This window comes from Pseudomonas sp. TH41 (assembly GCF_016650695.1).
Taxonomy (GTDB): domain Bacteria; phylum Pseudomonadota; class Gammaproteobacteria; order Pseudomonadales; family Pseudomonadaceae; genus Aquipseudomonas.
On the sequence record NZ_JAEKFH010000003.1, the window covers coordinates 675,165 to 732,474 of the forward strand.

General features: G+C 58.6%; 51 protein-coding genes, 4 tRNA genes and 2 pseudogenes (2 of these 57 only partly in view). 25 read left to right on the forward strand and 32 right to left on the reverse strand.

The window, feature by feature from the left end:
• Positions 1–675, reverse strand: partial view of a zeta toxin family protein gene (locus JFU37_RS05790; protein WP_201113894.1) — the 5' portion only. It extends 288 nt beyond the left edge of the window; 675 of the gene's 963 nt are visible here — the first part of the coding sequence; the start codon lies at positions 673–675; its stop codon lies beyond the left edge, outside the window.
• A gap of 825 nt (positions 676–1,500) precedes the next feature.
• The gene (locus JFU37_RS05795) at positions 1,501–2,451 is read right to left on the reverse strand and encodes a LysR substrate-binding domain-containing protein (protein WP_201116420.1); all 951 of its coding nucleotides are present in this window, start codon (positions 2,449–2,451) and stop codon (positions 1,501–1,503) included.
• 171 nt (positions 2,452–2,622) lie between these two features.
• Between JFU37_RS05795 and hutH the strand changes: the two genes are divergently transcribed.
• The 6 genes from hutH (at position 2,623) to JFU37_RS05825 (ending at position 9,758) form a co-directional block, all read left to right on the forward strand.
• The gene (gene hutH / locus JFU37_RS05800) at positions 2,623–4,164 is read left to right on the forward strand and encodes a histidine ammonia-lyase (protein WP_201113896.1); all 1,542 of its coding nucleotides are present in this window, start codon (positions 2,623–2,625) and stop codon (positions 4,162–4,164) included.
• 502 nt (positions 4,165–4,666) lie between these two features.
• On the forward strand, positions 4,667–6,346 hold the full coding sequence (gene hutU / locus JFU37_RS05805; protein ID WP_201113898.1) for a urocanate hydratase: 1,680 nt from the start codon (positions 4,667–4,669) through the stop codon (positions 6,344–6,346).
• A gap of 294 nt (positions 6,347–6,640) precedes the next feature.
• Positions 6,641–7,405 (forward strand): transporter substrate-binding domain-containing protein, encoded by a 765-nt coding sequence (locus JFU37_RS05810; protein ID WP_201116423.1) that lies wholly within the window; start codon positions 6,641–6,643, stop codon positions 7,403–7,405.
• 67 nt (positions 7,406–7,472) lie between these two features.
• Complete coding sequence (locus JFU37_RS05815; RefSeq protein ID WP_201113906.1) at positions 7,473–8,189, forward strand: ABC transporter permease; 717 nt, start codon at positions 7,473–7,475, stop codon at positions 8,187–8,189.
• A gap of 21 nt (positions 8,190–8,210) precedes the next feature.
• Positions 8,211–8,948, forward strand: coding sequence for an ABC transporter permease (locus JFU37_RS05820; protein WP_201113908.1), 738 nt, complete (start codon positions 8,211–8,213; stop codon positions 8,946–8,948).
• An 18-nt stretch (positions 8,949–8,966) separates the two neighbouring features.
• The gene (locus JFU37_RS05825) at positions 8,967–9,758 is read left to right on the forward strand and encodes an ABC transporter ATP-binding protein (RefSeq protein ID WP_201113911.1); all 792 of its coding nucleotides are present in this window, start codon (positions 8,967–8,969) and stop codon (positions 9,756–9,758) included.
• Between the two features lie 149 nt (positions 9,759–9,907).
• Here JFU37_RS05825 and JFU37_RS05830 read toward each other — a convergent pair whose 3' ends face one another.
• Positions 9,908–10,822, reverse strand: a complete 915-nt coding sequence (locus JFU37_RS05830) for a LysR substrate-binding domain-containing protein (RefSeq protein WP_201113913.1) — start codon at positions 10,820–10,822, stop codon at positions 9,908–9,910.
• Between the two features lie 106 nt (positions 10,823–10,928).
• On the opposite strand from JFU37_RS05830, the gene JFU37_RS05835 reads away from it, so the two are divergent.
• Together JFU37_RS05835 and JFU37_RS05840 are read left to right on the forward strand one after the other, a co-directional pair.
• Positions 10,929–11,717, forward strand: a complete 789-nt coding sequence (locus JFU37_RS05835) for a HalD/BesD family halogenase (protein WP_201113915.1) — start codon at positions 10,929–10,931, stop codon at positions 11,715–11,717.
• A 96-nt stretch (positions 11,718–11,813) separates the two neighbouring features.
• Complete coding sequence (locus tag JFU37_RS05840) at positions 11,814–12,671, forward strand: transporter substrate-binding domain-containing protein (protein ID WP_201113917.1); 858 nt, start codon at positions 11,814–11,816, stop codon at positions 12,669–12,671.
• A gap of 212 nt (positions 12,672–12,883) precedes the next feature.
• On the opposite strand, the gene JFU37_RS05845 is transcribed toward JFU37_RS05840, so the two are convergent.
• The 4 genes from JFU37_RS05845 to JFU37_RS05860 form a co-directional block, all read right to left on the reverse strand.
• Positions 12,884–12,959 (reverse strand) — tRNA-Gly (locus tag JFU37_RS05845).
• Positions 12,960–12,962: 3 nt separating this feature from the next.
• Positions 12,963–13,038 (reverse strand) — tRNA-Glu (locus JFU37_RS05850).
• A 105-nt stretch (positions 13,039–13,143) separates the two neighbouring features.
• Positions 13,144–13,219 (reverse strand) — tRNA-Gly (locus tag JFU37_RS05855).
• A gap of 2 nt (positions 13,220–13,221) precedes the next feature.
• Positions 13,222–13,297: transfer RNA gene (locus JFU37_RS05860), tRNA-Glu, on the reverse strand.
• A 380-nt stretch (positions 13,298–13,677) separates the two neighbouring features.
• Here JFU37_RS05860 and JFU37_RS05865 point away from each other — a divergent pair.
• On the forward strand, positions 13,678–14,448 hold the full coding sequence (locus tag JFU37_RS05865) for a hypothetical protein (RefSeq protein WP_201113919.1): 771 nt from the start codon (positions 13,678–13,680) through the stop codon (positions 14,446–14,448).
• Positions 14,449–14,608: 160 nt separating this feature from the next.
• On the opposite strand, the gene JFU37_RS31210 is transcribed toward JFU37_RS05865, so the two are convergent.
• From JFU37_RS31210 to JFU37_RS05875, 3 genes and pseudogenes are all read right to left on the reverse strand, one after another.
• Positions 14,609–15,490, reverse strand: a complete 882-nt coding sequence (locus JFU37_RS31210) for a methyl-accepting chemotaxis protein (RefSeq protein ID WP_446739431.1) — start codon at positions 15,488–15,490, stop codon at positions 14,609–14,611.
• A pseudogene (locus JFU37_RS31215) lies at positions 15,470–16,573 on the reverse strand (HAMP domain-containing protein); the annotation flags it as partial. The gene JFU37_RS31210 and the pseudogene JFU37_RS31215, both read right to left, overlap by 21 nt.
• Before the next feature lie 108 nt (positions 16,574–16,681).
• The gene (locus JFU37_RS05875; protein WP_201113923.1) at positions 16,682–18,067 is read right to left on the reverse strand and encodes an aminotransferase-like domain-containing protein; all 1,386 of its coding nucleotides are present in this window, start codon (positions 18,065–18,067) and stop codon (positions 16,682–16,684) included.
• A 456-nt stretch (positions 18,068–18,523) separates the two neighbouring features.
• Between JFU37_RS05875 and JFU37_RS05880 the strand changes: the two genes are divergently transcribed.
• Positions 18,524–19,954 (forward strand): IS1182 family transposase, encoded by a 1,431-nt coding sequence (locus tag JFU37_RS05880; RefSeq protein ID WP_201111875.1) that lies wholly within the window; start codon positions 18,524–18,526, stop codon positions 19,952–19,954.
• A gap of 794 nt (positions 19,955–20,748) precedes the next feature.
• Here the strand turns inward: JFU37_RS05880 and JFU37_RS05885 are convergent.
• Entirely contained in the window at positions 20,749–21,510 is a 762-nt protein-coding gene (locus JFU37_RS05885; protein WP_201113925.1) for an SDR family oxidoreductase, read from the reverse strand.
• 236 nt (positions 21,511–21,746) lie between these two features.
• On the opposite strand from JFU37_RS05885, the gene JFU37_RS05890 reads away from it, so the two are divergent.
• A complete protein-coding gene (locus JFU37_RS05890) occupies positions 21,747–22,751 on the forward strand; it encodes an NADP-dependent oxidoreductase (protein ID WP_201113927.1) in 1,005 nt (334 codons plus the stop codon).
• An 87-nt stretch (positions 22,752–22,838) separates the two neighbouring features.
• On the opposite strand, the gene pyrF is transcribed toward JFU37_RS05890, so the two are convergent.
• Complete coding sequence (gene pyrF, locus JFU37_RS05895; RefSeq protein WP_201116425.1) at positions 22,839–23,537, reverse strand: orotidine-5'-phosphate decarboxylase; 699 nt, start codon at positions 23,535–23,537, stop codon at positions 22,839–22,841.
• A gap of 293 nt (positions 23,538–23,830) precedes the next feature.
• Here pyrF and JFU37_RS05900 point away from each other — a divergent pair, with 293 nt between their 5' ends.
• The 3 genes from JFU37_RS05900 (at position 23,831) to xopAW (ending at position 26,724) form a co-directional block, all read left to right on the forward strand.
• Positions 23,831–24,589, forward strand: coding sequence for a response regulator (locus JFU37_RS05900; RefSeq protein WP_201113928.1), 759 nt, complete (start codon positions 23,831–23,833; stop codon positions 24,587–24,589).
• Positions 24,589–25,638 (forward strand): HAMP domain-containing sensor histidine kinase, encoded by a 1,050-nt coding sequence (locus JFU37_RS05905; protein WP_201113929.1) that lies wholly within the window; start codon positions 24,589–24,591, stop codon positions 25,636–25,638. The genes JFU37_RS05900 and JFU37_RS05905 overlap by 1 nt, the downstream gene beginning before the upstream one ends.
• Before the next feature lie 234 nt (positions 25,639–25,872).
• On the forward strand, positions 25,873–26,724 hold the full coding sequence (gene xopAW, locus JFU37_RS05910; protein WP_201113930.1) for an EF-hand domain-containing protein: 852 nt from the start codon (positions 25,873–25,875) through the stop codon (positions 26,722–26,724).
• A gap of 116 nt (positions 26,725–26,840) precedes the next feature.
• Here xopAW and JFU37_RS05915 read toward each other — a convergent pair whose 3' ends face one another.
• The 10 genes from JFU37_RS05915 to JFU37_RS05960 form a co-directional block, all read right to left on the reverse strand.
• The gene (locus tag JFU37_RS05915; RefSeq protein WP_201113932.1) at positions 26,841–27,896 is read right to left on the reverse strand and encodes an AI-2E family transporter; all 1,056 of its coding nucleotides are present in this window, start codon (positions 27,894–27,896) and stop codon (positions 26,841–26,843) included.
• A gap of 69 nt (positions 27,897–27,965) precedes the next feature.
• Positions 27,966–28,772 (reverse strand): DUF4892 domain-containing protein, encoded by an 807-nt coding sequence (locus tag JFU37_RS05920; RefSeq protein WP_201113935.1) that lies wholly within the window; start codon positions 28,770–28,772, stop codon positions 27,966–27,968.
• A gap of 8 nt (positions 28,773–28,780) precedes the next feature.
• Complete coding sequence (locus JFU37_RS05925) at positions 28,781–29,440, reverse strand: glutathione S-transferase family protein (RefSeq protein WP_201113937.1); 660 nt, start codon at positions 29,438–29,440, stop codon at positions 28,781–28,783.
• Positions 29,441–29,490: 50 nt separating this feature from the next.
• Positions 29,491–30,345 (reverse strand): alpha/beta hydrolase, encoded by an 855-nt coding sequence (locus tag JFU37_RS05930; RefSeq protein ID WP_201113939.1) that lies wholly within the window; start codon positions 30,343–30,345, stop codon positions 29,491–29,493.
• Positions 30,342–31,148, reverse strand: a complete 807-nt coding sequence (locus JFU37_RS05935) for an alpha/beta fold hydrolase (protein ID WP_201113941.1) — start codon at positions 31,146–31,148, stop codon at positions 30,342–30,344. The genes JFU37_RS05930 and JFU37_RS05935 overlap by 4 nt, the downstream gene beginning before the upstream one ends.
• Before the next feature lie 194 nt (positions 31,149–31,342).
• Entirely contained in the window at positions 31,343–31,786 is a 444-nt protein-coding gene (locus JFU37_RS05940; RefSeq protein WP_201113943.1) for a hotdog fold thioesterase, read from the reverse strand.
• 31 nt (positions 31,787–31,817) lie between these two features.
• Positions 31,818–33,485 carry an AMP-binding protein gene (locus JFU37_RS05945; protein WP_201113945.1) on the reverse strand — a complete coding sequence of 556 codons (1,668 nt, stop codon included), beginning with the start codon at positions 33,483–33,485 and terminating at the stop codon, positions 31,818–31,820.
• A 184-nt stretch (positions 33,486–33,669) separates the two neighbouring features.
• Positions 33,670–34,122 (reverse strand): phosphohistidine phosphatase SixA, encoded by a 453-nt coding sequence (gene sixA / locus JFU37_RS05950; protein ID WP_201113947.1) that lies wholly within the window; start codon positions 34,120–34,122, stop codon positions 33,670–33,672.
• Positions 34,119–34,466, reverse strand: coding sequence for a DUF4389 domain-containing protein (locus JFU37_RS05955; RefSeq protein WP_201113949.1), 348 nt, complete (start codon positions 34,464–34,466; stop codon positions 34,119–34,121). The genes sixA and JFU37_RS05955 overlap by 4 nt, the downstream gene beginning before the upstream one ends.
• A 34-nt stretch (positions 34,467–34,500) precedes the next feature.
• Positions 34,501–35,526, reverse strand: coding sequence for an NAD(P)H-dependent glycerol-3-phosphate dehydrogenase (locus tag JFU37_RS05960; RefSeq protein ID WP_201113951.1), 1,026 nt, complete (start codon positions 35,524–35,526; stop codon positions 34,501–34,503).
• Between the two features lie 242 nt (positions 35,527–35,768).
• Between JFU37_RS05960 and JFU37_RS05965 the strand changes: the two genes are divergently transcribed.
• The 4 genes from JFU37_RS05965 to fabB all read left to right on the forward strand — a co-directional run bounded on the left by JFU37_RS05965 (position 35,769) and on the right by fabB (position 40,610).
• Positions 35,769–36,698 (forward strand): ABC transporter substrate-binding protein, encoded by a 930-nt coding sequence (locus JFU37_RS05965; RefSeq protein ID WP_201113953.1) that lies wholly within the window; start codon positions 35,769–35,771, stop codon positions 36,696–36,698.
• Entirely contained in the window at positions 36,695–38,614 is a 1,920-nt protein-coding gene (locus JFU37_RS05970) for an ATP-binding protein (RefSeq protein ID WP_201113955.1), read from the forward strand. Before JFU37_RS05965 ends, JFU37_RS05970 begins: the two co-directional genes overlap by 4 nt.
• 248 nt (positions 38,615–38,862) lie before the next feature.
• Entirely contained in the window at positions 38,863–39,378 is a 516-nt protein-coding gene (fabA, locus tag JFU37_RS05975) for a 3-hydroxyacyl-[acyl-carrier-protein] dehydratase FabA (RefSeq protein WP_201113965.1), read from the forward strand.
• Between the two features lie 11 nt (positions 39,379–39,389).
• The gene (fabB, locus tag JFU37_RS05980; protein ID WP_201113973.1) at positions 39,390–40,610 is read left to right on the forward strand and encodes a beta-ketoacyl-ACP synthase I; all 1,221 of its coding nucleotides are present in this window, start codon (positions 39,390–39,392) and stop codon (positions 40,608–40,610) included.
• A 10-nt stretch (positions 40,611–40,620) separates the two neighbouring features.
• Here the strand turns inward: fabB and JFU37_RS05985 are convergent, their stop codons facing one another.
• Entirely contained in the window at positions 40,621–40,884 is a 264-nt protein-coding gene (locus JFU37_RS05985) for a hypothetical protein (RefSeq protein WP_201113975.1), read from the reverse strand.
• Positions 40,885–40,978: 94 nt separating this feature from the next.
• On the opposite strand from JFU37_RS05985, the gene JFU37_RS05990 reads away from it, so the two are divergent.
• Positions 40,979–41,167, forward strand: coding sequence for a hypothetical protein (locus JFU37_RS05990; protein WP_201113977.1), 189 nt, complete (start codon positions 40,979–40,981; stop codon positions 41,165–41,167).
• Positions 41,168–41,250: 83 nt separating this feature from the next.
• Here the strand turns inward: JFU37_RS05990 and JFU37_RS05995 are convergent, their stop codons facing one another.
• The 8 genes and pseudogenes from JFU37_RS05995 to JFU37_RS06030 form a co-directional block, all read right to left on the reverse strand.
• A complete protein-coding gene (locus tag JFU37_RS05995) occupies positions 41,251–41,793 on the reverse strand; it encodes a DUF2058 domain-containing protein (RefSeq protein ID WP_150634149.1) in 543 nt (180 codons plus the stop codon).
• Between the two features lie 28 nt (positions 41,794–41,821).
• The gene (gene mazG / locus JFU37_RS06000) at positions 41,822–42,655 is read right to left on the reverse strand and encodes a nucleoside triphosphate pyrophosphohydrolase (protein WP_201113985.1); all 834 of its coding nucleotides are present in this window, start codon (positions 42,653–42,655) and stop codon (positions 41,822–41,824) included.
• Between the two features lie 136 nt (positions 42,656–42,791).
• Positions 42,792–45,034: pseudogene (gene relA, locus JFU37_RS06005) on the reverse strand (GTP diphosphokinase).
• A 123-nt stretch (positions 45,035–45,157) separates the two neighbouring features.
• Positions 45,158–46,510 carry a 23S rRNA (uracil(1939)-C(5))-methyltransferase RlmD gene (rlmD, locus tag JFU37_RS06010; protein WP_201113994.1) on the reverse strand — a complete coding sequence of 451 codons (1,353 nt, stop codon included), beginning with the start codon at positions 46,508–46,510 and terminating at the stop codon, positions 45,158–45,160.
• Positions 46,510–47,412, reverse strand: a complete 903-nt coding sequence (gene cysM, locus JFU37_RS06015; RefSeq protein WP_201113996.1) for a cysteine synthase CysM — start codon at positions 47,410–47,412, stop codon at positions 46,510–46,512. The genes rlmD and cysM overlap by 1 nt, the downstream gene beginning before the upstream one ends.
• An 832-nt stretch (positions 47,413–48,244) precedes the next feature.
• Complete coding sequence (locus tag JFU37_RS06020) at positions 48,245–48,766, reverse strand: hypothetical protein (protein WP_201113998.1); 522 nt, start codon at positions 48,764–48,766, stop codon at positions 48,245–48,247.
• Positions 48,767–48,929: 163 nt separating this feature from the next.
• Positions 48,930–50,291 carry a sensor histidine kinase gene (locus JFU37_RS06025; protein ID WP_201114000.1) on the reverse strand — a complete coding sequence of 454 codons (1,362 nt, stop codon included), beginning with the start codon at positions 50,289–50,291 and terminating at the stop codon, positions 48,930–48,932.
• Complete coding sequence (locus JFU37_RS06030) at positions 50,278–51,000, reverse strand: response regulator transcription factor (protein ID WP_201114002.1); 723 nt, start codon at positions 50,998–51,000, stop codon at positions 50,278–50,280. The genes JFU37_RS06025 and JFU37_RS06030 overlap by 14 nt, the downstream gene beginning before the upstream one ends.
• A 213-nt stretch (positions 51,001–51,213) precedes the next feature.
• Between JFU37_RS06030 and JFU37_RS06035 the strand changes: the two genes are divergently transcribed.
• The 4 genes from JFU37_RS06035 (at position 51,214) to JFU37_RS06050 (ending at position 56,039) form a co-directional block, all read left to right on the forward strand.
• Positions 51,214–53,967, forward strand: coding sequence for a response regulator (locus tag JFU37_RS06035; protein ID WP_201114004.1), 2,754 nt, complete (start codon positions 51,214–51,216; stop codon positions 53,965–53,967).
• A gap of 163 nt (positions 53,968–54,130) precedes the next feature.
• Positions 54,131–55,123: a 2-hydroxyacid dehydrogenase gene (locus JFU37_RS06040; RefSeq protein ID WP_201114006.1), complete on the forward strand. Its 993-nt coding sequence runs from the start codon at positions 54,131–54,133 to the stop codon at positions 55,121–55,123.
• A 77-nt stretch (positions 55,124–55,200) separates the two neighbouring features.
• Positions 55,201–55,635, forward strand: coding sequence for a hypothetical protein (locus JFU37_RS06045; RefSeq protein WP_201114008.1), 435 nt, complete (start codon positions 55,201–55,203; stop codon positions 55,633–55,635).
• A complete protein-coding gene (locus JFU37_RS06050) occupies positions 55,635–56,039 on the forward strand; it encodes an META domain-containing protein (protein WP_201114010.1) in 405 nt (134 codons plus the stop codon). Before JFU37_RS06045 ends, JFU37_RS06050 begins: the two co-directional genes overlap by 1 nt.
• 176 nt (positions 56,040–56,215) lie before the next feature.
• Here the strand turns inward: JFU37_RS06050 and JFU37_RS06055 are convergent, their stop codons facing one another.
• On the reverse strand, positions 56,216–56,683 hold the full coding sequence (locus tag JFU37_RS06055) for a TlpA disulfide reductase family protein (RefSeq protein ID WP_201114012.1): 468 nt from the start codon (positions 56,681–56,683) through the stop codon (positions 56,216–56,218).
• Positions 56,684–56,797: 114 nt separating this feature from the next.
• Between JFU37_RS06055 and arsC the strand changes: the two genes are divergently transcribed.
• Positions 56,798–57,151: an arsenate reductase (glutaredoxin) gene (gene arsC, locus JFU37_RS06060; protein ID WP_201114014.1), complete on the forward strand. Its 354-nt coding sequence runs from the start codon at positions 56,798–56,800 to the stop codon at positions 57,149–57,151.
• On the forward strand, positions 57,148–57,310 hold the beginning of the coding sequence (wrbA, locus tag JFU37_RS06065) for an NAD(P)H:quinone oxidoreductase (protein WP_046046494.1). Its footprint extends 434 nt past the window's final position; only the first 163 of its 597 coding nucleotides appear in the window; the start codon lies at positions 57,148–57,150; its stop codon lies off the right edge, out of view. The genes arsC and wrbA overlap by 4 nt, the downstream gene beginning before the upstream one ends.

Here is a 57,310-nt window from a genome sequence, read left to right on the forward strand (position 1 = left end):
TGGCGGCACATCTCCCAACTTTATATTTCTTAATGCTGACTCGTACCTCGAGAGCATCCCGACATTACTGGTAGCCTTATCAACAGCAAGAATTGTTAGCGAAACATGGTAATTATTTTCCTTGCACGCCACTGCTAGGTTTAGCATTCCGTCACTCGTACTATTTATAGACTCCTGTATTACCATATTCAGTCTTTTCTCAAATCCGTGAGCTCTTAAACCCTCAACCAAATAACGTGCTGGCTCCTTGCAGCCTGGTACGGTTCCTGGATAACCTTTTGATGCTTCTTCAGTATAGCCAGGTACAAACTGTTTTAGTTCATCATAATCGATAACCAGACAATCCCCATCAAGCTTGGCCGAAATGTTATTCGTGACGGTTGATTTTCCCGCCCCCATTTGACCGGTTATTATGTATACCACCGGTTCTTCCTTTGGATTTGCATTGCCTGCAAGTTTTTCGATGGCGTTAGCCAACAGCTGTTTCTTTCCTTCATCACTCAGCGGTTCAACTTTCCTGGGATCCGCCGAAACAGGTACTTGTCGAAGCTCGTGAAAGCTATTACTTCGATTCAATACAGACACAACCTTCTCGGGTAAATTACCCTCACGCTGTTCTTGTCCCGAAATAGCCCTAGTTAACGGTGCGCTTATCGCATCGAGGGAAACACCCATAGCTTTCGTCTCTTGCATAACTGCTAATTGAACTTATATTTATCAACAGCATTAAAACCGCGTCAAGCAATCTAAACAGCCAACATAAGTCATTAAGTTTCTGAAATATCACGTATCAAACTTATGTAAAATTTCAACTTTTAAGCCACATATGAATGGAATTCAATTAATAATCATCAAGCTTATTCATTTGACTGCTGATCTAGATCTCTCCACACCGGCCATTCTATGTAGCAAAAGCCTGGACTTGATAACGAGCAGGCCTTGTTCAAAGACCCCTAGATTGCTACCAACGAAGAAAAGCGTCGCAAGCGGCCGCTACGAGCGTTAACGGAACACAAAGAATCTCGCTCAGTCGGACTGGCGGCCTTTTTTTACGGCAGGAAGCCAAATCCTGCGCACACAAAAACGCCGCTCAATGAGCGTAATACCGTTCAGTTAAGGAAATTGTAGGAGCGAGCTTGCTCGCGATGGACTCAAGAGCGCCGCGTTTAGCCAGTAAACACGCGTTATCGTTAACAACCATCGCGAGCAAGCTCGCTCCTACAGTGGACCCCATTCACTTAACTGAACGGTATTACGCTCAATGAGCGGCGTTTTTGTTAAATATGGAGCGGGAAACGAGACTCGCATCTGGCGTCCTACCCATTGAAATCCAAGGGGTTTCTTTTATTCCTGAAGCAGGAATGGACTCAATTCCGGACGTGTTTTCAGTGTGCATCAAGAGCAAAGATGGAGTGATTCCAGGCAACGCTATTGGGTTCTGCTCATAACCAATTGGAGAATGTCATTAATTTGATGGCATCCATTACGCAGGTTCGCGAATCACTTCTTGCTGGCGGGCTGCGCAGCTATCAAGGAGTCAGTAATGTCTTCTTGTGCTCTCCCTCGGCCAATCAGCCAGCGTTGAAATGCCCGACATTGTGCTTTCTGCAGAGTATTAGGGTGCCAACTCAGGTAATACGGCGAGGGAAGAGGCATGGCTCGCTGCCAAGGAATGATCAAGCGCCCTTCGTCGATGTCACGGGCAATCATCGAAAACTGCGCCAGCACTATTCCTTGGTGATCGATGGCGGCTTGAATAGCCATGCTGGACGAAGAAAAGCTACGACGTATGACAATCGTCTGCTCGACGGTAGCGCCTTCCAGCTCAAACCATTCGGCCCATGAGGGGGGGGAGTCGAATTTCGGCCGCGAATCGATACGGATAAGTGGGTATTGGAGCAGGTCACCAGCGTGACCCACATTGCCTGGATGGCCTAAAAGCGTCGGTGAGCATGCCGGCACCACACAATCTCGGAACAGTACAACGCTATGCCCGGCATATTGGCCAGATTCGCCATAGCCGATACGAAAATCGGCGTTTTCCTCCTCTGAAGTATCCGCCAGCGTGCCATCTAGATAGATGTCGAGATCACCATCCTCATGCTGCCATTCGTAGGTGAGAGGCGCCAGCCACTTGGTCATGAGAGAAGGCAGGCCACTGACATACAAATTGTTGGGGTTTTTCGACCGCTCTACTTCAGAAACGGCGGCTCTCAACTCTTCAAATGCTATAGAACACCGCGCATGAAAACGCTGGCCAATGGCGTTCAGCCGCAAGCGCTGTCCCTCCTTGACTGTCAAGCTCATGCCCAGCGCCTCATCAAGCAACTTCATCTGCTGACTCACGGCGCCCACAGAAATGTTCAATCGCTTTGCGGCTTGGGATACACCGCCACAGTGACCGACGGTTTCAAATATTTGGAGGGCTCGCAAGGGCGGTAAGCGACTCATGGCGATGCGAAGGTCTCGAAAGCATTTTAGGTTTAGAAATTCTAATAAAACTGACAGAAATTGCCATATTTTCTTCACACCCAATTCGCTTTAGCCTTCTCCCACGCTCAATCGAGCGACGGCCTGGCCGGTCCAGCCCCCCTCAATCATTTCGTTTCTCGGGAGTTCGCAATGAAAGCTCATCCTCAACAGATCACTCAGGTAGTCCTCGGCGATAGAGAGCCCTCCATCGAAGAGTTTGTCGCGGTAGCCCGTTATTCGGCCAAGGTGTCGTTTTCCGAGACCTACAAGAACCGCGTGAAAAAGTCCCGTGGCCTGGTGGAGCGTTTCCTCGATGAAAATCGCCTGGTCTATGGGGTGACCACCGGGTTCGGCGATAACGTTCGGCATGTGATTTCTGCGCAGAATGCCAAGGAACTCCAGGTCAATATCGTGCGCTCCCACGCCGTCGCCGTGGGCGAGCCGCTCAAGCGTGAGCAGGTTCGTGCGATCCAATTGATGGTTCTGATCAGCCTTGGCAAAGGTTTTTCGGGGGTGCGCCTAGAGTTGCTGGAGCTGATTGCTGCGCTGCTCAACAACGAAGTCGTGCCGTTTGCGCCTGGCGAGGGTTCGGTGGGCTATCTGGCCGTCGAGGGGCACCTGGCCTTGGTCCTGCTGGGCGAAGGCAAAGCCAGGGTCAATGGCGGCGAATGGGTGGATGGCGCCACTGCACTGGAACAGGTCGGCCTGCAACCGACGGACCTGCAGTGCAAAGAAGGCCTGGCCATGCTCAATGGCACCATGTCGGTGACCGCCATCGCCATTCTGGCCCTCTACAACGCCATGCAGACCGCCTCGCTGGCCGACGTCACCGCGGCCCTCTCCCTTGAAGCGCTGAAGGGCACGATTCGGGCCTTCGACCCGCGTTATCACTCGATCAAGGCACACAAGGAGCAGGCGCAAACCGCCAGGGATATAAAGGCGATGCTGCATGACAGCCAACTGATCGCCGAAAACATCGACTACCGGCTTCAGGACGCCTACAGCCTGCGCGCCATTCCCCAGGTGCATGGTGCTTCGAAAAGATTCATCGATCACGCACGGGAAAATATCGAGAACGAAATTCACTCCTCGGGCGATAACCCGATCATCTACCCGCTTGAGGACGGCGACGGCATTGCCATCTCAGGCGCCAACTTCGACGGCAGCTACATCGGCATGTCAGCGGATTCGTTGTGCGTGGCGCTGGCCAACCTGGCGAAGATTTCCGAGCGCCGTATCGACCGCATGGTCAACTCGCACTTCAGTGAAATGCCAGCCTTTCTGGTGCGCAACCCAGGCCTGAACAGCGGGTACATGATCCTTCAATACACCGCAGCTGGCCTGTATGCGGAAATGAAGGCGCTGTCATTCCCTTCCTCTGTCGACAGTTTCTCGACCTGCGCCAACCAGGAGGATCTGGTAAGCCTGGCTTATAACGCCGCCATCAAGGCCTACAAGGTTTCCGAAAAGCTGGAATCGGTGCTGGCCATTGAGTTGCTGGTGGGTTGCCAGGCCCTGGACTTCCATGACGTGCACAAGGCTTCCAGCGTCACCAAGGCGGTTTATGACCTTGTGCGTAGCCGCGTACCGGTCGCCGACCATGACCGTGCCTTCTATTCGGACATGGTGAGTGTCACCGAACAGGTCCGTAGCGGCGAAGTACTGGCCACGGTACAGAAAATCCTGAAGTAAACAGGTGTACGCCAAGGCCATCCTTCGGCTGTTTCGTTGCATCTCGACGACTGAAGGATAGCCTTGTAGCCGAGCCTGGATCTGTATGGGTGCTGTCCAGTGCCGCGCGTCCCTCCCCCCCTCGCCACCACATGCATTCGTTCCAGTTGTTTCCCATCGCGCACCAATATCTCCCAAACTGTAACCGAGCGCCCCACCGTGGCGCAATTTCATGCTCAAGTAACAGTCGTGACACCGCGACAAAAACCCTGCGAAAAAAACGTCTCCCGCCAAACCCTTGTATCAAGCGCGTTTCAGCAAGTCCCAAGCTTTGTTGGACGACGAGCCATCAAGTTGGCCGCTTGATTGCATATGCTTGTATGTACAAGTAAACGTGTGTGCACATGAGTTGTCGGGAAAATTGGCGCACAGAACCTGTTTCCGCTTGTGACGGGCCTTCCCGTACACGCTCCCTCGCCCACTGCCCGGGCTGGTTTGGATTGATCGCAGAGGAGTCTTTTTGGTGACTGACATTAAACCTACTAAGTTTCGTGACGTTGAAATCCGCGCTGCCCGCGGTAACAAGCTGACCGCCAAGAGCTGGCTGACTGAAGCGCCGCTGCGCATGTTGATGAACAACCTCGACCCGGAAGTCGCCGAGAACCCTAAAGAACTGGTGGTTTACGGTGGTATCGGTCGTGCGGCACGTAACTGGGAATGCTACGACAAGATCGTCGAAAGCCTGACCAACCTGAACGACGACGAGACCCTGCTGGTGCAATCCGGCAAGCCGGTCGGCGTGTTCAAGACCCACAGCAACGCACCACGCGTTCTGATCGCCAACTCCAACCTGGTACCGCACTGGGCGAGCTGGGAACACTTCAACGAACTGGACGCCAAAGGCCTGGCCATGTACGGCCAGATGACTGCCGGCAGCTGGATCTACATCGGCAGCCAGGGCATCGTCCAGGGCACCTACGAAACGTTCGTCGAAGCCGGTCGCCAGCACTACAACGATGACCTGACCGGTCGTTGGGTCCTGACCGCAGGTCTGGGTGGCATGGGCGGCGCTCAGCCTCTGGCCGCGACCCTGGCCGGCGCGTGCTCGCTGAACATCGAATGCCAGCAGGTCAGCATCGATTTCCGCCTGAACAGCCGTTATGTCGATGAGCAAGCCACCGACCTCGACGACGCGCTGGCCCGTATCGCCAAATACACCAAGGAAGGCAAAGCGATTTCCATCGCTCTGCTGGGTAACGCGGCTGAAATTCTGCCGGAACTGGTCAAGCGCGGCGTGCGCCCGGACATGGTCACCGACCAGACCAGCGCCCACGACCCGCTGAACGGTTACCTGCCGGCTGGCTGGACTTGGGAAGAGTACCGCGCTCGCGCCAAGACCGAGCCGGCTGCCGTGGTCAAAGCCGCCAAGCAATCGATGGCCGTGCACGTTAAAGCGATGCTCGACTTCCAGAAAATGGGCATTCCGACGTTCGACTACGGTAACAACATCCGTCAGATGGCCCAGGAAGAAGGCGTGGAAAACGCATTCGACTTCCCAGGCTTCGTACCGGCTTACATCCGTCCACTGTTCTGCCGTGGCATCGGCCCGTTCCGTTGGGCTGCACTGTCGGGCAACGCTGAAGACATCTACAAAACCGACGCCAAGGTCAAAGAACTGATCCCGGACGACGCCCATCTGCACAACTGGCTGGACATGGCGCGCGAGCGCATCAGCTTCCAGGGTCTGCCGGCCCGTATCTGCTGGGTTGGCCTGGGTCTGCGCGCCAAGCTGGGTCTGGCGTTCAACGAAATGGTGCGCAGCGGTGAGCTGTCCGCGCCCATCGTGATCGGTCGTGATCACCTGGACTCCGGTTCCGTGGCCAGCCCGAACCGCGAAACCGAGTCGATGCAAGACGGTTCCGATGCTGTGTCCGACTGGCCACTGCTCAACGCTCTGCTCAACACCGCGAGCGGCGCGACCTGGGTTTCCCTGCACCACGGCGGCGGCGTCGGCATGGGCTTCTCCCAGCATTCGGGCATGGTGATTGTCTGCGACGGTACTGACGAAGCGGCCGAGCGTATCGCTCGCGTACTGCACAACGACCCGGCTACCGGTGTCATGCGTCACGCCGATGCGGGTTACCAGATCGCGATCGATTGCGCCAACGAGCAGGGCCTGAACCTGCCGATGATCACCGGTTGATCTGTCGGTCAGGGGCACATGGAGATGGGGAAGCTGTCCAGGCTGAAACCATTATGGGTGCGAATTAACCGGCTTAACTGACGGTTGGCTTTTATGGTTTTGTCTTATCCGTACAAGAACTATTGTGCGGACAAGCATTAGAGATTCGGCCTGAGCCGGATCAGTTCGCAACACTCCATTGATTAGGCAGGAAGTATCAAGATGTCGAAGAAATCAAGCTGGTTGGGTTCTGTAGCGCTCAGTGCAATGGTTCTGGCCTGTGCTCCGGCACTGCAGGCCAAAGAGTGGACCTCGGTGAATATTGCAACAGAGGGCGCCTATGAGCCCTGGAACCTGACGCTCCCGGGTGGAAAAATCGGCGGATTCGAACCGGAGCTGATGGATGTCATCTGTCCGCGCATGAAGCTCAAGTGCAACATCGTCGTACAGAACTGGGACGGGATGATCGCCAGCCTCAATGCTGGTAAATTCGACGTGCTGATGGACGCCATTGTCATCAACGAAGAACGCCAGAAGGTCATGGCCTTCTCGGTACCTTACGCCCAGACACCGGCCAGTTTTGTCGCGCTCAAAGCCGATTTGTTGCCGGGCAAAACCGGTGCCGACGCCGCCATCACGCTGGGTAACGATGCCAAGGAAGTACGCGCCGGCGTTGAAGAGCTGCGCAAGGCACTCAAGGGCAAAACCATTGGTATCGCCTCGGGCACGATTTACACGTCCTTCATTGATCAGAACTTCAAGGATGTGGCGACCATTCGTGAGTACGGCAGCTCGGCCGAAGCCATTCTCGATCTGCTTGCCGGCCGTATCGACGTATCGTTCGATGACGTGACCTTTTTCAACTCGGTCATGGACAAGCCTGAGAACAAACCGCTGGTCTTTACCGGGCCGGTCATCAAAGGCCCGATCTGGGGTGAAGGCGAAGCGCTGGGCTTCCGTCAGAAAGACCCTGAGCTGAAAGCCAAGTTCGACGCAGCCCTCAAGGAAGCCATGGCTGACGGTACGATCAAGACACTGAGCGAGAAGTGGTTCAAGGCAGACCTTACCCCTAAGCAATGATTCTGAATGGCCCGGCACCGTAAAGGTTGCAGGGCCTGCTTAAACCTTTTCATAAGTGGGACCCTCTATGAACCTCTTGCAGCTACTCAGTTTCGGTGACTCAGGCTGGGGAATGGCGCTGCTCAAGGCAGCGGGCATGACCGTGATATTGACCCTGGCAGCCCTGCTGGTGGGGGCGGTATTTGGCAGCCTGGTCGCTGCTGCCAAGCTATCCCGCCAGCGCAGTTTGCGCTGGCTGGGAGATCTTTACTCGATACTGTTCAGGGGGATCCCCGAGTTGCTGGTGATCTACCTGTTCTACTTTGGTGGAGCCAGTGTGGTAACAGCGGTTGGCCACTGGTTCGGCGGTGAAGGCTATATCGACGTGCCGCCTTTTCTGGTCGGGGCGTTGGCAGTCGGGCTGATTTCCGGCTCCTATCAGGCTGAAGTCTACCGTGGCGCTTTTCTCGCGGTGTCCAAAGGCGAACTTGAAGCCGGGCTGGCCATCGGCATGACCCGTGCGATGCGCTTCAAACGGATTCTGGTCCCCCAGGTGCTGCGATTCGCGCTGCCCGGACTGGGCAATGTCTGGCAAATGAGCCTGAAAGACTCTGCGCTGATTTCAGTCATCGGTTTGGTGGAATTGATGCGTGCCAGTCAGGTCGCGGCCGGATCCACTCGTCAATATTTCACGTTCTACATCATCGGGGGCGCTGTGTACCTCATTCTCACTGGCCTGTCCGGTCGGCTTTTCCATATGGCTGAAGCTCGCGTGCGCCGTACGCGCCAGCGCAGCCCAGTCTAGTTCGAGTCGGGAGCGACACTTATGATCGATTTTCCGTTCCTCGCGGACACCATGCTCAAGCTTCTGGCCGCACTGCCCACCACGCTGACGCTGTTTTTCAGCTCATTGGTGATCGGCCTGACCCTGTCTGTCGGCATTGTCAGCCTGCGGGTCAGCCGCTGGTGGTTTTTCAGCTACCCAGCGCGGTTCTACATCATGTTGTTTCGCGGTACGCCGCTGCTGATTCAAATGTTCCTGATTTACTACGGATTGGGCCAGTTCCCTGCCATTCGCGATAGCTTCCTCTGGGTACTGCTCCGGTCGCCCTATGGTTGCGCGGTGGTTTCACTGGCCTTGTGTACCGCCGGTTACACCGCCGAAATCATTCGCGGTGGACTGCTCAGCGTGCCACAGGGGCAGATCGAAGCGGGCAAGGCCGTCGGCATGTCGCCGTGGGAATTGCTGCGCCGGATCATTGCGCCGATCACCCTGCGACAGGCCCTGCCGGCCTACTCCACCGAAGCCATTTTGCTGGTCAAGTCCACGGCCCTGGCCAGCCTGGTGACTGTCTGGGACGTCACTGGCGTCGCGCAACAAATCATCCAGCGCACCTATCGCACGATGGAAGTGTTTATTTGCGCAGCCTTGATCTATCTGGTGCTGAATTTCCTGGTCGTCCGTGCCGTCGCCTGGCTCGAGTATCGCCTCTCGCCGCACTTGCGTGAGCGACCAGTCGACGCCATCAAAAAAGCCAGCCCTTCGCTGCCTACCCATTCCTGATTTGATACGGAGCATGCCATGAGCACTCAGCCCGCTTCAGCCTTGTCGGTAACTAACATCCAGAAGTCCTTCGGCACCGCCCATGTCCTCAAGGGCATTTCCCTGGAAGCCCACAAGGGCGACGTGATCTCGATCCTCGGTGCCAGTGGATCCGGTAAAAGTACCTTCCTGCGTTGCATCAACCTTCTGGAAACGCCCGATCAAGGCATCATTAGCGTCAATGGTGAAGTGATCGAAATGAAGCAGCATGCCGACGGCCGCCAGACACCGAGCAACAGCCGCCAGGTCGAGCGCATGCGCAGCTGCCTGGGTATGGTGTTCCAGAGCTTCAACCTCTGGTCGCACATGACGGTGCTGCAAAACGTCATCGAAGGCCCGATGCGGGTTCTCAAACGTTCCCGTGCCGAATGCATTGAGGAAGCAGAAGCCCTGCTGCACAAGGTAGGCCTGTACGATCGCCGCGACTATTACCCAGCGCACTTGTCCGGTGGCCAGCAGCAACGCGTAGCGATAGCCCGCGCACTGGCGATGAATCCACAAGTCATGTTGTTCGACGAACCGACCTCGGCACTTGACCCTGAACTCGTTGGAGAGGTTTTGCGCGTAATGCGCTCTTTGGCTGAAGAAGGCCGCACCATGCTTGTGGTCACGCACGAGATGGGCTTTGCCCGGCACGTGTCAAATCGGGTGGTGTTCATGCATGGCGGCCTGATCGATGTGCAGGGTACGCCAGCAGAACTATTCGAAGGTTTGCCCAGCGAACGCTTTCGGCAATTCGTCTCCAGCCATAATGAGAGAAGTACCGAATAAACATCGCCAAGGCTGCGCGCCTAGGCGCGCAGCCTGCCAGTCCGCTTCAGGCTGGGTGAGAAGCGAAAGAGCACAACCGGCAAAAGCAACTCACTTACTCATACTTTCCAATGAAGCGATCACGTTGGATTTCGCGGATACATCCGCTTCTACAGGTCCGCCTCAACTTTCGAAAGCTGCAACAACCCAATCAGCCTCTGCACATCCACCCGCCCCCGCTTGGCCGCAGGCACAAACGCGCAATAAGCATGCCCCAGCTTCAGTGACGCAGTAGAAAGCGCAATCAAACGCCCCGCCTCCAAATCCCGCTGCGCAATTACCTTCTGCCCCAAGGCAATCCCCATCCCCAGCTTGGCAAGGGTCACCGACAGGCTCGACAACCCCGAGCGGCGGCCATGTGCGGGGTCCGGCGAATAGCCTCCTACTTCGCTGGTGAACCAATCACTCCACGTAGGATGCGACGCATAGTGGGGCCCCCACTGGGTATGGATAAACAAACTTTCGTGAATCTGTGTGAGATCGAAGTCCTTGTTACCGTGCCGATACCAAAGCTCCGGCGCGCAAACCGGCAGCACTTCGTCATGGAACAAGGGGATGGCCTCAAACGAGGGGTAATGATAATCCCCATAGCTGACGCGAAGATCCACGTCATGCCGGGCGAGGTCGACCGGGTCATCTTCCACGCGAACATCCACCGACAGTTGTGGGTAGATCTCCAGCAGCTCTGACAACTTCGGGGCCAGCCAGCATTCGGCCAGGGAAAACGGCACGCTGACAATAAGTCGTGTGCGCATTTCACCTTCGAGTATGCGCACGGTCATCGCGGCAATGTCACCCAGCGCCCGAGAGGTTTGCGGATAGATCGCCAGGCCAGCGTCAGTGAGGGCCAGGCGGTTGCCGTTGCGTACGAAGAGTTTCTTGCCGAAGTAGTCTTCCAGATGGCGAATCTGCTGGCTGACGGCCGCCGATGACACGCCCAGTTCTGCCCCCGCCAGCACAAAGCTGCCCAGCCGTGCGGCGACTTCGAAGGTCCGAACAGCATTGAGGGGTGGTAACCGTTGCATGAACGCGTCTCCCATAAGTTTTACTAGGGGGATCCTAACAATTTGTGCCGTTGTTGCGAAGATTTTCATGGGGTACGTTGGAGCCATCTACAACGAGAGGGTCATCATGAACAACGTCATAGATCTTGAGCGCTATCCACTCGACCGTGAAGGCGGCGAAGAGTGGAATCGCTTGGTTGAGAAGTCCCGCAACGAGCTGAACCTGAACGGCATGTTCAATCTGGAAGGCTTTATCGCAGAGGACAAAGTGCGCCTGGCGGCCGAGCAAATTCAGCCGACCATGAACAGCGAATCCCATACCCACAGCCGCACGCACAATATCTACTTCAAACCGCAGATCGAGGGCTTGGCGGCGGATCATCCGGCATTACGCAACGTCGAGACGGTCAGCCATACCCTGTGCGCAGACCAACTCAAGGGCAGCCTTGTCAGTGACGTCTACGAGTACCCGCCCTTGGTGGCCTTTCTGGCCGCCGTCATGGAGAAGCCGCACTTGCACGTGATGGCCGACCCCTTAGCGCGCGTCAACGTGATGAGCTATCGCCAGGGCGAGACCTTGAATTGGCATTTCGATCGCTCCGAATTCACCACCACGCTGATGCTGCAGGCCCCCGAAGAAGGCGGCGAATTCCAGTACCGCAGCGATTTGCGCACCAGTGATGATCCCAACTACGCCGGCGTGGCCGAACTGCTTGAGGGGCGTGATCCCCAGGTGCAGACACTCAATCTGCGCGCCGGCACACTCAATGTGTTTCGCGGTAAAAACACGGCGCACCGCGTCACCCCGGTCAAGGGTAACCGCGAACGGATGGTGGCGGTTTTCTCGTACTACGAAAAATCCGGCGTGCTGTTCAGCGCTGAGGAACAACTGGGCTTTTACGGCCGAACGGCCTGACTCGTACGCAACACGCTAATAAAAAGGCCCTCGACTCGCCTTATGGCGGTCATTGCTTGCCCCTGCCGATCCTTTTCGAACTCTTTGGGGAAACACATGCATTCCATCACTCGCTTTACCCGAAACCTGCTCGCCTGTACCGCCCTGGGCAGTAGCCTGCTGTTCACTGGCATGGCCGCTGCGAAGGACGGAACAACGGTTCGTGTGGCCACCGAAGGGGCTTACGAACCCTGGAACAGCACACTACCCAACGGCGAGATTGCCGGTTTCGAACCTGAACTGCTGAAGGACCTGTGCGCGAGGATCCAGCTTGAGTGCAAGCTTCAAGCCCAGGACTGGGACGGGATGATCGCGGGGCTTAACGCCAACAAATTCGACATGCTGATGGATGCCGTCGTGATTACCCCGGAGCGTGAGGCCATCGTCGCTTTCTCACAGCCGTATGCGGCCACGCAGGGTGTGTTTGTCAGCTCAACGCCAGCGGTGATTTCAAGCGCCCCGAGTGATGAAGTGGTCAAGCTCAGCGGTGATCAGAACAACGACCAGGCCACCATCGATCAACTGCGCTCGCTGGTCAAAGGTAAGGTCATTGGTATTCAGTCCGGCACGGCTTACACGGACTTTGTGGAGAAAAACTTTAAAAGTGTCGCGACCATCCGGATCTACAAAAAGTCCGGCGAGCACATGATGGATCTGAACGCAGGCCGCATTGATTTTGCTTTCGATGACGTGACGTTTTTCTCCTCCGTGCTGCAAAACCCGGAAAACCAGGCGGTGCACATGGTCGGCCCCAAGATAGGTGGGCCCATCTGGGGCCCGGGCGAGGCCCTGGCGTTCAGGAAGGGTGATGCTGACTTGAAGGAAAAATTCAACCATGCCCTGAGCGCAGCCCTGGCGGATGGGACGGTCAAACAGCTGTCGGAGAAGTGGTTCAAGGCCGACATAGCGCCTTAGGGAAGGCTGCTCGCCACGGCCTGACGAGCCGTGGCGCACTAATGGTCACCGCGACTTCAGGGCGAAGGTGACATCAGCCTGGCCGCTGCAGGCCCGCATATTTAATGGCTGGATCTGAGTATTTTTAGAGGGGGCGCGGCAAAAGCCAAAGAAAGACTTTTCTTTGGACGAAAAAAAATGGACCTCTTTTCAGAGATCCATTTTTTAATGTTTGGAGCGGGAAACGAGACTCGAACTCGCGACCCCGACCTTGGCAAGGTCGTGCTCTACCAACTGAGCTATTCCCGCAAATGGCGTCCCCTAGGGGACTCGAACCCCTGTTACCGCCGTGAAAGGGCGGTGTCCTAGGCCACTAGACGAAGGGGACACGCTAACTGAAACACATGGTGTGTATTTCAGTGCCCAAATCCGCATCCGAAGATAGCGGTTCTGGTTTCACTCAGCGCTGCCCGAAAGCAACACTGCTTAAAATTGGAGCGGGAAACGAGACTCGAACTCGCGACCCCGACCTTGGCAAGGTCGTGCTCTACCAACTGAGCTATTCCCGCATTGGCGTCCCCTAGGGGACTCGAACCCCTGTTACCGCCGTGAAAGGGCGGTGTCCTAGGCCACTAGACGAAGGGGACACACGTACAACATTCACTCCCTACCGCGTTTCGCTGTGTGCTTTACGCTGTAAGTGGCGCGCATTCTATGGATGGATTGAGGGGTCGTCAACCCCCTGATATAAATTTATTTAAATCAATGACTTCGCCCTGCTTTGAGACGCCAATCCAGCTTTTCGGTGTCCCGGTGTTTGACGCCTATATTCTGACGCCTGCCAAGGCGCTATAGTCCATCACGCCAGACATGATGGCAATGTGCACCGCGCACAGCATTACTTACATAAGCAGGAACGCGGCCGATATAGACAGAACCGTAGCCGGTTCAACTCGCCCAGCGGCGCTATGCGCCCTAATGGCAAGCTACTACACTCGCATGCGAACCCTATAAAGAGGTCTTACCGGTGACACCACTCATGATCACCCTGCTAGTCGTAGCCGGGATCGCACTGTTGATCGCCATTGGCTACATGAACCATGTGGTGGAAAACAACAAGCTGGAAAAAGCCCGCACCAAGGTAGAACTCAACGATCGCCTGCGTCGCTGCGGTGAAATCACCGAGACGTTTCCAGGTCAGTTGATGACGCCGGCGCTCAAGCTCCTGCTGACCCGTCTGGAACTGAACGTCTGCCAACGCTTGCTCAACCTGGAAAAGACCAGCAGCAACCTCAGGGCACGCATTGGCGAGCTGACGGCGCTGGCCGCCCAAGGCGAATCGATCCCGGTCAACAACCCGCCAGCGCCGATCCAGACTGAAGCCAAAGCCAAGGATGTCCGCTTCCTGCTCGAAGCGCTGCACGGCCAGATCACCCGCGCCGCACAGGACGGCTTCTTGCCGGCTAATGAAGCCAAACGCTGGGTCCGCGAAGTTCGCCACATCCTGGTCTTGCTGCACATCGAATTCTTCAACAACCTCGGTCAGCAATACCTGCAACAGAACCAGCCTGGCCAAGCCCGCCTGGCGTTCGAACGCGGGGTGCAATACCTGCGCAAACAGCAGGAACCGCAGGTATATGCCGAACAACTGGAATACCTGGAAAAACTCCTGGCGCGTGCCAATGGCATGGTGATGGACAACATCGCGTCGGTTGAAGACGAAGCCAATCAACTGAACTCGGGCCTCAAACAGGTCGAGGCCGATGCGGAATGGAAGAAGAAAGTCATTTACGACTGATCCGCAAAAACAAAGAAGCCACCTGAACAGGTGGCTTTTTTTATGTTGTACCTGGTGGGTATCCGCTCAATAGAAAGATCAAAAGATCGCAGCCTGCGGCAGCTCCTACATTGGAATGCGTTCCCTGTAGGAGCTGCCGCAGGCTGCGATCTTTTAGCGGTTAGAGCCGAAAGTGCCCCACCATCCCCTTCAACTCAATCCCCAGCTGCGCCAGCTCGATACTCGACGCCGCATTCCCCTGCATCGCCAACGATGATTGATCCGCGCTGGCGCGAATACTTGTCACGCTGCGATTGATTTCCTCGGCCACCGAACTCTGCTCCTCGGCCGCTGCCGCTATCTGCTGGTTCATCTGCTGAATCAACGACACCGCCGCCGCAATACTCCCCAGCGCACTCTCGGTCTGCAACGCATCACTCACCGCCAGTTTCACCAACTCGCCACTGCTCTGAATCTGTTGCACCGAAGACTGCGCAGCAGAGCGTAAGGCACTGACCAGGCGTTCGATCTCCTCGGTCGATTGTTGAGTGCGCTTGGCCAGTGCCCGCACTTCATCGGCCACCACCGCAAAGCCCCGGCCTTGCTCGCCCGCCCGAGCCGCCTCGATGGCCGCATTGAGCGCCAACAGATTGGTCTGCTCCGCCACGCTCTTGATGACGCTCAGTACGGTGCCGATGTTCTGGATTTCGGCGCTGAGGCTTTCAATGCTGGAACTGGCTGAGCTGGCCGAGTCCGCCAGTTGCTCGATTCGCGCCATGCTCTGGCGCACGACCTGCTGACCGCTCTCGACCTTACCGTCCGCCGTCTGCGCTGCCTGGGCCGCCTCTTCCGCGTTACGCGCAACGTCGTGCACCGTGGCGGTCATCTGATTCATCGCCGTAGCGACCTGCTCTGTTTCTTCCTTCTGACTGCTGACTTCAAGGTTGGTCTGCTCGGTCACCGCCGAGAGCGATTGCGCCGAACTGGCCAACTGCTCAATACCGGCCTGTAAACCACTGACAATACTGCTCAGGCCCGCACCCATTTGCTGCATGGCCTGCATCAACTGGCCGATCTCGTCACGGCGGGTGACTTCAACCGTCGCACTCAAATCCCCCGCGGCGATCTGTTGAGCCACACGAATCACACTGCGCAACGGCGCCACAATCAACCGGGTAATCACCAACGCTGCAATCAGCCCGACCAGCAAAGCCAATGCCGAAGAGCCGATGATCAGCAGCGAGTTCTTTTTCAACTCCGCCTGCATTGAGAGATCTTCGGCGACGTAAGCCTGATCGACTCGCTCCACCACTTGAGCGGCACGCTGATGCAGCTGCTCATAGACCGTTTTTTCCTGCGCCAGCAGACCGGTGTACTCGGCGAGTTTTTCGCTGAAACTGCCGATGTGGCCTGTCACCTCATTAAGGACCGTCTGGTAACCTTCGTCCTTGACCGTGGTTTTTAACTGCCCGGCCTGGGTCAGCGCCTGGTCGGCCTGCTCGATCTTGCCTTGCCCTGCGCTGTCATCACCCTTGCGGCTCTGGTCCAGGCGCACACGCGCTTCGTTCATGGCTTGCAACATCAACCGTGACACCTGGCCGACTTGACTGGCTTGCTCGAGGAATTGCGAACCGTCCTTGCCCTCGGATTCTTTCAAGGCATAGGCGCCGTCATCGGCCAGTCCGGCCTGCAACACATCGAGGTTATTGGCCACGCTGGATACCGACCAACTGGCCATTTCCAGCGCCAGGTCCTTGGCCTGGCTGAGCGAGACGAACTCGTCAAACGCCTTGCGATAGGCCCCCAGGGACTGCTCGACGTCGTTCATCACCGGCACGTTGGCCGCAGACGCCGCTTTAAGCTGGGTCGCCAGGGCGATCAAACCATCAACGCCCTCGTGCAGGGCATCGGCGGTTTTCGGATTGCCGTGCAAGGCGTATTCCTGCTCAAGCAGTCTCACTTTGAGCAACCCGCTGTTAAGCGACGACATCTGCTTGAGCCCATCGAAGCGATGACTGATGGTTTGCAGGGACCATACGCCGATGCCCGCCACAAGGGCTGTCAGCAGCAACACCAGTACAAACCCGACTCCCATTTTCTTCGCCATACCGAGGTTGGCAAAACGTCCTTGCACGGCCGAAATCATTGCGCTTAGTCCCCTGCCATTGTGAGTTGACGCAGATTCGCAACGGGCCTGTGCCAACACAAGTCTCTGGCGTCGGAATAATGGCAATAAGCTACGTTCACGTCGTTTTCAGAACGCTTTAGGTCGATCCGGAGCGGTGGCCTGAAAAAACGCCCGGGCACGCGGATCACAGGCATAGGCCACATTGATACGCTGCCAGTCGCTGGCCTCACCCGCAGGGCTGAATGCCGTCGCAGACGACAACAAGACACCAAAGCGCCTGGCCTGGGTGCGCACCTGAGCGCCATCGGACATCCGTGATCGCGCCCAGATAAACAGGCCCCCGACAGGCTTGCCGAAGACCTCCCACTCGGCATCTTCGAGCACTTGCAACGCCGCTTCCCTGTCACTGCTCAAACGCTGGCGCTGACGTTGCACCAATTTGCGATAGGCACCGCTAACCAACAGGCATGCGAGCACCGACTCACAAAACCGTGAAGCGCCCATGCTGCTGATCATCTTGACCTCGGCCAGTCGTGAAATAACCTCTGCTCCCGCCACCACAAAGCCGACCCGCAGTGAACTGCTGAGTGTTTTGGAGTAACTTCCGACGTAAATCACGCTGTCATCCAGTGCAGCAAGTCGAGTACCGGGGCCGCTGTGCAAATCGGCATAGACATCGTCCTCGATGACCCGCACGCCATGGGTTTTGGCCAGATGCAGCACTCGCTGCGCCACCAGCGGCGTGAGGCTGCTGCCCGTAGGGTTGTGATAGAAACTGTTGATGAACAACCCGCGAGGCTTGTACTCCAGCAATACCGCCTCAAGCGCTTCAGTGTCCGGCCCGCGCGGGGTTCTCGGCACCGCTATCATTCTGACACTGTGTAGCCGCAGCAGATCGAACAGCAAGGAATAGCCGGGACTTTCCACGACCACGCAATCACCCGGCTTGAACAAGGTGCGCACGATCAGATCGAGCCCCTGACTGGCGCCCGTCGTCGTCATGATGCAACTGTCGTCCACCGCGATATCCAGCTGTTTCAGGCGTTTGAGGATCTGCTCACGCAACGCTGGCAAACCCAGCGGCGTGCTGTAGTTGAACAGACCGACCATGTCGGTACGGGTGACCTGACGGATCGCGTAGCTCAGGTCGTCGGTCTCGCGCCAGCTTTCGGGGAGTCCGCCGCAGCCCAGTTTCAGTTCGCCCAAAAAACGGCCCTGGTTGACCTCTGCGCCCTCGAACCGCACAAAACCCTGTTGATCTTGAGCCGCCAGCGCCGAAGCGGCAACGAAGAACCCCGCCCCATGACGCGGCGCCAGCACGCCTTGAACCACCAGGCGCTCACACGCTTCAACCACGCTGGATTGACTGAGCAAATTGATTCGTGCGATTTGCCGCACTGAAGGCAGTCGTGTCCCCGGTGGTACTTCGCTGCTATGGAGCCAGCGGGTTAACGCGTCGACGATTTGCTGTACGACCGGCACCAATGCCTGTCGATCGATTCTCAACTCCATGAGCAAGCAAATTCCTGTTTGTTTGGCGGGGAACAGTTAATCACAGGAACGCTCGCCAGGATGTGCGACAACGCCGCCAAAACCCACGGTTCTAACCATTTGAAACATAATGCCCGGCGCTTTCATGACCCCCACAAAAAACCCGCACAAATACGGGTACCTGTGCGTAATGCTGTTCACTTAAGAAAGTTTTGGGATTGGGATTGGGTGGGGTACATATCCGTTTCTGCGGTAACGGCTGCTGGCGGTTTCGCTCTTACAGCGAGTCACTTGGAAAAGCCCCAAGTAACCAAGGGCTTTTGCCCCGCCATTCGGTGCCTCGCTAAGGCTCGGCATGCCCTCACTCCGGCATTGCTCCGGGGGCCCGCCGCCATCGGCCATCCATGGCCCAGAGTGTGTAAAAATCCAAGCCAACCCTTGCTATGATTTCCCGGGATTTCATCGTAAGGGTTAGCCATGAAACGCTTCATTCAAGGTGAACACCGAGGTCAAAGTACCTTGCTCCCCGAGAGCCTGGACGATTACGTCAGCGACACCAATCCGGTGCGCGTTGTCGATGTCTTCGTGGATGAGCTCGACCTGATCACCCTGGGTTTTGAAAGCGCGGTCCCAGCTGAAACGGGCCGACCGGGCTACCACCCCGCCGTCATGCTGAAGATCTACATCTACGGCTATCTCAACCGTATTCAGTCGAGCCGACGCCTTGAGCGCGAGGCGCAGCGCAACGTCGAGCTGATGTGGCTGACCGGTCGCCTGATGCCGGACTTCAAGACCATCGCCAACTTCCGCAAGGACAACGGCAAGGCCATTCGAGGCGTTTGCCGCCAGTTTGTTGTGCTGTGCCAGCAACTAGGGCTTTTCTCGGAAAACCTGATTGCCATCGACGGCAGCAAGTTCAAGGCGGTGAACCACCGCGACCGCAACTTTACCAGCGCCAAGCTGAAGAAGCGGATGGAAGAAATCGAATCGAGCATTGCCCGTTATCTGAAGGCACTGGATGCCGCTGATCGTGAAGAGCCCAAGCCCTCGGACCCAAAAAGCGGCGGCCTGGAAGAGAAAATCGCCAAACTCAAGGAGCAAATGAAAGCGCTTCAGGAGATAGAAATTCAAGTTGAGACATCGCCGGATAAGCAGGTCTCGCTGACCGACCCGGACGCCCGCTCGATGATGACGAGCGGTAAAGGCATCGTGGGTTACAACGTACAGACCGCGGTCGATACCAAGCACCACCTGATCGTTGCGCACGAAGTGACCAATGTGGGCCACGACCGTGATCAGCTCAGTTCGATGGCGGTGCAGGCCCGTGAGGCGATGAAACTCGAATCGTTGTCGGTGGTGGCTGACCGCGGGTATTACAAAAGCGGGGAGATCCTTGCCTGCCATGAAGCAGCGATTACCGCGTATGTGCCGAAGACGCAGAGCTCGCGGGCCAAATTCGATGGCCGCTTTAACAATGATGCTTTCATCTACGACGCGGACAAAGACGTGTACGTCTGCCCCGCCAAGGAAGTGCTGACCTGGCGCAACGCTTGCGTCGATAATGGCAAGACGCTGAACAGTTACTGGAGCTCGAACTGTCGGTCCTGCTCGATAAAGGCGCAATGCACACCGGCCAGAGAGCGAAAGGTTCGTCGCTGGGAACATGAAGCGGTGCTGGAGGAGATGCAGGTCCGCCTGGACGAAGCGCCGGAGATGATGAAGATCCGCAAACGGACAGTTGAACATCCTTTCGGGACGCTCAAACAATGGATGGGTGCGACGCACTTTTTGACCCGACGACTTGCCGGGGTGAGCACCGAAATGAGCTTGAATGTGCTCGCTTACAACTTGAAAAGGGTGATGAAAATCCTCGGTGCGCAGAATCTGATGAAAGCGCTGGCGGCCTGAAAAGCCCCCGTTTTGTCTGGTAGACGAGCTGTGATGCGCCGCCAGAGGCCCCTTGATAACGGGCTGGAGCTACGAAAAACGCTTTTGGTTTAATGAGCCAGCCAACACTCGTCGGCGCACGCGCCGACGATGTTTGAGCCCGTTTTTACACACTCTGGGCCGGGGGCGGCTACCGCGGCATCCTTGCCGCGGTGCCCCCTGCGCAACGCCTGCGTTCGGCCTCTGGGAAAGGGGCGGTAGATCTGAAGCAACAGCAAGATCAAGATCAAAAGATCGCAGCCTTCGGCAGCTCCTACAGGGGGAATCGTGCGCTCTGTAGGAGCGAGCTTGCTCCGGGCGGCGTTCCGACGATGAATTCGAAGGCAACGCATTTTTCCAGACAGTACGCGTTATCGTTCACGTCCATCGCGAGCAGGCTCGCTCCCACATAAAAGCAGATTGGTGTACATCCGCTTTTCACCACTCAACAGGCCGAGCGTTAGCTCGCCTGCAGCTGTTGATCTCGATGCACCGCCCCCTCGAGAGGCCGAGTGGAGGTTCTGCGCAGTGGGCAACCCGGCATGGATGCCGGGTTAGCCGCCCCCGGCCATGGATGGCCGATGGCGGCGGGCCCACGGAGCAGGACCGGAGCGAGGGCATGCCGAGCCTAGGCGAGGCACCGAACGAAAGGGGCAAGAGCGTTTGGTTACTTTGCGCTTTTCAAAGTGACCCGCCGTAAGGGCGGAACCCTAAGCGGCCGTTACCGCAGAAATGGTTATACACCCAATCAATGTGTGCGCCTGAAGCACCTAACTTCAGAACGCCGTCACGCCCCCATCCACCGCCAACGAGTGCCCCGTAGTAAACGCGGCACCGTCGCTGCACAGATACAGCACCGCACTGGCGATCTCCTCGACCTTGCCGATACGACCCACCGGGTGCATGGCATTGGCGAACTCGGCTTTCTTGGGGTCCGCTTCATAGGCACGGCGGAACATGTCGGTGTCGATTACTGCCGGACACACCGCGTTCACACGAATCTTTTTCTTGGCATATTCGATGGCTGCCGATTTGGTCAGCCCGATCACCGCGTGCTTCGACGCTGCGTAAATACTCATTTTCGGCGCAGCCCCGAGACCGGCGACGGACGCGGTGTTGACGATCGCGCCGCCCCCTTGGGCGAGCAGCAAGGGCAACTGGTACTTCATACACAGCCAGACGCCTTTGACATTGACGCCCATGATTGCGTCGAACTCATCGGCCGTGCCTTCTGCCAGCTTGCCCTTCTCGATCTCGATGCCGGCGTTGTTGAAGGCATAGTCGAGACGGCCGTAGGTATTCACCACTTCGTCCATCAGATTTTTTACGTCGCTTTCCAGCGTGACGTTACAGCGCACAAAAGTCGCTTCGCCGCCCGCCGTGCGAATCAACGCCACCGTGCCCTCACCGCCCGCGGTGTCCAGGTCGGCGACCACCACTTTCAACCCCTCGGCGGCGAACGCCTGGGCTGTCGCGCGGCCAATGCCATTGGCCGCGCCAGTCACAACGGCGACCTGGCCGGAAAACGTCATGCTCATTGTTATGTCCTCGAAAAGAGAAATGCGGGAGATCGCGTGCTCCCAGTCTAGTCACAGGGATTTGCAGCGCGGCAGCACTATCAGAGGGCCGGTTGAGCACCCATGAGTTGCAGTGATAGAACCGCCCGCCTGACTATCACCGTACTGGATAGAAGTGCATTCGCCGCATCAGCCAAACTTGCGGCCTCGATCATGAAGGTCTATCAACAAGGCTTCATTCATCTTGAGTGCCTGTCATGACTACCCAGACCAATCGCCAGTTCCTGCTCGCCAAACGCCCAGTGGGCGCGGCGACTCGCGAGACATTCACCTATCAGGAAGTCCCGGTCGGCGAACCGGCTGCGGGTCAGATCCTGGTCAAAAACGAATACCTGTCCCTGGACCCGGCCATGCGTGGCTGGATGAACGAGGGCAAGTCCTACATTCCGCCGGTAGGCATTGGCGAAGTGATGCGCGCATTGGGCGTAGGCAAAGTCGTCGCCTCGAACAACCCGGGGTTTGCAGTCGGGGACTATGTGAATGGTGCGCTGGGTGTGCAGGATTTTTTCCTCGGCGAGCCACGCGGTTTCTACAAGGTCGATCCGAACCTGGCACCGCTGCCGCGCTACTTGTCCGCCTTGGGCATGACCGGGATGACTGCCTACTTCGCCTTGCTTGATGTCGGCGCCCCCAAGGCCGGTGACACCGTGGTGCTGTCAGGCGCCGCCGGCGCAGTGGGCAGCATTGCCGGGCAAATCGCCAAGATCAAAGGTTGCCGTGTCGTCGGCATCGCCGGTGGCGCAGATAAATGCCAGTTCCTGATCGACGAACTGGGTTTCGATGGTGCCATCGACTACAAGAACGAAGACGTCCACGCCGGTCTCAAGCGCGAATGCCCGAAAGGGGTGGACGTGTATTTCGATAACGTCGGCGGCGATATTCTCGACGCAGTGCTGGGCCGTCTGAACATGAAGGCGCGGGTGGTGATTTGCGGCGCCATCAGCCAGTACAACAACAAGGAAGCGGTCAAGGGTCCGGCCAACTACTTGTCGCTGCTGGTCAACCGCGCGCGGATGGAAGGCTTTGTGGTGATGGACTACGCCGCGCAGTTCGCCGCCGCCGGGCAGGAAATGGCGGGCTGGATGGCCAAGGGGCAGCTCAAGAGCAAGGAAGACATCGTCGAAGGACTGGAGACGTTCCCGGAGACACTGATGAAGTTGTTCAGCGGGGAGAATTTCGGGAAGTTGGTGTTGAAGGTTTAAAAGCAGTAAATCAAAAGATCGCAGGCTGCGCCAGCTCCTACAGGGGTATGCGATCCCATGTAGGAGCTGCCGAAGGCTGCGATCTTTTTAGGCCAGTTCGGCGACGACGGCCGCCAATGCCTTGGCCGGATCCTTCGCCTGGCTGATCGGACGGCCGATCACCAGATAGTCGGAACCGGCATCCAGCGCCTGACGCGGGGTCAGAATGCGACGCTGATCGTCCTGGGCGCTGCCCGCCGGACGTATGCCCGGCGTCACCAGTTGCAGCGACGGATGAGCCGACTTCAACGCCTGGGCTTCCAGCGCCGAACACACCAGACCGTCCATCCCGGCTTTTTCCGCCAGCGCGGCCAGGCGCAACACTTGCTCCTGCGGCTCGATGTCCAGACCGATACCCGCCAGATCCTCACGCTCCATGCTGGTCAGCACCGTCACGCCGATCAGCAGCGGCTTAGGGCCGGTACGCTGGTCGAGCACTTCGCGGCACGCAGCCATCATGCGCAAACCGCCGGAGCAGTGCACGTTGACCATCCATACGCCCATTTCAGCAGCCGCCTTGACAGCCATTGCCGTGGTGTTCGGAATGTCGTGGAACTTGAGGTCGAGGAACACTTCGAAACCCTTGTCGCGCAAGGTGCCGACGATTTCCGAGGCGCAACTGGTGAACAGTTCTTTACCGACTTTGACCCGGCACAGTGTCGGGTCCAACTGGTCGGCCAGCTTCAGTGCGGCGTCACGGGTGGGGAAATCCAGGGCGACGATGATAGGAGTCTGGCAGACGGACATGTGCGGGCTCTCAGGCAGGACGAAATCGGCGCGCATTGTAGCGGAACCAGCGCCGCTGCGGGACCCGATGATCGGTAAATCATCGGGACAGCTCAAGCAAGACTAGCCCTTGCAGCAATTGTGTCGAGCCCGATACACACACGACACGCCCACTACACCCTTCCTCGCTACCCTCGGCAGCCGCAACACGTCCTTACAGCACTTCCCGCCTCAGGGCCGGACGCCTATGCTGAAGCCACAACCTCGCAGCCTATCTTTGTGGTTGGCAGCCTACCTGGCAGATGAACGCACGCATGCACAACACCCAAGCAACCGTGAACGACGATCAAAAAGCACCCGGCGACGACAAACGCTGGAGCATTCGCGCGCTGATCGTCGACGACGACGTCCCGATCCGCGAGTTGATGATCGACTACCTGGCCCGGTTCAATATCCACGCCAGCGGCGTCACCGATGGCGCTGCCATGCGCCTGGCAATGCAAGCGGAGCATTTCGACGTGGTGGTGCTCGACCTGATGCTGCCGGGCGAAGATGGTTTGTCACTGTGCCGCTGGCTGCGCGCCGAATCGGACATCCCGATCCTGATGCTCACCGCCCGCTGCGAACCCACCGACCGGATCATCGGCCTGGAACTGGGCGCAGACGATTACATGGCCAAGCCGTTCGAGCCACGCGAACTGGTCGCACGCATTCAGACCATTCTGCGTCGAGTGCGCGACGACCGCACCGAGCAACGGGCCAACGTCCGCTTCGACAACTGGCGCCTGAACAGCGTGCTGCGCCAGTTGATCGCCGCCGATGGCCTGGTGGTGCCGCTGTCCAACGCCGAATTCCGGTTGCTCTGGGTGTTCATCGAACGACCCCGCCGTGTACTCAGCCGCGAACAATTGCTGGATGCCGCACGCGGTCGCTCCATCGAAGCCTTTGATCGCAGCATTGACCTGCTGGTCTCGCGCCTGCGCCAGAAACTCGGCGATGATCCAAAAGCCCCACAGCTGATCAAGACCGTTCGCGGAGAGGGTTACCTGTTCGATGCACGAGATATCAGCTGATGCGTGCGCGCTTCGATACGCTGTTCGGCCGCCTGTTTGGCGTGCTGTTGGTAGCGATTATCCTGGCGCACCTGTTGGCGTTTGCCTGGTTCCACCATTACGGCCCGCCGCCGCCCCCTCCGCCGCCGGAGTTTGCCGACAATCACGACGGGCAACGCCCTCCGATGGACCCTCGCTTCGAAAACCGGCCACCTCGGCCGTGGTTCGGCGGCCCCTTGGTGCCACTGACCTTTCAGCTGATATCGCTGATCATTGCTGCCTGGTACGGCGCCAAACTGCTGAGCCGGCCGATCCAGCGTTTGAGCGACGCTGCCGAACGCTTGAGTGAGAACCTCGACAGCCAGCCTCTGGATGAGTCTGGCCCACGGGAAGCGCGGCAAGCCGCGCACACATTCAACAAGATGCAGCAACGCATTCGTGAACAAGTACAGCAACGCTCACGGATGCTGGGCGCGGTGTCTCACGACCTGCGCACGCCGTTATCACGGCTAAAGTTGCGTCTGGAGCAGATCGACAACGACAAGCTGCAAGGCCAGATGCGTCAGGATCTGGATGACATGATCAGCATGCTCGACGCCACCCTGACCTACCTGCACGAACAGCGCACCAGCGAGGCACGACAGTGGATGGACGTGCAGGCGCTGATCGAATCCCTCTGCGAAAACGCCCAGGACCAGGGCGCCGATGTCCAGGCCAGCGGCCACTGCGCGCCCCTGCAAGTACAGCCAATGGCTTTACGCTCGTGCATCAACAACCTGCTGGACAACGCCCTGCGCTATGCCGGGGAAGGGTTGATTACGCTGGAAGACTATCGCGAGCAACTGCTGATCCGGGTCATCGACCACGGACCGGGGATCGCGATGGATAAACGTGAAGCGGTGTTTGAACCGTTCTTTCGTCTGGAGGGGTCGCGTAATCGTAATTCTGGCGGTGTCGGTCTAGGCATGACCATTGCCCGCGAGGCGGCCGAACGGCTGGGCGGACAATTGAGCCTGGAAGAAACCCCAGGTGGTGGACTGACGGCGGTCATCCGTTTGCCCCGTACTTGAATACACCACCGCCAACTGTGGGAGCGAGCCTGCTCGCGAAAGCGGTTGATCATTCAACACTGATGTCGACTGACCCGCCGCATTCGCGAGCAGGCTCGCTCCCACAGGATCCGGGCCTGGCTTGATATGCATGTGTACCGAACGGTACAAACCTCACATACCCACGACACCTTGCCCCTTGAGGCTGCATAAGCCGGTGCACCCACCGGTTTCCCATTCCAAGGAGTGAGCCCAATGATCGGTAGCGTCAGTAACTACACGAGCTATTCCAGCACCAGCAGCACCACAACCAACAGCGCCCGTAGCCAGCAATTTCAGAAAGAGTTGCTGGCCAAACTCGACACCAACAGCGACGGCGCGGTGGATCAGGATGAACTCAAGAGCGCCCTGTCACAGAAATCCGACGACGGTCTGCTGGTCAGCCTGAGCAAAAATTTTGCTGATCTGGACAGTGACGGCAGTGGCAGCCTGAGCAGTGAAGAGATGGCCGCGATGGCCCCACCTCCGCCGCCGCCACAAGATCAGGCACCCAACACTGAGCTTGCCGATGCGTTGATCAGCGCCCTCGACACCGACGGTGACGGCGCCATCAGCAGCGATGAACTGAGCAATGGCCTGACCAGCGCCGGCAGCGGTGCCGATAGCAAAGACATCTTCTCGGCGTTGGACAAGAACAAGGACGGCACCGTCAGCAAAGACGAACTCGCCGCCAGCCTCGCCCCGCCTCCACCGCCGCCACAGCAGGCGTCCAGCGACGAACTGTTCAGCCAGCTGGATACGGACAGTGACGGCAGCGTCACTGCCACCGAACTAAGCAGTGCGGTACAGGCCAGCGACAGCACCTCATCGACCAGCACCGACACCAGCGCGGCGCTGCTCAAAGTGCTGGACAGCGACGGCAGCGGTGGCGTCAGCAGCGACGAGTTGAAAGCCGCGCTACAAGCCGGTCGCGAGAAGAGCAACGACAGCTCCACCGCTCAGTCGAATGTTTCAGAAGCGCTGAACAAAATGATCGCCAACCTGAGCAAGCAGTATTCGCTCGACAAGGTGGCGAGCGTGGGCAAGTACCTCAACGTGGCCACTTAAGTCAAAAGCATCGCGAGCAGGCTCACTCCCACAGTAAACCGTGTCTAACTTGAAAATACGGTCAAATGTGGGAGCGAGCCTGCTCGCGAAGAGGCCATTAGCCTCAACAAAAAAACTTAAGGCCGGCGATCTTCAACGCGCGCCTGGCTTTTGCTCCAGTCGGTCAACAGGCTATAAGCCACCGCCAACAACGTCGGGCCGATGAACAAGCCAATGAACCCAAACGCAATCAACCCGCCAAACACGCCCAACAACACAATCACCAACGGCAAATTCCCACCGCGGCTGATCAAATACGGCTTCAGCACATTGTCGACGCCGCTGATAATGAACGTCCCCCAAATGCCGAGAAACACCGCCATCCCGTACTCGCCCTTCCAGGCCAGCCAGGCCGTGGCGGGTATCCACACCAACGGCGGCCCCATGGGAATCAGGCTGAGCAGGAAGGTCACGATACCGAGAACCAGTGCGCCAGGCACCCCGGCAATTAAAAACCCGATCAACGCCAGAACCGCCTGAGCCGCCGCCGTCCCGATCACGCCGTTCACCACCCGCTGAACGGTCCCCGCCACCAGTTCGATGTAATAGCCGGCCCGTTGCCCAATCAGCCGCTCCAGCAACCCATGAACAAACGCTGCCAATCGTGGCCCGTCACGGTAGAAAAAGAACACAAAGACAATGCTCAACGTCAGCTCGAGAATGCCGCCGCCAATCTGCGCACTGCGCGCCAGCAACCAGTTACCGACCTGGCCCAGGTATGGCTTGACTGCCAGCATCATCGCCGCGCCCTGCTGATCGATGCTGTTCCAGATAACCACCAACCGTGCGCCCACCAGGGGAACACCGGCCAGCCAGATCGGCGCTTCAGGCAGACCGTCGACCTGCACATCCTTGATGAACGCCGTGGCATCACGCACATGATCCGCCAGGTTGAACCCCAGCCACACCAGCGGCACCGCCACCAACAGCATCCAGCCAAGCGTCAGCAATGCCGCCGCCAGTGCCTCCCGACCATTGAGCAAACGGGTCAGCAAGCGCATCAGCGGCCAACTGGCAAACGCCAGCACGGCCCCCCAGAACAACGCTGACCAGAACGGCGCCATCACCCAAAAGCTCGCGCCAAACAGCACCAGGAGCAGGATCTGCACCAACAGCCGATCGTTATTGATCATCCAAGTCTCGAAAAAAGTCAGTTCGCAAAAGAGCAGGCGAACGCGACAAGCGCGTTCGCCTGATGAAGCTTATCGCAACAGTTCCACGTGCAGGCCAGAGCCGTCAACGCTGCCGGTTTCCATCCGAGCCGCACGCACGCCCTGGCCAATCAGCGCCTGACGCCAGGCTTCGGCGTTCGGTCCGGAAACGTTGACCCTAAGGGTCGTATCCAGATTCAAGCCGCGCGAAAGCAAGCGCAGCCAGGTATCGTCAGGGGTATTGGTCAGTTTAGGGAAATCGAGCTCGCCAGTGCTTTTGAGCTGCCGCAACAAGGTGGCGGAAGTGGGCAGCAAATCACCCAGCGGCGCAGCGGCATCGAACTGCTCGACATGCAGATAGGCTTTGCGATTACCGCGAGTGATGCTGTAAAGCGCCACCAGCGTGCTGTCCTTTGGCGCCGCCAGACGCAACAGCAGATACGCCTGTTGATCATCGGCGCCGTAGAGTTTGGCGTTGCCGAAGACCTCATTGGCCCACAGGCTGCTTTCACCGCAATCACGGGCCTGGCACCAGAACAGCAACTCGGCACCCTGTTTCTGCAACGCTTCGCGGGCGGCGGTGAAGGCTTCCGTGGACGAATGTTCCGGCGGCAGTTCGTAGGTCACCGAGGTGGTTTGCCCGCGGGCGGTGACTTGACCGTCGAAACGCAACTGGCCGCTGATCTTGCGGATCGACCCCAGCGGGTAGATCCGCTCGAGTTCGACCGCCGGGCGATAGTCGACGATCTGCGCATCGACCATACGCGGCACGATCGGCAGGTCCTGGCTGCCCGGAACATCGGCGGCGAACAACACGGGACTGAAACAGCACAGCGCCAGCAAACTGAATGAACGCATGGATAGGCTCATCGTATCAGCATGGCCTGGGCGCCTTTGACGACGCTGGCATCGTCGATGCGTTCGGGTACCAGCAAACCACGCTGCACCGCCGGACGCGCCTCCATGGTCGCCATCCAGCGCTGCAACGCCGTCAAGCCATCCACCGCGACACCGGACCACTCGTGGCCACGAACCCATGGGTACGTGGCAATGTCGGCAATGCTGTACTCGCCAGCAAGGAATTCCACGGTTTGCAGGCGAGTGTCGAGCACCTCGTAGAGGCGACGGGTTTCATGCTGATAGCGGTCGATGGCGCCCTGGAGCTTCTCCGGGAAGTAGCGGAAAAACACGTTGGCCTGTCCCTGCATCGGGCCGATTCCACCCATCTGGAACATCAGCCATTGCAAAACCACCGAGCGCCCCTTCGGGTCCTTGGGCAGCAGCTTGCCGCTCAACTCGGCCAGGTAGATGAGGATGGCGCCGGACTCAAACACGGCAAAATCATCGTTGGCGCGATCGACAATCGCCGGAATCCGGCCATTGGGATTGAGCTTGAGAAAGTCCGGGGACTTTTGTTCCTTTTTGTCGAAACTCAAGGCGTGCACCGTGTAGGGCAGGCCGAGTTCCTCGAGCACGATAGAGACCTTGTGGCCATTCGGGGTCGCAGCGGTGTAGAGATCTATCATGGTTGTCTCCCATTTCAACCCGCCCAGCCTCGACAGTTGCCCGGCGCAAGTCAAGGAACGGCGAAGAACCGATTGAAACAGTCTGCGACAAGGTCGGCACCGGGTTCATCATTCAGGTGCAAATGATGGCCGCCAGGCAGCTGTTCACGGCTAAAGGGTAGACGCTCCAGCAACTCGGAATGTTTGGCGAGCATGCCGTCAGCTGCAACCACCAGCAATGCAGGACAACTGACCCGCTGGACGAAGGCCATGGCCTGCTCGGTTGTAAGACGTAGCGGCGATGGCAGCGTGAGACGGTTGTCGGTGCGCCAGGTGTAACCGCCCGGCACCGGCATCAAACCGCGCTGGGCCAGGAGTTCGGCGGCTTCGCGACTGACCGCTACCAGACCTTTCATTCTCGCCTCGATGGCGCGGTCCTGTGTGGTGTAGACGGGTTTGCGCTTTTCCTGCAGATCCAGCTGCGCCTGCAGGGCCATGCCCATACGTTCGGCAGCGTTTTCGCCTTTGTCTGTAGGCGGGATGATGCCGTCGATCAAGGCTAGATGCGTCACACGTTCAGGCAGCGACCCGGCGATGATCAACGAAGCGATCGCCCCCATGGAATGCCCCATCAGCGCAAACCGCTTCAAGCCCAGCTGTTCGGCGACTTGCAGTACGTCGTGGGCGTAGTCCCACATTGCATAACCGGCACCGGGCGGGCGATGCCCGGAGTGGCCGTGACCGGCCATGTCCAGCGCGATGATGCGCAAGCCTTTGAGCTTTGGCGCCAACCGGGCAAAGCTGTTGGCGTTGTCCAGCCAGCCATGCAAGGCAATCACCGGCAGGCCGTCTTCAGGGCCGAACAAATGTGCCGCCAACTCGATGTGCGGCAGGCTCAGGCGAACTTCTTCAACGACATGGCTCATACGCAATCCTGCTGACGACGACGTTCCCAGCGGCTGAACAGGTTCTTCAGCAGCGTGGCGGTATCCTGTGGTCGTTCGAGGGGAAACATGTGCCCACCGGGCATGGTCAGGGATTCGCCCTGCGGCATGCGCCCGACCGAACGGGTGTGATGGCGCATGACCACGCGACTCTTGTGCCCACGCACCACCGCCAGCGGCACTTTCAACTGCCGTGCGCGACCGGGGCTGGTGTGGGGCACGCCGCGGTAGATGCTGATTTCCGTGGCCGGATCGAAGCGCAGTCGCAGCTTGTCACCCACTGTGTGCAAGCCGTGTTGCAGGTACGCGTCGAAACACTCCGGATCGAATTCACGAAACAGGGTCTTACCGGCGAAATACACGCGCGCCGCCTCCAGATCGGCGAACTCTTCGCGTCGCCCCAGCGTGCGGCCAGCCGGGGTCAGGCGGTCGATAAAACCAAAACGCTTGGCCGCGCGGATGACCCACTGATCGGTACGGGTCAGCACCGGCGAATCGAGCATCACCACACCGCGGTACAGTTTGGGGCAACGCAACGCCGCGTGCAGGTGCAGTACGCCACCGAAGGAGTGGCCAACGCCCCAGACGGGCTCAGGCTGCTGCTCGAGATGATGAATCAGCTCGTCCACCAAATTGTGCCAATTGTCATCCGCCGGAAAACGCGGGTCATGGGCATGCTGTTCCAGATGCGTCACCTGATACTCGGGCGCCAGCGCCGCGAACAACTTGCCGTAGGTGCCCGAAGGAAAACCATTGGCGTGGGCGAAAAATATCTGTTGCGACATACCGGTCGATCCATCAACGAAAACAAGGGGTGATTGTCCGTAAGACAACGCCCTACAGCAATGACCATAACTGCCAGGAATGGTGGTAGGAGCTGTCGCAAAGATCAAAAGATCGCAGGCTGCGCCAGCTCCTACAGGTTGTCTGCGATCCAGTGTAGGAGCTGCCGAAGGCTGCGATCTTTTGATCTGAAAACTCAACGACCCGGCGGTGTTTCGCCCAACGGCACCACCGCCATGGTCAACCGCGACACGCAACTGGCCTTGCCCTCGTCGCTGGTCAAGCGGATATCCCAGACATGCGTGGTGCGACCGATGTGAATCGCCGTGGCCACTGCCGTTACCCGCCCGCTGCGCAATCCGCGCAAATGGTTGGCGTTGATTTCCAGACCGACGCAATAAAACTTGCTGGCATCGATGCACAGGTAACTGGCCATCGAGCCGACGCTTTCGGCCAGCACCACCGAGGCGCCACCGTGCAGCAAGCCGTAGGGCTGATGAGTGCGGTGGTCGATGACCATGCTCGCAGTGAGGGACGCTTCGTCGAAGGCTTCAAAGCGAATATCCAGCACTTCACCGATGGTGTTTTTCTGGATCGCGTTCAACTGCTCGATGTTGGGAGTGGTACGCCACAGACTCATCGCCGATTTCCTTTGTTGGTGTGTTCGTGGCTCAATCCTGCCACAGCACCACTTCGCTGCGCTCGCTCCATTCTTCGAACCGGGCGCCGTAAGCGGCTTCGATCATATTGCGTTTGATCTTCAGGGTCGGCGTCAGAAAGCCGTTTTCCACTGCCCAACTGTCCTTGACCACCACCAGCCGCCGCAAGCGCTCATGCTTGTCGAGGGCACTGTTAACCTCCTCCAGCAGTTTTTCCAGGCTGGAATGCAGACCGGCGCGCGCCGTCCCACCGGCGTCCTGCTGGCCGACCGCCGAGAGCACGCACAAGCCCAGCGGCGCACTCAAACCATCGCCGACCACACACACCTGCTCGATCCGCGAATGCACCGCCAGCCGATTTTCGATGGGCGCGGGGGCCACGTATTTGCCTTTGCTGGTCTTGAAGATTTCTTTCAGCCGCCCAGTCAGACGCAGGTTGCCTTCGGCGTCTTCCTCGCCCTTGTCACCGGTACGCAGGAAGCCGTCCTCGGTGATGGTTTCGGCGGTTTTTTCCGGTTCCTTGAAATACCCGAGCATGGTCGCGCCGCTGCGCACCATGACCTCGCCAGAGTCGGCGATCCGCACCTCGACGTCCGGACAAGGCTTGCCGATCCAGCCCGGTTTGTTCTGGCCCGGCAGGCAAACATGCGAATAGCCGCAGCTTTCGGTCATGCCGTAGACCTCCAGCACATCCAGCCCCAGCTTGCGATACCACAGCAACAAGGTTTGCGGAACCGGCGCCGCGCCGGACAAGGCAATGCGCAAGGCGTCGAGCCCAAGCCCGGCAAGGACTTTGTGTGCGACCCGCTTGCCAATGATCGGCAGACCGAGCAAAAAGTCGAGGCGCTTCGCCGGGATCTTGCTGTAGACGCCCATCTGGAACTTGGTCCAGATCCGTGGCACGCCGAACAATGCGGTGGGTCGTGCGCGCTGCAAATCGGCGAGGAAGGTATCGAGGCTCTCGGCAAAAAATACGGTTTGCCCGGTGTAGATCGACGCCAGCTCGACGAACATCCGCTCGGCGACATGGCACAGCGGCAGGTAGGACAGCAATCGGTCCGACTCATTGAGGCCGAAGAGCTGGGTGCCACGGGTGGTGGCAAACCCCAGATTGGCGAAGCTGTGCATCACCCCTTTGGGCATTCCGGTCGTGCCGGAGGTATAAATGATGGTTGCCAATTGATCGGCGGCAGGCTTCGGATCGTCCTGGATCGGCGAGCTGCGTTGCAGGTCGGCCCAGCTGAAATCGAAGTGGCCTTGCGGATGCAACGGCAGGCTGATGGTTGGCAGTTCCGGCTTGACCCCACGGGACATGCCAGACCAGTCATCGAGTTTGCCGATGAACACCAGCGCGGCTTCGGAATGTTCGAGCACTTGAGCCACGGACTCGGCTGTCAGGTTCGGGTACAGCGGAACCGAGACATGCCCGGCCATCCAGATCGCCAGGTCGGCGATGATCCAGTGGGCACAATTTTTCGAGATCAAGGCAATGTGGCTGCCTTGAGGCAGTTCGCGTGCTCGCAGCCAGTGCGCAGCGCAGCGCGCTTGATGACCCACCTCTTCCCACGTCAGCGTTTCGACCTGTCCACCACCCGTGGGCTGGACCAGAAAGCGCTGGCGGGGATGACGGGCCTCACGCTCATAGAAGACGTCCAGCGGCAAACGGAATGCAGCAGACATACGACTCGCTCCTGTTTTTCTGGTCTGGAGCAAGCGTAGTCAACCAAGCAGTTGCTTGGTTAATTATTTGAGGGCAGAAGAAAGATCAAAAGATCGCAGCCTCGTTGCACTCGACAGCTCCTACAAGGATTGCGCAATACCCTGTAGGAGCTGTCGAGTGCAACGAGGCTGCGATCTTTTGCTTTTAAGGGTGTTTGATGCCGTTGAGTTTCATAGCGCCGGCGAGCGGACCTTCACCTTCAAGTTCGGCAAGTCCGGCGGTTTTCACCGCTTCCGGCTGCTGCACATGACCGTGTTGCAAGTAACCCAACAGGTTGCCCACCAACGGGTTATGGCTGACCAGCAGCGCGTAATCCACCGACACCAATTGCTCCGCCACTACTTGTGGGCTGTAGCCGGGGGTCAACCATTCGACGGTGCGAATGTCCGGCTGGAACCCCAGCGCTTCACGCACCAGCTGCGCGGTCTGCTGCGCTCGCTGGTAAGGACTGGCGTAGATAGCCGTGAGCGGCTGGCCGATCAGTTCGGCGGCGCTGCGCAGCACTTCTTCGCAACCGTGAGGGGTCAATGCCCGTTCGGAGTCTGGACGCGAGCCATACGGCTCGGCTTCACCATGACGCAATACCCAGAGTTTCATAGCTTGGGTTCCTCATCTCGGGCCGGATGCGGGGCGGGCGCCACAACGTGCGGCGCTTCACCTTCCGGCGTACGCGGCGTCGGCCAGTCGGCGAACGGCCAGGGTTTCTGGTCGCTGTGGAAACTGCCGAAACGCCCGATCTGTGCCAGGAACTGGCTCAGGCTGTCGCCGAAGTTCATCAGGCTGGCGCTCGGGGCGCCATAAATCAAACGATAGATCAACTGCACCAGCACCACTGCACCAAGGATGAATTGCGCCACCTGCCAGACCAGCACGAAGACGATCATCCACAACACACGCAGCAGGATGGATTCGTACCTGGCTTCTGTTTTCGGATCGTTCATGTCTCGCTCTCCTGCTCCTTTATAGGGAGCGTGCTCAGTTAAAACCGCTGGTGGAAATAAAGTCGACATCGGTTTTCGGTTCGCCGCGCATCAACAGCTCAATCACCTGATTAAGCGTGCGCCCTTCGAACAGGATCGCGTGCAGCCCGGCGACCAGCGGCATATACACGCCAACCTCCTGCGCCTTGGCCTTGAGCACTTTGAGGGTGTTCACGCCTTCGGCGACTTCGCCCAGGCGCGTCACCGCATCTTCCAGGCTCAAGCCCTGACCGAGGGCGAACCCGACCTGATAGTTACGGCTTTTCGGCGACGAACAGGTGACGATCAAATCGCCCACGCCAGCCAGGCCGAGGAAGGTCATCGGGTTGGCGCCCTGATTGACCGCGAAGCGAGTCATTTCCGCCAGCGCCCGGGTGATCAACATGCTTTTGGTGTTCTCGCCCATACCCAGCGCCACCGCCATGCCGGCGATGATCGCGTAGACGTTTTTCAGGGCCCCGCCCAGCTCCACGCCGAAGCGGTCGGCGCTGGCATAGACGCGGAAGGTACGGCCATGCAACGCGTCCTGGACGCGCTGGCAGAGTTCCTCGTCTTCGCTGGCGACCACCGTGGCGGTCAGCGCGTGCTCAGCGATTTCACGCGCCAGGTTCGGCCCGGACAGCACGCCGATGCGCGCTTGCGGGGCAATTTCTTCGAGAATTTCGCTCATCAGCTTGAACGTGTGGGCTTCGATGCCTTTGGTCAGGCTCACCAGCAGCTTGCCGCTCAAACGGTCCGCGTGCGGCACCAATACCGAACGCAGCGCGCTGGACGGCAGCGCAACGAAACACAGTTCGCAGGTGTCCAGCGTGGCTTGCAAGTCAGTGACCGGCTCCACGCCCGGAAGAATCTTGATGCCTTTGAGGTAGCGCGGGTTCTCGCGATTGACCCGAATAGACTCGGCCTGCTCAGGATCACGCATCCACTGTCGGACCTGATACCCGTTCTCGGCCAGTAGATTAGCCACGGCGGTTCCAAAACTTCCGCCTCCCAGGACCGCAATTGGGCGCTGTTCAGTCATATGCAATCCGTTAATCCATACCAGTGGCGATGTCGGCATTATACGGAGCGGCCCAGTGGCGGCCAGCCCCCGCGTCAATTACCGGCAGTTGTAGAAAGAAGACCAACAAAACCGAGGAAAATGCCGGCATCGTGACTGGAAAAGTCGACCGTCTCGGTTAACATGCGCGCCAGTTAATCGCGATCAAGGCTGTGTTGTGTCTCTTGACTCTCCTTCAACCCGCTCGCCAGTGGCGTTCTAAGATGCGCTATTGGTCATGGATGACGCCAACCTTTGGCCGCCTGCTGGCCCTGCTGTGCCTTATGTTTGCCGGCTTACTGAGCAGCCTGCCGACAAACGCCGCGGACATCCTGCTGATCGGCGCCGAAGACGGCCCCGGGGTGCAGTCTTTCGCTAAGGCCCTTGGCAACTTGCGCCCGGCCGACAGCGTGCGCTTCCAGTCACTGGCCAGACTGCCGGCGCCGGACGAACTACCGGCCAGCAGCCGTTTGATTTTGCTCGATCTGCCAAGCCTCGACTGGCGCCTGCAAGACAGCCAAGGCCCGGCGACGCTGGTGTTGTGCATCAGTCGCCTGCAAGCCCGCCAACATCTGGGGGCTGCCCTGCCCCAGCACCTCAGTCTGCTCTGGAGCGATCCACCGCTGGACCGGCAACTGCGCCTGACGCGACACCTGCTGCCGCAGGCCCGAAGGATCGGCGTGTTGTACGACAGCCACGGCGAATTCCTCTTGAACGAATTGCGTCAAGCCGCCCGGCCGTTAGGCTTTGAGGTCGTCACCGAGCGCTGGGACAACACCAATGACAGCCATCCGTTGCAGAGCCTGCTAAAAAACAGCGACGTGTTGCTGGGTCTCGACGATCCTGATCTGTACAACCCGAAAACCGCGAAAAATCTGCTGTTCAGTAGCTATTTGCGGCAACGGGCGCTGATCGGCCCCAACCCCGGGTTCGTCAAGGCGGGCAGCCTGGCCAGCACCTACAGCGATCAGAGCGATTGGCTGGCGATCCTCGACGACCTGCTCGACCGACCACCCGAAACCTGGCCGCGCGCGCGCTACCCGCAACACTTCAAAGTCTTGAGTAACGCACAAGTCGCTCGTTCATTAGGGATTGAACCAACGAATGACGCGTCTCTCGCCACTCAGCTGACCGAAGGAGAACGCCGCCAATGACCTTCTGGCGCCGCTGGGATATCAATACCCGCACCCAAATCATCAGCCTCGGCCCGGCGTTGTTGCTGACGTTGCTGTTGATCAGTTTTTTCACCTTTGTGCGGATCCAGGACCTGCGTCAGGAACTCAACCACACCGGCCAACTGATCGCCAACCAACTGGCACCCGCCACTGAATACGGGGTGATCTCGGGTAACAATGAAGTACTCGACAGTTTGCTCAAGGCGACCCTGGCCACGCCCAATGTGCGCTTTCTGGAAGTTCAGGACAGCGCCAACCGGAGTTTGGTGTACGTCGAGCGACCGTCGCAAATCCTCCACCGCTCGCAGCAGGTCGAAGTGTTCCAGGCCCCGGTGCGGCTGCAACGGATCCCGCTGCACAATGATTTTTTCCAGAACAACAAAGTCACCGGCAATGCCCCCGCTGAGGATTACCTGGGGCGGGTGATCGTTGGCCTGTCCAACGACGCGTTCAGTCAGCGTCAGCAGGAAATCCTGCTCAAGGCCGGCGTTCTGGCGCTGTTCGCCCTGCTGTTTACTTTCCTCGTGGCCCGGCGCCTGGCCGGTGGCCTGTCGCAACCGATCCGCGACATCGGCAACGCGGTCAAGGCGATTCAAGCGGGCGACTACAGAACCCCGCTGCCGATCGTCGATGACACCGAGCTGGGTGCGCTGTCGCAACACATCAATAACCTCGCCCACGGTCTCGAACAAGCGAGTCGCGAACAGCATCAGGCGATGGCACAGTTGATCCAGACCCGCGAACAAGCGGAAAAAGCCAACAATGCCAAGTCCGATTTCCTCGCGATGATGAGCCACGAATTGCGCACGCCGATGAATGGCGTGCTCGGCATGCTGCAATTGCTGGAAACCACCGACATGACCGAGGAGCAAGTCGAATACGCGGCGCTGGCCTCGGAGTCCACCGAACATTTGCTCAAAGTCATTAACGACATACTCGACTTCTCGCGCATCGAGCGTTCGGAACTGGAGCTTGAGCACATTCCGTTCAACCTGGTGGACCTGATCAGCAGTTGCGCCCAATCCTTCCAGCACAGCGCGGCACAACGCGGGCTCGATCTGCAATTGCGAGTCCCTGAAGACATGCGCGCGTTGCAGGTACAGGGCGACCCGACGCGGATCCGGCAAATTCTGGTGAACCTGGTCGGCAATGCGCTGAAGTTCACCGAAGAGGGTCTCGTCACCATCGAGCCGCAGTGGCAATCGCTGGATCACGAACTGCTGTGGTTTACCTGCACCGTGCGCGACAGCGGGATCGGCATCTCGGCCGAAAGCCTGGAATTGATGTTCAACGCGTTCCAGCAGGCCGACAGTTCTATTTCGAGGCGTTACGGCGGCACTGGCCTGGGCCTGCCGATTGCCCGCACGCTGGCCGAACGAATGGGCGGTACCCTGCGCGCTCAGAGCGAAGAAGGTCGCGGCTCGGTGTTCACCCTGGAAATCCCGCTGGCACTCTATAAACAGACGCTACCGGTGCGGGTGCCGCGCGTGCAGACCGGCAGCGGTGATGATGAAGGTGAAGGTGAAAGTGAAGGGCGCAATGTGCTGCTGGTCGAAGACAACCCGGTCAATCAGACAGTCATCGAAGCAATGTTGCGCAGTCTGGGCTTTACTGTCAGCGTCGCCACCGATGGCGCGCAAGCGGTGCGCAGTGCCGAGAGTCTGATTTTCGAAGCGATTCTGATGGATTGCCGCCTGCCGATTATCGATGGCTACGAGGCGACGAGGCAGATCCGTCAACTGCCCGGTTGTGCAGACGTGCCAATCATCGCCCTGACCGCCAATGCGTTGCAGGGGGACCGCGAAGCCTGCTTATCGGCGGGAATGAACGATTACCTGGCCAAGCCCTTCAAACGTACTGATCTGCAGCAGATTTTGCAGCGCTGGGTGCAGTAGTGCAGGCCTTTCGACCATCTGCGACTGGCGTGAAAGGCGAAAGTGCGGCAGTCTTAGTCACCCGAACAGGCCCGAAAAGGGGCTTGAATAATAATTTCAGTGCACAAGTGTACATTCATGTACTTGGTGCTGTGACTTTCACCACAACGCAATAGTCTATGAGTAGGCTGCTGACTCGAGGCATGAACGCTTCGATCGGCCGGGAAGATTTGCCCCACCCTGCCGCATGGGACTATTGAGGAGCTCGCATGACCCAACAAAACGCCTTTACTCGGGAAGACCTGCTGCGCTGCAGTCGCGGCGAGCTGTTCGGCCCAGGTAACGCACAACTGCCCGCCCCGAACATGCTGATGGTGGATCGCATCACCCATATCAGTGCCGAGGGTGGCAAGTACGGCAAAGGTGAATTGGTCGCCGAGCTGGATATCACTCCGGACCTGTGGTTTTTCGCCTGCCACTTCGAAGGTGATCCGGTGATGCCAGGCTGCCTGGGCCTTGACGCCATGTGGCAACTGGTCGGCTTCTTCCTGGGCTGGCAAGGCCTGCCGGGCCGTGGCCGTGCGCTGGGTTCGGGCGAAGTGAAATTCTTTGGCCAGGTTCTGCCGACGGCCAAGAAAGTCACCTATAACATTCAGATCAAGCGCGTGCTGAAGGGCAAGCTGAACCTGGCCATCGCCGATGGTTCGGTCACTGTCGACGGCCGCGAGATCTACACCGCCGAAGGCCTTCGGGTCGGCGTTTTCACCTCCACTGACAACTTCTAAGGGTTATCCGCATGCGCCGCGTCGTTATCACTGGTCTGGGCATCGTTTCGTGCCTGGGCAATGACAAAGAGACCGTCTCCGCTAACCTGCGTGCAAGCCGCCCTGGCATCCGGTTCAACCCGGAATATGCTGAAATGGGTCTGCGTAGCCAGGTTTCCGGCTCCATTGACCTTCCCCTCGAAGAGCTGATCGATCGCAAGATCTATCGCTTCGTTGGCCACGCGGCGGCTTACGCCTACCTGGCCATGAAAGACGCCATCGCAGACTCCGGCCTGACCGATGAGCAAGTCTCCAACCCGCGTACCGGCCTGATCGCCGGTTCCGGTGGCGCCTCCACACTGAACCAGATGGAAGCGCTGGACATCCTGCGCGAGAAAGGCGTGAAGCGCGTTGGCCCATACCGCGTCACGCGGACCATGAGCAGCACCGTTTCCGCTTGCCTGGCCACCCCGTTCAAGATCAAGGGCCTGAACTACTCCATCGCTTCTGCCTGCGCCACCAGTGCTCACTGCATCGGTACCGCCATGGAACAGATCCAGATGGGCAAGCAGGACATCGTGTTCGCCGGCGGTGGTGAAGAAGAGCATTGGAGCCAGTCGTTCCTGTTCGACGCCATGGGCGCTCTGTCCAGCCAGTACAACGAAACCCCGGAAAAAGCTTCCCGTGCCTACGACGCCAAGCGTGACGGTTTCGTCATCGCCGGCGGTGGCGGCATGGTCGTGGTCGAAGAGCTGGAACACGCTCTGGCTCGCGGCGCGAAGATCTACGCAGAAATCGTTGGCTACGGCGCGACCTCCGATGGCTACGACATGGTTGCGCCAAGCGGCGAAGGTGCTATCCGCTGCATGCAGATGGCCATGTCCACCGTTGACGCTCCGATCGACTACCTGAACACCCACGGCACCTCGACTCCGGTCGGCGACGTCGCGGAAATGAAAGGTGTGCGTGAAGTGTTCGGCGACAAGGCACCGGCCATCAGCTCCACCAAGAGCCTGTCGGGTCACTCCCTGGGCGCCGCCGGCGTTCACGAAGCGATCTACTGCATGCTGATGATGGAAGGCAACTTCATGGCGGGCTCCGCCAACATCAACGAACTGGACCCGGAAGTGGCTGACATGCCAATCCTGACCAAGACGCGCGAAAACGCCACCATCAACACCGTGATGAGCAACAGCTTCGGCTTCGGTGGCACCAACGCTACGTTGGTACTGAAGCGCTGGCAGGGTAAGTAATACCCCACAGCTACGCAGCACACGAAAACGCCCCGACTGGTTCGGGGCGTTTTTTTTTGCTTTGGGAAATACCCCTGTAGGTGCTGCCGCAGGCTGCGATCTTTTGATCTTGATTTGTGATTTTAAAGATCAAAAGATCGCAGCCTTCGGCAGCTCCTACAGATTTTGTGTAGCACCCAAACATGAAGCTTTTGTCATAAAACTCAGCGCCCTGCGACCGAATGTCGCGTGTTTGGCGGGCTGCAGCACTATTGCAAAATTCGCAATTGTTCATTACCAAACTCAATCGTTTACTTAGCAAGCTAACCAAATATATAACAGAGTCCTGCACATGCCTTGGTGCAGGTAACTGAGATTGGAGCTAGCAGATGACTGTAAAAGTAACTGAACGCGACGATTCACATATGTCTCATGAAGGCGTAGCCGCCGGTATCCGTATCTGGGACGTGCATCAACAGGACCTGTTGGTCGGGATGTTCCACTCCGAGACTGACGCGCACAACTACAAAGCCGAACTGGAAACACTGGAGCAGAAACGTGAGTTACTTTCGGCCTAGGCGCGTAACTTGAGCAACTACAGCATTGAAAACGACAAACCCCGCCATGAGCGGGGTTTGTCGTTGTTGCAGCCTCTAACGGCTTACCACATCAGATCGTCCGGGATCTGATAGGCCGCGTACGGATCGTCTTCAGCAGCCGCTTCTTCCGTCTGCACGTTCAACTGCACGATACGCTGTGGATCGCGCTCCTGGATCTTCAGGGCCGCTTCACGCGGGATCACTTCGTAGCCGCCGGCATGGTGCACGATCGCCAGCGATCCGTTGCTGAGCTTATTGCGCATCAGCGTGTTGACGGAGAGGCGCTTGACCTTCTTGTCGTCGACGAAGTTGTAGTAGTCCTCGGTCGTCAGCTTTGGCAGACGCGAGACTTCGATCAACTGCTTGACCTGCGCGGCGCGAGCCTTGGCTTCGGCCTTCTCCTGCTGCTGACGGTTCAGTTCCTGGTCACGCTTGACCTTCTCCGCCAGTGCTTCCTGGGCCAGGCGCTGCTGGGTGTCGTCCTGTTCGATCTGGCCTTTATGAACCAGGCGCTGTTGTTTCTGCTTCTCTTTGCCGACCTGTTTGGCCTGCTTTTGGTTGACCAGTCCTGCTTTGAGTAACTGGTCGCGAAGGGAAATGCTCATGGTGCTTATTTCTCACTTAGGCAACTGCTCAACCGCAGCTGGGCAAATTCTTTTCCTGACGTTTGGCTTCGCCCCACAAGGCGTCCAACTCTTCGAGGGTGCAATCTTCTATGGGACGGTGGGTGTCGCGCAATGCCTGTTCGATAAAACGGAAGCGTCTTTCGAACTTGCTGTTGGCGCCACGCAGTGCAGTTTCCGGATCGACCTTGAGATGACGCGCCAGATTGACCACCGAAAACAGCAGATCCCCGACCTCATCGGCAATGGCTGCCGAGTCGTTATCGGCCATGGCTTCGAGCACTTCATCGAGTTCCTCGCGGACCTTATCCAGCACCGGCAAGGCGTCCGGCCAGTCGAAACCGACCTGCCCTGCCCGCTTCTGCAATTTGGCTGACCGAGACAGTGCTGGCAGCGCCGTGGGCACGTCGTCGAGCAACGACAACTGCTCCGGCGCGGATGATTTCTCGGCGCGCTCTTCAGCCTTGATCTCCTCCCAACGCTGCTTGACCTGCTCTTCACTCAGACGCGGGACATCCAGCGGCGCATACAGATCGCCGGTGGGGAACACGTGAGGATGACGGCGGATCAGCTTGCGGGTAATGCTGTCGATGACGCCGGCGAATTCGAAGCGCCCTTCTTCCCGTGCCAGCTGGCTGTAATAAACCACCTGGAACAGCAGATCACCCAACTCCCCCTGCAAATGATCGAAGTCACCGCGCTCGATGGCGTCAGCGACTTCGTAGGCTTCTTCAAGAGTGTGCGGGACGATGGTGGCGTAGGTTTGCTTGATGTCCCACGGGCAGCCGAACTGCGGGTCGCGCAGTCGGTTCATCAGGTGCAGCAAGTCTTCAAGTGAATACATCGATCAATCTCTTCCGCTCTATGTAGGAGCGAGCTTGCTCGCGATGGACGTTAACGATGACGCGTGCAGTCTGGATGAACGCGTCGCCCTCTGGTTCTTCGCGAGCAAGCTCGCTCCTACAGTAAAGCGCTCCGTCTTATGGCGTACGGTTACGCCGGGCTTCAATAATGTTCGGCAACTGGGAAATCCGCCCCAGCAAACGACCCAATGCATCCAGCCCCGGAATCTCGATGGTCAGGGACATCAGCGCGGTGTTGTCCTCCTTGTTCGAGCGGGTGTTGACCGCCAGCACGTTGATTCGCTCGTTCAGCAATACCTGGGACACGTCTCGCAGCAAACCGGACCGGTCGTAGGCACGGATGATGATGTCCACCGGATAGGTGAGCACCGGCACCGGGCCCCAGCTGACCTGGATGATCCGCTCCGGCTCGCGCCCGCCCAGTTGCAACACCGAGGCGCAGTCCTGACGGTGAATGCTCACACCGCGGCCCTGGGTGATGTACCCAACGATCGCATCCCCGGCAGCGGCTGGCAGCAGCCCGCCATCTGGGTCATCAGGTTGCCGACGCCCTGGATCTGAATATCGCCGCGCTTGCCCGGTTTGTAGCCGGTGGCTTTACGCGGGATCAACTCCAGCTGTTCGCTGCCGCGCTCCGGCTCGACCAGTTGTTGCGCCAGGTTGACCAGTTGCGCCAGGCGCAAATCGCCAGCACCGAGTGCGGCGAACATGTCCTCGGCGGTTTTCATGTTGGCCTTTTCGGCCAGCTTGTCGAAATCCACCGCTGGCAGACCGAGGCGATTGAGTTCGCGTTCGAGCAGGGTTTTACCGGCCGCGACGTTCTGATCCCGAGCCTGCAATTTGAACCAGTGAACGATCTTCGCCCGCGCTCGCGAGGTGGTGACGTAACCCAGGTTCGAGTTCAGCCAGTCGCGGCTCGGGGTGCCGTGCTTGCTGGTGATGATCTCGACCTGTTCACCGGTTTGCAGGCTGTAGTTGAGCGGCACGATCCGCCCGTTGATCTTGGCGCCGCGGCAGTTGTGACCGATTTCGGTGTGCACGCGGTAGGCGAAGTCCAACGGCGTCGCGCCTTTGGGCAAGTCGATGGCGTGACCGTCCGGGGTGAAGATGTAGACCCGGTCCGGTTCGATATCGACCCGCAGTTGTTCAGCCAGACCACCAATGTCGCCGAGCTCTTCGTGCCACTCGAGCACCTGCCGCAGCCAGGAGATTTTCTCTTCGTAGTGGTTGGAGCCGGATTTGACGTCGGTGCCTTTGTAACGCCAGTGCGCGCAAACACCCAGCTCGGCCTCTTCGTGCATGGCGTGGGTGCGGATCTGCACTTCCAGCACCTTGCCCTCAGGGCCGATCACCGCCGTGTGCAAAGAACGGTAGCCGTTCTCTTTGGGGTTGGCGATGTAGTCGTCGAACTCTTTCGGGATGTGCCGCCACAAGGTGTGGACGATACCGAGCGCGGTGTAGCAGTCGCGCATTTCCGGCACCAGCACGCGCACGGCGCGCACGTCATAGATCTGGCTGAACTCCAGGCCTTTGCGCTGCATTTTGCGCCAGATCGAATAGATGTGTTTGGCCCGGCCGCTGATGTCGGCATCGACGCCAGTGGCGGTCAGCTCATTCTTCAACTGGCTCATCACGTCGGCGATGAAACGCTCGCGATCCAGTCGCCGCTCGTGCAGCAACTTGGCGATCTGCTTGTATTGATCGGGCTCAAGGTAACGGAAGGACAAATCCTCCAGCTCCCACTTGATGTGACCGATACCGAGACGGTGGGCAAGCGGCGCATAGATGTCGAAGACTTCACGGGCCACGCGATTGCGCTTCTCGTCGTCGGCAGTTTTCACCGCGCGAATCGCGCAGGTACGCTCCGCCAGTTTGATCAGCGCGACGCGCACGTCGTCGACCATGGCCACCAGCATTTTGCGCAGGTTTTCCACCTGGCCCTGAGTCCCCAGCACCAGGGATTGACGGGGGCTCAGGCTGGCGCTGATCGCCGCCATGCGCAGCACGCCATCGATCAGTTTGGCGACCACCGGACCGAAGCGCTGGCTGACCGCCGGCAGTTCGATCTGGCCTTCGCGCACGCCACGGTACAGGACCGCTGCGACCAACGAATCCTGGTCGAGCTTGAGGTCGGCGAGAATCTCGGCGATCTCAAGGCCCGTGCGAAAACTCGAAGTCCCTTCGGACCACAGGTTCTTCGCCGCATTGGCTTGTTGTTCGGAGGCACGAGCGAACTCGCACGCGTCTTTCAAGGCTTCGCGATCCAGTGCCGGATCGACACTGACCGCGTGATCGAGCCAAGCCTCGAGATTGATACTGCCGTCGGTGTTGATCGGCTGGTGTGCTCTCACCTGTACCATCTTGCTTACCTTCCCTACGACGCAGATTCAATGCGTCAAAATCGCTGACCTTCGTTGCCCGTGAGCCGACGCGGGGCTGGTGCGCGGCTGCACGGGCGGGCCAGTCGGACCAGACGAGCCTTCCTAGCTCGCTTCAAATAACGCCATGGCCTCGACATGCGCCGTTTGAGGAAACATATCGAGAATCCCGGCACGTTTTAACCGGTAGCCCTGCTTGATCAATTCGACCGTATCGCGCGCCAGCGTTGCAGGGTTGCACGACACGTACACCAACCGTTTGGCACCCAGGGATGCCAGCGTGCGCACGGCCTCGAAAGCACCGTCACGCGGTGGATCCAAGAGTACCGCAGAAAAGCCTTCGCTGGCCCATTCGGCATCGGTCAAAGGCTTGGATAAATCGGCCTGAAAAAACCGTGCGTTATGCAGATTGTTGCTAGCAGCGTTCGCCGCCGCCCGCTCGACCATTGCTTGCACACCTTCCACCGCCACGACCTCGCGAACAGCTTTGGCCAGCGGCAACGCGAAGTTGCCCAACCCACAGAATAGATCGAGAACGCGATCATCGGCTGTCGGTTTCAGCCAGTCCAGCGCCTGGGCAATCATTGCCTCGTTGACCCCGGCGTTGACCTGGATGAAGTCGCCCGGCCGGTACGCCAGGTCCAGGTCCCACTGCTCGAGACGATAGCCCAGCGACTGATCGGCCTCGACCGGTTGCGGCTCGCCGTCACCGTGCAGCCACAATTGGGCGTCGTGGACAGCGCAGAAATCCTTGAGGATCGTCATATCGGCTTCGGACAACGGCGCCATGTGCCGCAGCAATACCGCCAGCGAAGAGCCGCTGAACAACTCCACATGACCCAGCACCTGAGGTTTGCTCAAGCGGCGGAGCATTTCCGGCAGGTGGGTCATGATCGGCTGCAAGGGCTGTACCAGCACTGGGCATTCGTTGATTGCAACGATGTCCTGACTGCCTGCCGCGCGGAAACCGACCTCGAGTTTTTTTGCTTTCATGTCCCAGCGCACCGCGATGCGGGCGCGACGACGGTAGCCGAATTCCGGACCGCTCAATGGCGCTGCCCACTCTTTGGGCTCGACACCGGCGACTTTCGACAGTTGCTCGGCGAGCATGCGCTGTTTCAGCGCGAGTTGCTCGTTGTGCGGCAGGTGCTGCACGCTGCAACCGCCACAGCGATCGGCATGCGGGCACGGTGCCGAACGACGCAGTTCACTGGCCTTGAACACCCGTTCGGTGCGCGCCTCGACCACTTTGCCGTGAGCGCCCAACACGCGCGCCTCGATTTCTTCACCGGCCAATGCGCCGATGACGAACCAGGTGCGGCCTTCGAAAAACGCGATACCACGACCGTCATTGGCCAGGCGCTCGATGCTCAAGCGCTGCTTTTTACCGGTCGGAATTTGCGGGGCCTTGCTGCCGCCGGTGGGCTGGAAGCGCAGGCCTCTCTCTTGCTTGGCCATCAGTTGGGCGCGTCGAAAATGCCGGTCGACAAGTAACGGTCGCCACGGTCGCAGATGATCGCGACGATCACCGCGTTTTCAACTTCTTTAGACAAGCGCAGCATCGCTGCCACGGCACCGCCCGAGGAGACACCGCAGAAGATGCCTTCTTCACGCGCCAGACGACGGGTCACGTCTTCGGCCTCGCTTTGCGCCATGTCGACGATCCGGTCCACGCGCTCAGCCTGGTAAATCTTCGGCAGGTATTCCTGCGGCCAGCGACGGATGCCCGGAATGGCCGAGCCTTCCATCGGTTGCAGACCGATGATCTGCACGTTGTCGTTCTGCTCTTTCAAGTAGCGCGAAACGCCCATGATGGTGCCGGTGGTGCCCATCGAACTGACGAAATGGGTGATGGTGCCCTCGGTCTGGCGCCAGATTTCCGGGCCGGTGGTGGTGTAGTGCGCTTGCGGGTTGTCCCCGTTGGCGAACTGATCCAGCACCTTGCCACGGCCTTCGGCTTCCATTCGCTGGGCGAGATCGCGGGCACCTTCCATGCTTTGTTCCTGGGTGACCAGAATCAACTCGGCGCCATACGCTGTCATCGCGGCTTTACGCTCGGCGCTGGAGTTGTCCGGCATGATCAGGATCATTTTGTAACCCTTGATCGCGGCGGCCATCGCCAGCGCGATCCCGGTGTTGCCCGAGGTCGCTTCAATCAGCGTATCGCCGACGTGGATCTGCCCGCGCAATTCGGCACGGGTGATCATCGACAGCGCCGGACGGTCCTTGACCGAACCCGCCGGGTTATTCCCTTCGAGCTTGAGCAAAAGGGTATTGCTGGTGGCGCCAGGCAGGCGCTGCAAACGGACCAGCGGAGTGTTGCCGACGCAATCGGCGATGGTTGGGTACTGCAAGGTCATGGCGTATTCGCAATCCAGACTGCGGGGGCGCCTATCATACCGGCAAACGCCCGCAGGCCATATCACGCAAAGTGTGGTGCTTATGGCTTATGGGAATAAGCCGGCTTTTCTGCGGTGGATGTGCGGTCCTCTTCGCGGGCAAGCCTCGCTCCTACGGTCATCCTGTAGGAGCGAGGCTTGCCCGCGAAGGCCGCGACTCGGTCAAAGCATTGTTCACCGCTAACCAAAAATACGGCCGCACGCATAAAAGTGCCCCCATCAGACATTTCCCGCAGACCGTAGCGACATGCATGAACTAGTGCGCAGTGATTTCCATGGATAGTCTTTTGTTAAGCGGGATATGCATGCAGGGGTGTTCCGCTATTACTGCCAACTCGACTGCCACTTCAATGAGCATCTATATGAAATTTCCAATTGCACTTTCTCTCGTAGGGCTGATCCTTGCGACCAGCCAGGCTTCTGCAGCATGCACCAACATTCGTAACACCTATAGCGGCACCGTACCTGCCAACTCGTTTATTATTGCACAGGGTCCTTTTACCATTACCAGTGCTAACGGATGTCGGTAGGCCAATATTTCTTCCAATATTACCGCCGTGGGTGCGGGCTCTCCGCCGAAGCTATACATCGACAGACTAACAGGCTCAACCTGGACGCAAGTGGCCGGCGATACTGGCAATACCGCTTCAGTACTTGGACAGCTGGAAACTTATAGAGTCCGCCATGTCAATGACCTTAACGTAAACAGACAATATTCTGGCACCACACGTTACGCTCGATGAGTAATAAAGCTTCCGGTGCTCGTCAATTATTTTTTCGGGCACCGACTGACTCAGGCTTGAATGCTGACAGACAGATCGTTTCTAGCTGAAGTGGCAAAATACGAGAGCGCGTTTATGGCCTGATTTGCGCCCAGCAATGCCCTCGTCACGACCTTGAATGACTCTTGGTGAGCATATAAAGGCCATGAACGGACGTTTGCTTTATTGTCATCCAGCATTTGATTGAACATGGCGATCGCATTATATTTGACGTCTTTTTCAGTCTGATGACCATATTTATCAGTCGCCATATTCCCTGATATAAATACGGACGCTACATGTCCATCTATCAGGTCAAGCTCACGGAGTCTTGATCCGATTCTTGCAAGTTCATTGGTGCTTATCGACGTAAAATCGCTTCCCCTTATCAATTCTTTCAGCTCGCCAAATAAATACTCGCTTGTCAAACTTAATATGTCAGCAGCATTTTCGGCACTAGTTACTGTATGAGCGTTTTTTATCTCTCGAGGATTTTTAATAAAATAGGCATCAGCCTGCATTGATAGAACAGGCATTCTGATTAGAACATTCATTGTCGACACTCCTTGGGTTAGCCTCAAGTTGAATATCGACCCTCCATTTAAAGTCTTGATAGCTGACCGCTATTTTCAGAAACTTCCTACTTCAACACCTTTCATCTCGTAGGACATATCCGTAGAAGATGTATGAATGCATTAAGATAATACGGTTTTAGAATTAAACAGGCGATTGATGAGCCACCAAGCGCATGTTCAATCGCAGCCCCTGCCCGCCATTCTCCGCATTAAGACTGCCGCCCTGACGTTGCACCGCATTCCTGGCAATGCTCAATCCCAACCCGAATCCGCCATTCCCCGGACGCGAGCCGTCGAGACGAATGAACGGCTGGAAAATCCGCTCCAGATCAGCCTCGGCCACGCCGCCACCCTGATCCTCCAGCCAGAGGTGCCAATAGTCCCCCTCACGCCGTCCGCCAAGCTGCACCACGCCGCCCTCGGGTGAATGTCGAATCGCGTTACGCAGAATGTTTTCCAGCGCCTGGGCCAAGGTATTGAGATGGCCGCGCACCCAGCAGGATGAATCCACCGTGCAGTGCAATTGCTCCTTCGGCCAGCCACTTTCATAGCAGGCATTCTCCGTAAGCATTTCCCACAGCGCCTGAATCTCGATGGCTTCGCCGGGCAATGGCGTACGCTCGGTATCGAGCCAGGCCAATTGCAGGGTGTCCTCAACCAGACACTGCATGCCATCGACCTCCCGGGCGATACGCTCACGCAACGCCTCCAGTCCCTGCTCGCTTTCGCTGGCCACCCGCAGCCGGCTCAGCGGCGTGCGCAATTCGTGGGACAGGTCGCGCAGTAATTGTTGCTGCATGGCCACTGTGCTTTCCAGGCGTTCGGACATGTGATCAAAGGCCCTGCCCAACTCACCCAACTCGTCCGGGCGATTGGTAGTGTGGCTCGATAAGCGAACCCCTAACTGGTCGGCACGCCAGGCATTGGCCTGTTCGCGCAGATTGTTCAATGGCACCACCAGTAACCGATACAGACCGACACACAGCAGCAAGGTAAACAGCACCGGAATCACTCCGTTAGTGATCACGCGCCAGAACACCTTGTACTGTCCGGGCATGTACCGCTGGGGCAGTTCGATCACCAGGCTACCGGCGGCCGGGTCGCCGGGAAACGGCACGCGCATCCACGGTAGCCGCTGCTTGTGGATCGGCCAATCGAGGCCACGCAGAAAGGTCATGCGGTGGACTTCCTTGTCTGTCAGCGGTTGGCTGCTCAATGACTGCAAGTCACCACCAATGACGCCAATCCAACCCGCTTCACGCTGGCGCATGCCCTGCAGACAGGCATCGACCCCAGCGCGCTGCCGCAGATTCCACGCCTGCTCAGCCTCGGCGGCATAGCGCGACAGGGTGCCTCGGGCATCATCCGACAGGAACTGGTTTTGCTCCTCCATGTACCGGCCCCACGACCAGCTCAGCCAGATCAAGAGCAGACAGAACGCCACCAACCAACACGCCAGTTTCCAGAACAGCGAATGCCTGCCCGGCAGGTCAGACCATTTCATCGGCGGCACTCAACACATAGCCTTTGCCCCACACCGTGCGGACTTCCCGCTCGGTGTAGCCGATAACTTTAAGTTTTCGACGGATCTGGCTGATGTGCATGTCCAGGCTACGGTCGTGGGCCGCGTAACCGCGTTGCAGCACGTGCTGATAAAGGAACGGCTTGCTCAATACTTCATCACCGTTGCGATTCAGCGTTTCCAGCAGTCGATACTCGCTACGGGTCAATCCCGCAGCGTGCTCGCCGTAACAGACGTCACCGCATTCATCATCAAAACGCAGACTGTCCACCGAAGGTGCAATCGGTGCCGGCGCTGGCCGACAATCGAGTGCCACCCGACGCAGAATGGCTTCAATGCGCACCCGCAACTCCACCATGCTGAACGGTTTGGGCAGGTAATCATCGGCGCCCAAGCGAAAGCCGTTGATACGATCCGACTCGGCACCGAGCGCCGACATCAACAACACCGGGGTTGAATGGCTTTTGCGCAGCGCTGTCAGTACCGACAGACCATTCAACCCTGGCAGCAGAATATCCATCAGCACGACATCGAAAGCCTGCTGCCGGGCAATGGCCAGCCCTTCTTGCCCGTTCTGACACCACGTCACCTGAAAGCCGCAGTTCCCCAGATGCTCATGGACATAAGCACCCAGCACGAGGTCGTCTTCGATGGAAAGAATGCGGGGATGTGCAACAGAGATGGGAGCCATGACTATCTGCAAATAATTCTCAGTTGATGATTATTCAAGATTGCTTCGTCAGGGGCAACCCAAGGTTTGCCCGCAAGGCAAAAGTGCTGGACCGATCGACGGAGGACGAGATCAATTTTACGAGGATTGCCCGCAAGCAAATCGCTACACTGCGCAGGTGGTGCGTGCTGGACGTGCGTGCAGGTCATTAATAGCGGGATGCAGGAGAGATGCGTGCTCAAGAAACTGGGAATTAAAGGCCGCGTGCTGTTGCTGACTCTGTTGCCAACCAGCCTGATGGCGTTGGTTCTGGGCGGCTATTTCACCTGGATGCAGCAGGCCGACCTGCAAACCCAACTCATGCAGCGCGGCGAAATGATCGCCGAACAGCTAGCGCCCCTTGTGGCCCCGGCCTTGGGCCACAAGGACGCCGACCTGCTGGAACGCATCGCCACTCAATCCCTGGAAACGCCCGACGTGCGCGCGGTAACCTTCCTCGCCCCGGACCGAACCCCACTGGCCCATGCCGGCCCCACCATGCTCAATCAGGCCCCGCAGGGCGAGGGTCCGCAAATGCTGCGCCGCAGTGGCAACGATGCGACGCGTTATCTGCTGCCGGTGTTCGGCAAGCACCGCAACCTGGCCGGCGACTTGATTCCCGATGAGGCCGACCGCCTGCTGGGCTGGGTCGAAGTCGAACTGTCCCACAACGGCATGCTGCTGCGCGGCTACCGCAGCCTGTTCGCCAGCCTGCTATTAATCGGCGCGGGGCTGGCCGGTGCCGCGCTGCTGGCATTGCGCATGGGCCGCACGATCAACCGGCCGATCAGCCAGATCAAATTGGCCGTGTCGCAACTCAAGGACGGTCATCTGGAAACCCGCCTGCCACCACTCGGCAGTCAGGAGCTGGATGAACTGGCGTCCGGCATCAACCGCATGGCCGGCACGCTGCAAAACGCTCAGGAAGAACTGCAGCACAGTGTTGATCAGGCCACCGAAGATGTGCGCCAGAACCTGGAAACCATCGAGATCCAGAACATCGAGCTCGACCTGGCGCGCAAGGAAGCCCTGGAGGCGAGCCGGATCAAATCCGAGTTTCTGGCCAACATGAGCCATGAAATCCGCACGCCGCTCAACGGCATTCTCGGCTTCACGCATTTGCTCCAAAAAAGCGAACTGACCCCGCGCCAGCTTGATTATCTGGGCACCATCGAAAAATCCGCCGACAGCCTGCTGGGGATCATCAACGAGATCCTCGACTTCTCGAAAATCGAGGCCGGTAAACTGGTACTCGACCATATTCCGTTCAACCTGCGTGACCTGCTCCAGGACACCCTGACGATTCTCGCCCCCGCCGCCCACGCCAAGCAACTGGAGCTGGTGAGTCTGGTTTACCGTGATACGCCGCTGTCGCTGGTGGGTGATCCGCTGCGGCTCAAGCAGATCCTCACCAATCTTGTGAGCAACGCCATCAAGTTCACCCGCGAAGGCACCATCGTCGCCCGGGCCATGCTTGAAGAAGATCATGAAGACAGCGTGCAACTGCGCATCAGCATTCAGGACACCGGCATTGGCCTGTCGAGCCAGGACGTGCGCGCGCTGTTCCAGGCGTTCAGCCAGGCCGACAATTCGCTGTCCCGACAACCCGGAGGCACTGGTCTGGGGCTGGTGATTTCCAAGCGACTGATCGAACAGATGGGTGGCGAGATCGGCGTCGACAGCACGCCGGGTGAAGGCTCGGAATTCTGGATCAGCTTGAGCCTGCCAAAAACCCGCGACGATGCCGAAGACCTGCCCGGCCCACCGCTGCTCGGGCGCCGGGTGGCGGTGCTGGAAAACCATGAACTGGCCCGTCAGGCGTTGCAGCATCAACTGGAAGACTGCGGTCTTGAAGTCACCCCGTTCAAAACCCTTGAAAGCTTGGCCAATGGTGTGACCGGCGCGCACCAGACCGACCAGGCGATCGACCTGGCGGTGCTCGGCATCACCAGCAACGACATGCCGCCGGAGCGTCTCAACCAACATATCTGGGACCTCGAACACCTGGGTTGCAAAGTGCTGGTGCTGTGCCCGACCACTGAACAGACGCTGTTCCACCTCTCGGTGCCGAACCCGCACAGTCAGCTTCAATCCAAACCGGCCTGCACCCGAAAACTGCGTCGAGCCTTGTCCGATCTGGTCAACCCGCGCCAGCAGCGCAGTGCCCCCGGCGAACCCGTGTCGAGCCGTGCACCGAAAGTCCTTTGCGTCGACGACAACCCAGCCAACCTGCTGCTGGTGCAAACCCTGCTGGAAGACATGGGCGCCAAGGTCCTGGCAGTGGAAAGCGGTTACGCCGCGGTCAAGGCGGTGCAGAACGAAACGTTCGACCTGGTGTTGATGGACGTGCAAATGCCGGGCATGGATGGGCGCCAGAGCACCGAAGCGATCCGTCAGTGGGAAAGCGAGCGGCATTGCACGCCGCTGCCCATCGTCGCCCTCACCGCCCACGCCATGGCCAACGAAAAGCGTGCACTGCTGCAAAGCGGCATGGACGACTACCTGACCAAACCGATCAGCGAGCGGCAACTGGCGCAGGTGGTGTTGAAGTGGAGCGGCCTGGCACTGCGTAATCAGGGGCCGGAGCGGGCCGGCGACCGCCACCTCGGTGCTCCGGAATTGCAGGTACTCGATCACGAAGAAGGTTTGCGCCTGGCCGCCGGCAAAGCCGATCTGGCGGCGGACATGCTGGCCATGTTGCTCGCCTCGCTGGAAGCCGACCGCGAAGCCATCCGCTTTGCCCGCGACACTGACGATCACAACGCCTTGATCGAACGCGTCCATCGCTTGCACGGCGCGACCCGTTATTGCGGGGTGCCGCAACTGCGCGCCGCCTGCCAACGCAGTGAAACGCTGCTCAAGCAACAAGACCCGAGAGCCTACAGCGCACTTGAGGAACTCGACCGGGCCATCAATCGTCTGGCCGCGCAGGCCCGAATCAACGCTTGATGTAGCCTTTGTCCCTCTGTGGGAGCGAGCTTGCTCGCGAAAGACCTGAGAGCGACACGTTTATCCATCATGAACGCGTTACCGTTAACGTCTTTCGCGAGCAAGCTCGCTCCTACAGGCGAACACAGGCTTCGTCAGACGTGAAATTTTCCAGGAGGACAGCATGCGCACGATTCTTTTCAGCAGCCAGACTTACGACCGCGACAGTTTTCTTGCGGCTGACCTGCCACCCAGCATCGAACTGCACTTTCAATCCGCGCGACTGAGCCTCGATACGGTGGCGTTGGCGGAGCATCACGAAGTGGTTTGCGCCTTCATCAATGATGACCTCAGCGCTCCAGTGCTCGAACGCCTGGCCGCTGGCGGCACGCGTCTGATCGCCCTGCGCTCGGCCGGTTACAACCATGTTGACCTGGCGGTGGCAAAGCTTCTGGGACTGGCGATTGTGCGGGTTCCGGCCTATTCACCGCACGCCGTGGCCGAACATGCGGTGGCGCTGATCCTGGCACTCAACCGGCGTCTGCACCGCGCCTACAATCGCACCCGCGAAGGAGATTTCAGCCTCCACGGGTTGACCGGCTTCGACCTGGTCGGCAAAACCGTCGGTGTGGTGGGCACCGGCCAGATCGGCGCCACGTTCGCGAAAATAATGAATGGGTTTGGCTGCCAGTTGCTGGCTTATGACCCTTACCCCAACCCGCAGGTCGAGGCCCTTGGCGCTCGTTACCTGAGCCTGCCGGAATTGCTGGCCGAGTCGCAGATCATCAGCCTGCACTGCCCGCTCAATGAACAGAGCAAACACTTGATCAACCGCGAGTCACTGGCGCACATGCAGCCCGGCGCGATGTTGATCAACACCGGGCGTGGGGGTCTGGTGGACACACCGGCGCTGATTGACGCATTGAAGGATGGCCAACTGGGTTATCTGGGACTGGATGTGTATGAAGAGGAGGCGCAACTGTTCTTCGAGGACCGTTCCGACTTGCCGCTGCAGGACGACGTGCTGGCGCGCCTGCTGACCTTTCCAAACGTGATCGTGACGGCTCACCAGGCGTTCCTGACCCGCGAAGCGCTGGGCGCCATTGCCACGACAACCTTGCACAACATTGCGGCCTGGGCGGCGGGCGCACCGGCGAATCTGGTCAAGGACGACTGAACCAGATCGAAGGTCATCTGCCCGCGCCATGCTGCGTTGATGTCCGTGCTAGCATGCCGCGCATATTTGGAGGACCCATGGTCGAACACGATTTCCGCTATACCCTGATGAACCCGCAACACACCCTCACCGAATGCCGCGCCCTGGTGCCGGGGCGTTATCAAGTCACCGGCAACGGCGGCTCGATTCGTAATAACGACGTGCTGGTAGTGACCCTTAAAGGCAGCAAGGACTTGTCCATGCGCCTGAGCGTCGAAACGGTTCGGCACTTGATCAACCCGCCCGGCCAATGGGTTGCGGTGGCGAGTGGTCCGGTGTTCGGCGAATTGGCAATCCACACCTGGAAAGTCAATTGCGACCGTTGCGCCAAAGAGCTGGGTTTCGAGTTCGCGGTCGACGCCAAGCTGGGTAACAAGGCTGAAAAGCCTGCCGCCAACGCGCGGATTGCCGAATTGGGCTGGACCACCGTCGGCGAGAAACACCTGTGCCCGAAATGCCAGGAGCCTGCGTGATGAAACACCTCGCTCTGACCGCAATGGTTGGTGCCAGCCTGCTGGGCTGCGCCGCCGAGCCGGTGCAATTGCAACAGAACCGCAGCTACATTCTGGAGTGGATCGGCGAACGTCCATTGATGGACTATAGCCACCTGACCATCACCCTCGGTGAAGACGGTCGGGCTTATGGCAATGGCGGCTGCAACCACTGGTTTGCGCCGTACACCCTGGAAGGCGGCAAACTGAGCTTCGGCAAGATCGGCAGCACTCGCAAGCTGTGTGCGCCAGCGGTGATGGAACAGGAAAAGCGTTTCTTGCAGGCCCTGGAAAACGTGCAGCGCTGGGACGTTTCACCGATCGACCAGATGCGCTTCTGGCCGGCGGAAGGCAAGCCGCTGCGTTGGTGGCTTGAAGAGGGTTGATGATCACTCGTCCTTTTGTAGCAGCTGGCGGAGCCTGCGTTCGGCTGCGCAGCAGTCGTGAAATCAGGCAATGCGGTCTTTCAGGTAATCCGCGAGCACAGGTTTCACGACTGCTGCGCAGCCGAACGCAGGCTGCGCCAGCTGCTACAGATCGTGTTACGGCTTACAGATTCATCTCAATTCTTCGCCTGCAACGCCTCAAGCTTCGCCATCACCCCCGCCGCCGTTTGCTCGCCCATCAACTGGTCCCGAACGTTTCCTTTGTTATCGATGATGTACGTCACCGGCAACGCCTCGCTGCGGGGTAAATCAAACAGCTCGGCCGGATCCTGCGCCAGCACGGTGAACGTGATCCCCAGTTTCTCACTGGCGCTTTTCAGCTCTGCACCCTGCACGTTATCGAAGTTGACCCCGAACACACCGATCTTCCTGTCCTTGAGTTGATCGGCCAACGCGTTCAACTGTGGAATTTCGGTCCGGCATGGCCCACACCATTCGGCCCAGTAATTGAGCACCACCCACTGTTTGTCCAGGCGCTCGGCGGCGACTTTGTGGCCGTTCTGATCCGTGCCGTAGTCATTGCCACAGCCCCCCAGCATCAACGTCCCGATAATCGCCAACACCGCTGTCAGTCGTCGTGCCATGTCGTATTCCTTGTTCAAATTTGAATGCGCCTGCGACCCATCGCCTCCCAAGGTTCTGGATTGCGCGCTGCCCAGTTAGAATAGCCGTCACTTTCCGCAAGATGCGACCCGCACATGACCGATCTGACGCTTTATCACAATCCGCGCTGCTCGAAATCTCGCGGTGCGCTTGAATTGCTCGAAGCCCGTGGCCTGACCCCGACCGTGGTCCGCTACCTCGACACCCCGCTGGACGTCAGTCAAATTCAGAGCTTGCTGACCAAGCTCGGCATCAACGCCCGGCAACTGCTGCGTACCGGTGAGGACGAATACAAGACCCTCAACCTCGCCGACGCCAGCCTGAGCGAGGCGCAATTGATCGCGGCCATCGCCGCTCACCCGAAACTCATGGAGCGCCCGATTCTTGAAGTCGGCGACAAGGCCATCATCGGCCGTCCGCCGGAGAATGTGCTGGAGTTGCTGCCGTGAGTGCGCCGTACATTCTGGTGTTGTATTACAGCCGCAGCGGCTCGACCAATGAAATGGCCCGGCAGATTGCCCGTGGTGTCGAGCAGTCCGGTATGGAAGCACGCCTGCGCACGGTGCCGCCGATTTCGACCGAGTGCGAAGCCGTGTCGCCGGATATCC

Excerpts from the sequence above, each read along its gene's own strand:
- JFU37_RS05830 (WP_201113913.1), bottom strand. The coding sequence starts at position 10,822 with ATGCAACGGTTACCACCCCTCAATGCTGTTCGGACCTTCGAAGTCGCC.
- rlmD (WP_201113994.1), bottom strand. The coding sequence starts at position 46,510 with ATGGCCAAGCAAGAGAGAGGCCTGCGCTTCCAGCCCACCGGCGGCAGC.
- JFU37_RS05815 (WP_201113906.1), top strand. The coding sequence starts at position 7,473 with ATGAACCTCTTGCAGCTACTCAGTTTCGGTGACTCAGGCTGGGGAATG.
- JFU37_RS05835 (WP_201113915.1), top strand. The coding sequence starts at position 10,929 with ATGAACAACGTCATAGATCTTGAGCGCTATCCACTCGACCGTGAAGGC.
- JFU37_RS06030 (WP_201114002.1), bottom strand. The coding sequence starts at position 51,000 with ATGGCTCCCATCTCTGTTGCACATCCCCGCATTCTTTCCATCGAAGAC.
- JFU37_RS31210 (WP_446739431.1), bottom strand. The coding sequence starts at position 15,490 with ATGCAGGCCATGCAGCAAATGGGTGCGGGCCTGAGCAGTATTGTCAGT.
- fabA (WP_201113965.1), top strand. The coding sequence starts at position 38,863 with ATGACCCAACAAAACGCCTTTACTCGGGAAGACCTGCTGCGCTGCAGT.
- JFU37_RS05990 (WP_201113977.1), top strand. The coding sequence starts at position 40,979 with ATGACTGTAAAAGTAACTGAACGCGACGATTCACATATGTCTCATGAA.
- JFU37_RS05825 (WP_201113911.1), top strand. The coding sequence starts at position 8,967 with ATGAGCACTCAGCCCGCTTCAGCCTTGTCGGTAACTAACATCCAGAAG.
- fabB (WP_201113973.1), top strand. The coding sequence starts at position 39,390 with ATGCGCCGCGTCGTTATCACTGGTCTGGGCATCGTTTCGTGCCTGGGC.
- pyrF (WP_201116425.1), bottom strand. The coding sequence starts at position 23,537 with ATGTCCGTCTGCCAGACTCCTATCATCGTCGCCCTGGATTTCCCCACC.
- JFU37_RS05920 (WP_201113935.1), bottom strand. The coding sequence starts at position 28,772 with ATGCGTTCATTCAGTTTGCTGGCGCTGTGCTGTTTCAGTCCCGTGTTG.
- JFU37_RS05905 (WP_201113929.1), top strand. The coding sequence starts at position 24,589 with ATGCGTGCGCGCTTCGATACGCTGTTCGGCCGCCTGTTTGGCGTGCTG.
- JFU37_RS05940 (WP_201113943.1), bottom strand. The coding sequence starts at position 31,786 with ATGAGTCTGTGGCGTACCACTCCCAACATCGAGCAGTTGAACGCGATC.
- JFU37_RS05820 (WP_201113908.1), top strand. The coding sequence starts at position 8,211 with ATGATCGATTTTCCGTTCCTCGCGGACACCATGCTCAAGCTTCTGGCC.
- xopAW (WP_201113930.1), top strand. The coding sequence starts at position 25,873 with ATGATCGGTAGCGTCAGTAACTACACGAGCTATTCCAGCACCAGCAGC.
- JFU37_RS05875 (WP_201113923.1), bottom strand. The coding sequence starts at position 18,067 with ATGGAGTTGAGAATCGATCGACAGGCATTGGTGCCGGTCGTACAGCAA.
- JFU37_RS05945 (WP_201113945.1), bottom strand. The coding sequence starts at position 33,485 with ATGTCTGCTGCATTCCGTTTGCCGCTGGACGTCTTCTATGAGCGTGAG.
- JFU37_RS05885 (WP_201113925.1), bottom strand. The coding sequence starts at position 21,510 with ATGAGCATGACGTTTTCCGGCCAGGTCGCCGTTGTGACTGGCGCGGCC.
- JFU37_RS06050 (WP_201114010.1), top strand. The coding sequence starts at position 55,635 with ATGAAACACCTCGCTCTGACCGCAATGGTTGGTGCCAGCCTGCTGGGC.
- JFU37_RS06040 (WP_201114006.1), top strand. The coding sequence starts at position 54,131 with ATGCGCACGATTCTTTTCAGCAGCCAGACTTACGACCGCGACAGTTTT.
- JFU37_RS05880 (WP_201111875.1), top strand. The coding sequence starts at position 18,524 with ATGAAACGCTTCATTCAAGGTGAACACCGAGGTCAAAGTACCTTGCTC.
- JFU37_RS05900 (WP_201113928.1), top strand. The coding sequence starts at position 23,831 with ATGCACAACACCCAAGCAACCGTGAACGACGATCAAAAAGCACCCGGC.
- JFU37_RS06020 (WP_201113998.1), bottom strand. The coding sequence starts at position 48,766 with ATGAATGTTCTAATCAGAATGCCTGTTCTATCAATGCAGGCTGATGCC.
- JFU37_RS06025 (WP_201114000.1), bottom strand. The coding sequence starts at position 50,291 with ATGAAATGGTCTGACCTGCCGGGCAGGCATTCGCTGTTCTGGAAACTG.
- sixA (WP_201113947.1), bottom strand. The coding sequence starts at position 34,122 with ATGAAACTCTGGGTATTGCGTCATGGTGAAGCCGAGCCGTATGGCTCG.
- JFU37_RS05930 (WP_201113939.1), bottom strand. The coding sequence starts at position 30,345 with ATGAGCCATGTCGTTGAAGAAGTTCGCCTGAGCCTGCCGCACATCGAG.
- JFU37_RS05955 (WP_201113949.1), bottom strand. The coding sequence starts at position 34,466 with ATGAACGATCCGAAAACAGAAGCCAGGTACGAATCCATCCTGCTGCGT.
- JFU37_RS05935 (WP_201113941.1), bottom strand. The coding sequence starts at position 31,148 with ATGTCGCAACAGATATTTTTCGCCCACGCCAATGGTTTTCCTTCGGGC.
- JFU37_RS05915 (WP_201113932.1), bottom strand. The coding sequence starts at position 27,896 with ATGATCAATAACGATCGGCTGTTGGTGCAGATCCTGCTCCTGGTGCTG.
- cysM (WP_201113996.1), bottom strand. The coding sequence starts at position 47,412 with ATGACCTTGCAGTACCCAACCATCGCCGATTGCGTCGGCAACACTCCG.
- JFU37_RS05965 (WP_201113953.1), top strand. The coding sequence starts at position 35,769 with ATGCGCTATTGGTCATGGATGACGCCAACCTTTGGCCGCCTGCTGGCC.
- JFU37_RS06045 (WP_201114008.1), top strand. The coding sequence starts at position 55,201 with ATGGTCGAACACGATTTCCGCTATACCCTGATGAACCCGCAACACACC.
- mazG (WP_201113985.1), bottom strand. The coding sequence starts at position 42,655 with ATGTATTCACTTGAAGACTTGCTGCACCTGATGAACCGACTGCGCGAC.
- arsC (WP_201114014.1), top strand. The coding sequence starts at position 56,798 with ATGACCGATCTGACGCTTTATCACAATCCGCGCTGCTCGAAATCTCGC.
- JFU37_RS05890 (WP_201113927.1), top strand. The coding sequence starts at position 21,747 with ATGACTACCCAGACCAATCGCCAGTTCCTGCTCGCCAAACGCCCAGTG.
- hutH (WP_201113896.1), top strand. The coding sequence starts at position 2,623 with ATGAAAGCTCATCCTCAACAGATCACTCAGGTAGTCCTCGGCGATAGA.
- JFU37_RS06055 (WP_201114012.1), bottom strand. The coding sequence starts at position 56,683 with ATGGCACGACGACTGACAGCGGTGTTGGCGATTATCGGGACGTTGATG.
- JFU37_RS05960 (WP_201113951.1), bottom strand. The coding sequence starts at position 35,526 with ATGACTGAACAGCGCCCAATTGCGGTCCTGGGAGGCGGAAGTTTTGGA.
- JFU37_RS05995 (WP_150634149.1), bottom strand. The coding sequence starts at position 41,793 with ATGAGCATTTCCCTTCGCGACCAGTTACTCAAAGCAGGACTGGTCAAC.
- JFU37_RS05795 (WP_201116420.1), bottom strand. The coding sequence starts at position 2,451 with ATGAGTCGCTTACCGCCCTTGCGAGCCCTCCAAATATTTGAAACCGTC.
- JFU37_RS05925 (WP_201113937.1), bottom strand. The coding sequence starts at position 29,440 with ATGATAGATCTCTACACCGCTGCGACCCCGAATGGCCACAAGGTCTCT.
- JFU37_RS05985 (WP_201113975.1), bottom strand. The coding sequence starts at position 40,884 with ATGAACAATTGCGAATTTTGCAATAGTGCTGCAGCCCGCCAAACACGC.
- JFU37_RS05840 (WP_201113917.1), top strand. The coding sequence starts at position 11,814 with ATGCATTCCATCACTCGCTTTACCCGAAACCTGCTCGCCTGTACCGCC.
- JFU37_RS05970 (WP_201113955.1), top strand. The coding sequence starts at position 36,695 with ATGACCTTCTGGCGCCGCTGGGATATCAATACCCGCACCCAAATCATC.